Here is a 57671-nt window from a genome sequence, read left to right on the forward strand (position 1 = left end):
CTGTTGCTGTTGCTGTTGCTGTTGCTGTTGCTGTTGCTGTTGCTGTTGCTGTTGCTGTTGCTGTTGCTGTTGCTGTTGCTGTTTTAGCTTTTCTTCTACAACCGATAGGTTTTTCTTCGCGGCTTCAAAGTTAGGCTTTTCCTCTAGCAGTTTTTTATACAAATCAGCCGCATCTTCTAATTGACCATTTTGAGCGAGCGAGTTGGCGAGGTTATAGCGGCCGTTAAGGGAGGCATCATGAGAAAATGCTTCGATAGCGGCTTCGTAGTCACCTTTTTGATAACTGGCGGCTCCTTTCCAGCTTGGGTTTGTAAATAGGTTTTGCGCCTGTTCATACTCACCTTGCTTGTAGAGTTCCGCTCCTTGTTGGTCGGCATTTAAGAACGGATTAGCTTCTGCATGCGGTGTCCACGTTACTGGGACTACAGTCGCAACTAACACCCAAATCAGGCCGCGTCGAAACAGTAAAGCCGCAGGAATAAGTAACAACGGCAGTAACCAAAAGCCACTGTTGAGACGAGAATCAGTTTTAACTTCTTCGCTTTGGGTCGCAGAAAGCTGGCTACCAATGTTATTAGTAAAGGCCGCGATATTTTCAACATCACGGTTGGTGTGCTGAATAGGAACAAATAGACCGCCAGTTTTATTCGCTAGCGTCTGTAGATTTTTCAGGTTTGTTTTCGCTACGACGGTTGTGCCTTGTGCAGTTTTTAGCAGAGAGCCATCGGGCAGCGCGATAGGCGCACCGTTAGGAGTCCCGACGGCAAGAACAGAAATGCGAAACTTTGTACCTTGGACTAAATCTAACGCGCGAGACAGCTCTGACGTATCAAGATCATCCGCTAACACGATGATATCGCCTTGTTGCGTGCCAGCTTGAGAAAACTGGTTGATCGCAAGTTCAATCGCGGCAGGCAGGTTTGCTCCTTGAAAAGGCATCAGCTCTGGTGACAAATTTTCGATAATGCCCGCAAGCGTGCTGGAATCAGTTGTCAGTGGACTTAAGTTATAGGCATCGCCAGCGTAAGCAATAAGTCCAGTGGCTCCCTCTTTCCATTTAGGCAGCAAATCGAGCGCCTTATAACGTGTTTGTGCTAACCGATTGGGTTTGATGTCTGTAGCAAACATAGAGCGAGACATATCAAGCACCAAGATTCGGTTTTGGTTTAACTCAAAGCTTGGTCGAGCATTGGACTGCCAGCTTGGCCCCGCTAATGAAATGCAAGTTATTGCCCAAGCTAAACCCCATAGAGTGAAGTAATGCTTAGACTGCGTGTTTTGTCCGAGCATCCGCGATAGGTGAGGGGCAATCAGTGTGGACTTTTGGGCTCTAAATTTGTGATTAAGCAAGAGTGCTATAGGGATCACGATGAGCCCCAAAAGCCAATAAGGATTGAGGAAAATAAACTCAGCCATGTTTTCTCCTTAATAGGAATAACAATACCGATAATACAAATGCAGCGCTTAATGGATATGGAAACCATTCAGACTGTGGGCGCCAAGTTTGTGTGTCGCTAGATACGGGTTCTAGCTGGTTGATGGTGTCATAAATCTTTTCGAGCTCTTCCGTATCTCGCGCTCGAAAATATTGTCCACCTGTCACCTCTGCCACTTTAGTCAGTGTTTGTTCATCTAAGTCGGCTGCGGTGTTGACTTTGCGAGTCATGAAAAACTCTTTCACCATCATTTCACCAGCGCCCACGCCCACGGTGTAAATAGTGGCGTTGTATTTTTTCGCAATTTCCGCTGCTTCTAGCGGCTCGAGCACCCCTGCAGTATTGCTGCCGTCACTAAGCAAAATCATGACTCGTTGTGGAGCATCACTGTCTACAAAGGTTTTTGTGCCTAAACCAATACCATCACCAATGGCGGTTCGTTGACCAACCAAGCCGATGACGGTTTGATTAATCTGTTGCATGACGCTTTTGCGGTCTGCAGTGAGTGGTGTTTGCAAATAAGCATGGTCGCCAAACAAAACAACTCCGAGACGGTCACCTTTTCTCTTTGCTACGAAATCAGACAGAACTTGTTTGACTGCTGTGAGGCGATCGATATATTCGCCGTTGAGTTCCATGTCTTCCTGCTGCATCGAACCGGACAGATCGACGACTAACATCAAGTCCCGATATTTGGGTTGGAATTCAACGGGATCGCCAAACCAAACTGGACGCGCACAAGCGACGACAAGAAGGCCCCAGATCGCGATTGAAAGTGCTTTTTGCAGCGCTTGCTTAGGCTTGCTGCGATTCTCATTAGTTGGTAAGTACGCCAATTTGATCTCGGCTTGTTGAGATTCTTGTGGCAGAAACTTGTATACCAGCCAGGGGATGGGCAACAAAAACAGTGCCCACCACCAGACAAATTCAATGTTTAGCCATTGGGCAAGATCGGTTATGAGTGTTTGCTCAGTCACGGTTATTTGCCTTTTTCTTTGGTGGCAAAGCGTAGGTTATCCAAAAGACACAATCGTCTACCAAGCTTTGATGCTGCCCTTGGGAAGAATTCTGATACAACGCTTCTTGCCACTGATGTTGTTTGTCTACGAATCGACTTTCTTTGGTATGGCTATCGAGAAATTCATACCAAGCGATTCCAGTTAATGGTGCGATCTCTTCACGCGGAAAGTAACTCAATGCTGCCTGGCGCAATATTTCCAGAGCAGAGGAAGGGGTATGAGGCGCGGTAGGTTGAGTTAAAAGTGTTAATGCTGTCTTTTTTGCGCGTAAGTGTTTTTTACGCCATCTCACATAAAGACAAATGCCGAAAACGAACAGCAAGGTTGCTGCAAGCACCACCCACCATCCCCAAGCGAGCGGAAACCAATCCGGTGCGTTTGGCAAAATCAAAGGTTCAAGGTCTAGGCTTTGGTTGTTTGTTGTCATTATTATTACTGCTTAATAAATACTGCTTGTCAGTTTGTTAGCTTAATTGTGAAATTAAGGGCCGGCCACTTGATAGCGTGTTAAATGGAATTGCTATTGAATGGCATTGCTGCTTAATGGTTTCTTGATGTTGGGTAAAGTGGTTTTCGAGTTCTCTTCGTTGTCCTTTAGAGCCAAAGTTAAACCATTGACTATGCAGCCCATCCGAAGCTTTCACTTGACCTCTAAAGTCTGTTTCGCCTCTTTCTAACGGATCATAAAACTGAACAGCCCTTACGCTATTGTGTTGTTTGAGTCGACGTAGTTGTGCCAGTTCCGTTGGTGTTACGTGGGCAAAATCACTGAGCATAATCAATTCGCTGCCTTTTGGGGTGAGCGTATGAAGTGTCTCCAATACTTGTGCATACGGCAGTGTACGAGTGTCGTTGCTTGCAGTACGAGTTACTTGCGCATTATGTATGTCGACTATGGCGTTAAGAATCCGCAGCCCTTGTCTTTGTAAAGAAGAGGGGCGAAATTCAAGACATTGATGTCCGTCATCAATCACTGCGCCGATGCGATCTTTTTTAGCTAGAGTTAGCCAAATTAGAACACTGGCAAAGTGGGCCAATTGAACGGATTTGAGTACATACTTAGATCCAAAATGTAGACTAGAACTTAGATCAAGATAAAGAATGACCGCTTGCTCTTTATCTTCTGCAAACAACTTCGTATGTGCTTTACCGGTCCTAGCGGTGACTCGCCAATCAATGCTGCGAATATCGTCGCCAGGTTGATATTGGCGCACCTCCATAAAATCCATACCTCGCCCTTTTTGGCGACTGGTATGGTTACCACTCATCTGCGACCAGAGACTCTGTGCTGGTGGTAACCAACGTACAGATTGAGTGCGATATTGGAGCAGCTCTTCAAGGGTTAATGTCACCCCATTCGCATGAGGTGGTAATGAATGTGTAGCGGACATATCACTCACCTGTTTATGCACTGCCAACAAGGTTTAGCAGTTTATCGATGACCTGGTTTGCCGTAATGCCTTCCGCTTGAGCGTGGTAACTCAACAATAAACGGTGGCGCAGTACCGGATAAGCCATGGTTTGAACATCTTCCGGAGAGACAAAATCACGACCAGCAAGCCAAGCGTGCGCACGTGCACAGCGATCAAGAGCGATGGTGGCACGCGGACTCACACCCATTGACAACCACTTGTCCAACTCAGTGTCATATTCGTTGGCTTGACGTGTCGCCATAACTAAACGGACGATGTACTGCTCTATCGTTTCCGCCATATGAATATCCAACACTTCTTTACGTGCGGTGAATATATCGTGTTGGCTTAACATTGGGCGTTCAACCTTTGCTTCGCCTTTTGCTTCTCCGCGGTTAATACGCAAGATAGACAGCTCATGCTCCGCATCTGGGTATTCCACTTCTAAATGCAATAAAAAGCGGTCTAGCTGCGCTTCAGGAAGGGGGTAGGTCCCTTCTTGCTCTATCGGGTTTTGAGTTGCCATAACCAAAAACAACTCTGGCAGCGGGTAGGTATGACGACCTGCTGTGACTTGTTTCTCTGCCATTGCTTCAAGCATTGCCGCTTGTACTTTGGCTGGCGCACGGTTTATCTCATCCGCAAGAATAAGCGAGTTGAAGATAGGACCTGATTGGAAAGTGAATTCTCCGGTTTCGGGACGGAAGATATCGGTGCCGGTTAAATCGGCTGGCAGCAAATCAGGGGTGAACTGAATGCGGTGGAAGTCGCCTTCAACACAGTCTGAGAGTGATTTTACTGCACGGGTTTTTGCTAACCCAGGAGGGCCTTCAACTAAAATATGCCCATCCGCAAGAAGCGCAACAAGCAGTTGCTTTACCAGATCTTGCTGTCCGATGATCTGCGACTCTAAGTATTGCTGAAGAGTTTCGAAGTTAGATTTATGCATGCTTTGGACTCTCGGTATCCATATGATTTTCGTGTTGAGTATTGGTCATTTTCCATGTGAAAAAAGTTCCAACGCTCTATTGCAATTTATCTTTTCAATATTGGGACGCTACAGAGAATTGCAAGTACGTGCTATCTCTGAAAGTGCTTATTTGACAGTGTGTTACATTTATTTTTCATAATATAATGAGAAATGCCTCTAGTTTTGTACATATGAGCCGATAAAGATTCCGTGGTGTGCGTGTCATGAGATATGCACCTGATTCCCCTTGTGGGGCCAATAACAAGTGATTCTTTTAAAAGGTCCGAATATGTTGAAACTTCATTCCTTGAGCATCAAACAGAAGGTTGTACTTGGCATTACGTTTGCTGTTCTAGCATCAACAATCATTGTTGGTGTTATGGCTCAGCGTCATGCGAGAGATGTATTGAGCCATCGTCTTATTGACATCGAGCTACCTGCGATGTTGCAGCAAATCAATACCGAAATTGACCGCGAAGTTGTCGAAATGCAACAAGCGGCAAAACAGCTGGCTACAAACGAATTTATTGTTGAAGCCCTATCTAATACAAACCGTGATCCGTCAGTAGAAGTTCAGTTGGTTCAGCAGCTCAATAACGTTAAATCACAGTATGGTCTTAATGATGCGTCGGTAGCGAATCGTCAAACGGCATATTACTGGAATCAAAACGGATTCTTACGTCAACTTAACCGAACGCAAGATGCTTGGTTCTTTGGATTTACGTCGTCTGGTCAAGAAACGTCCGTGAGTGTGTTCCAAGAGGCAAATGGCGAAGTGAAAATGTTTGCCAATTTCCAAGATCTTAATGGTACATCAATGTCAGGTCTCTCTAAATCTATGGGAGACATGGTTACTTTGCTCAATGGGTTTAAAATTGAAGATACGGGTTACGTGTTCCTCACTAATGAACAAGGCCAGATTCAAATACACCGCCAACAAGGTAAGAACCAAACTTCTATCACTAAACTATTTGGTAGTGACGCAAGTGCGCTGTTGAACAAAAATAGCTTCAACCTAATTAATGTGGAGTTTGAAGGGCAGGATACTTTTGTTTCTAGTTTGTATGTTCCTTCAATGAACTGGTTTGTTATTGGCGTGGTTCCCGTTGATGAAGTATTCGCAGACCTGAATGCGACAGCTAAAAAAATGCTGTTTACGACCATCATTGTTGCCGTTGTATTCATCCTCATGGGCGTATGGTTAGCAAACAGCATTACGAAACCAATCCGACTGATTGCCGATCGTTTTACCGACCTTGGGCAAGGTGAAGGCGATTTGGCGCAGCGTATTGAAATTAAGGGTAATGATGAAATTGCTCAGCTTTCAAAAGGCTTTAATGGATTTATTGAGAAGATTCATGCCACGATGAAAGAGGTTGCTTTAACCAGTGGCTCATTAAGTCAAGCGGCAGAAAGTGTGTCAACGAAAGCAACATCCACACACGACAACAGCCAAGAGCAGCGTGATCAAACCATTCAAGTAGTTGCAGCTATCAACCAAATGGGTGCGACCATCAGTGAAATTGCATCGAACGCTGCTACCGCTGCTGATACGGCAAATCAGGCTTCAGATAACACTCAAACTGGTCGAGAAGTTGTGATGAAAGCAAAAGAGGTGATCAGCCGCCTAGCCGATGATGTTGAAACAACCAATATTGTTGTTACGCAGTTGGCATCGACAACCAAAGATATTGGCTCGATTCTGGGTGTAATTCGTGACATCTCTGAGCAAACGAATTTACTTGCGCTAAACGCTGCAATTGAGGCTGCTCGTGCTGGTGAGCAGGGACGTGGTTTTGCGGTTGTTGCTGATGAGGTAAGAAACCTAGCTTCACGCACGGCTGATTCTACAGAAGAGATTCAGCGCATGATCAATCAGCTTCAAAGTGACGCACAAGACGCGGTAAGTGCTATGGAAGCGGGCAAAGCGGTCACCATAGAAGGGGTTACTTCTACCGATGAAGCAGTCGAGGTATTAATCAGTATTTCTGAACGAATCACCGACATCTCTGATCGTAATACACAGGTTGCAACGGCGACGGAAGAGCAATCCACGGTGGTGCATACCATTAATCAAAATATCGAAGAAATCAACGCGATAAATGAAATGACAACCGCGACAGCAGAAGAGTTGGCGGATGCAAGTCGCGATCTTCAAGCGCTCTCTTCTCGTTTGGACAAGATGGTTGGTAGCTTCAAGTTATAGAGTTGGATAGAATAGGCGAAGTTTAAAAGTTCAATCATTAATTTTAGGTAAGTACTATGAATGACTTCGAAAAAGAACTAGAGCAAATTTCTCAAGAAACCGCTCAGGAGCCAGAAGTAAAACTGCCGTCGCTAGAAGAGCAAAAAGCGATCGTCGCTGAGCTGAAAAAGCTGGAAGCGGAAGGTAAGCTGACGCCAGAAGTGTTAGAACAACACTTTGGTAAGTTTAACCAAAAAAACGCAGTTCCAATCCACTAAGTTAGGTGGTGTTTTGCCTCTAACGTGCGTGATTAAATCACCTGCTCAAACACAAAAAGGGAGTTTATACTCCCTTTTTTAATGTCTGAAAAATGCTAATACCTCTCACATACTTGCCACTTAAAAATTATTGACACTTCAATGAGTTATTAATTAGTACTAGTGATTTTCATACTTGACAATACTACCGCTCTATCTAAATCTATTGCGTATTTCAATAAAAACGACCAAGGGAATGCGATCAGGATGGAGCAGCAAAAAAAAAGAAACGTTATTTTAATCACGGAGGGAAGTCTACAGTCATCTCTGTTGAAAGATGTATTGGAGACCAAACTCGGTATTAGTGTTGCTCTAATCACGCCAGATAATCTGATTCACGGAGTGTTACATGAATCTCTTGCATCAGCCATTATTGTTGATTGCAGCGTGATCACGGATGAAATTTTTCGCCGTTATGCGGAGTTTAAAGCGGCCAAGCAGAAAGACACGCTTGAAATCTTAATTAATTGTGAGCAATCCATATCGACAGAAGATCTCTTTGCTTGGCGTACTTTGGCCGGTATTTTCTATACCTCTGATGATATAAAAACGTTGCAAGTTGGTATTGGTAAGGTGCTTCAAGGAGATATGTGGTTCAGCCGTAAGTTTTCTCAGCAGTACATTACTTACCTTCGTCGACATTGCAAACCTATAAATAAGAATGTTTCCGCTATTCTGACCAAACGAGAGCAACAAATAATTACCTTTCTTTCCATGGGGGCGTCCAATCAACAAATCGCCGAACAATTATTTGTCAGCGAGAATACGGTAAAAACGCATTTACATAATATTTTCAAGAAGATTGATGTGAAAAATAGAGTTCAAGCACTTATTTGGGCAAAGGAAAATATTTCAGACAACTCGTTAACGGTGTAATGCTATTGCAATATTAGGTTGCCTAATTTAGTAAACTCTTAATAATTTCTGTGACCTGAATGTGTTAAAAGTGTTTCTTTTATGAGAAACACTTTTTTTGATTCTCTTTTTAATAACTTTAGAATTTAAAAAAGTAGCAAATAACTTTACTCTGTGAACTAGCACTTACATATCAAACTAAGTGCTGACGATTAACTACTAATTTAAGAATGTTAAGTCACTGAAAGTATGAGAAACATTATGGAACAGTATATGGAAAAGCCTGAAATCCTAATGCTCACTCAACAAAGTTTACAGAGTGAAAACTTTAAGGAAATGCTTTCTAAAAATACAGAAACTAAAATAACGATCATTGATACTAAAAACCCTAGCTATCATGAACTCATTCCGGAACGCTACTTTTTGCTTGTTGATTTTTCAGTTGAGATTCCTTCCGAAACTTTAGTTTATTTAAAAGATAGTAATAAAGTGCTAGGAACCATAATGCTTAATCTAGGTTATGACTTAGACACAGAAGAACTCGCTTCTTGGCCTCATGTAAAAGGTATATTTGGTCCAGGAGATTCAATGGACAAGGTTTGTCAGGGATTAAAAGCAATAATAAAAGGGGATAACTGGCTGTCTCGAAGATTACTTGATCAGCTAGTAAATTATTATCGAGGTAGAGAAGCAAATAACATTATCGAACCTGCTATTGAGGTTGAGCTTACTCGGCGTGAAGTTCAGGTTTTAAAAATGTTGAAAGAAGGTGGTTCAAATATGGAAATCGCTGATTCTTTATTTATCAGCGAGCATACTATTAAATCACATCTATACAATATTTTTAGAAAGTTAGAAGTAAAGAACCGTACGCAAGCTACAAGTTGGGCTAAGAGAAACCTGTAGTACTAGTATTAACTTGCTGTAATAAAAAGAAAATACTCTATAAAGTACTAAATTTTATATTTATTATTAAAATGTCAGTCTGAAATATCATCCCATATTCAAACTTATTCCTATTCAGTTGACTATTAGACTTCTCATGTCGTGACGAATCTAGTCAGACGTGGAACAGAAGGTCTATTCAATTAATAAGCTAAGAGGGAATAAAAATGAGCGCAAGTGACAATGACACGTATTTAGGCGATGCAGGTGTAAATAACCAATTTGCTGATTTCGATGGCGGCGATGATTTGTTTATCGGTTTTGGTGGTAATGACTCGTTTGTTGGCGGTGGCGGTAATGATTATGTGATCGGCGGCGACGGCGATGATCGCCTAACTGGTGGTGCTGGAGATGACATCCTTAGGGCTGGTACAGGAAACGACTACCTCGGCGGTGGTACCGGTAATGACTTGCTGTTGGGTTTGCTGGGCGACAATAAATTAAATGGTGGTGTCGGTGAAGATATTCTTGTTGCTGGTTCTGGTGACAACGTTTTAGTTGGCGGCAGCAATGGCGATAAGTTTGTGTTCACGGATAAGTTTGGTGGCCATGGCGAAGCCAAAGTTGTTGACTTCACCATTGGTGAAGACTCTTTGCACATCATTAGCGACTCTGTCACTGATTTTGGTGATTTAAGCTTTAGCTACGATGCGGTTGGGAATGCAGTGTTTACCGATGGGGCTGATCTAACAGTGAAACTTATTGGCGTGACTGAAACTGACATCAACACCTATGGTGCTGATCTGTTCGTAATCTAAACGACTGAAAATAACTCTGGATGGGAATTAGTTTGCGTGGCTCTGCCATAACTAATCGGACACTCTAGAGCGATTTGAGGTTACCTTAAGCTAGGCGCTAGTATTTCTGGCGCCTACAATTTTCACGTTAAACGGAAGTAGTCGTGCAAAAAACGGTTTTCAAAGAAGTGAAACAAAAACTATGCACGCTTGCGGGCTTGCTGATCGTTTTTAGCCTTTTTATCAACTTATTGGTTCTCTCGATTCCGCTGTACATGCTTCAAGTGTACAACCGGGTGATATCCTCCTACTCAACCGATACTTTATTCTTGCTCACTGTCATCGTAATTGTCGCGCTGTTAACCATGTCCATCATCGACATTGCACGAGCACAAATGAGTAAATCTTTTGGTTATTGGATGGACACAAAACTCTCCGCTTTCATGCTCAAGCGCACGATTCAATATCAATCACATACCGGGAAGAGTTATACCTCGCAAACTCTGAGAGACATTCAGAACATCAAAAGCTTTTTGAGCAGTCAAGCACCTTATCCACTGTTGGATGCGCCCTGGACACCGCTGTTTATTTTATTTGTGTATTTATTGCACCCGATACTAGGTCACATCGCGTTACTTGGATCTATCGTATTGTTTAGCCTAGGTCTACTTAATGAGCTGATGACGCGTAAAACAATGCAAGAGAGCGAAGTCAGAGCGATTTCTCATATCAACAACGCTGAATTAGCCACGCAAAACTCCAATTCAATTCTCGCAATGGGGATGATGAATGCATTTTTAGAGAAGTGGCAGTCGCGCGTGAGTGAAGTGAATGTGCTTGAAGAGCGAGTTGCAGGTAAGTCTATCTACATGGCTAACTTTTCTAAGTTTGTGCGTGGATCACTACAGATATTTTTACTGGGAGGTGGTGCATGGTTAGTAATCCAACATGAGATAACGGCAGGGGCGATGATCGCGAGCTCCATATTAATGAGTCGGGCATTATCGCCGATGGAGCAGGCGATAGGCACGTGGCGAAGTGCGATGTCTGCTAAAGGCGCCTATAAAAGGTTGAAAGAAATCGATGCGATCGTGCGCCAAGATGAATCAGATATGCCACTGCCTAAACCAAAAGGACACTATGAGCTTACCGGACTAGCCTATCGCCATCCTGGAGCAACCGAACCAGTGCTCTCATCGATCAGCTTATCGATTCCTCCGGGTGTTGCTGTTGGGGTGATTGGCCCTTCTGGTACGGGTAAATCGACGTTTGCTCGGCTGTTATTAGGTACGGTTAAGCCATTAGCGGGTAAAGTGACTCTTGATGGAATGGAAGTCTCCGTATGGGCATCTGAAGATCGCGGCGTGCATTTTGGGTATCTCGCTCAAGAGGTGGAGTTATTTCCTGGCACAATTCGAGAGAACATCGCGCGCTTTAAAGAAGAAGACCCGGTTAAAGTTATCAAGGCGGCGCAACTAGCAGGATGTCATGAATTAATACTCAAGAAAAACAAAGGCTATGATTGCATTATTGGTGAAAATGGCCGCGGTTTATCTGGGGGGGAAAGGCAGAGAATCGCTCTTGCAAGAGCCGTTTATGGCGACCCATCTATTGTGATTTTCGATGAAGCGAATGCCAACCTCGATGGTGAGGGAGAGGCTGCGTATCAACGTTTGATTGCCCATTTAAAAGCACAGAGTACAACGATTATCGTCATTGCCCACAATCCGAGTACGTTACGACAAATGGATAGGCTGTTGTATTTGGCTGACGGCCGAGTCAAGTTATACGGCGCTAAAGATGAAGTATTAAAACGTTTGATGGGCGAAGAAAGAACAGATATCCCAAGGGTAAGAAATGAGCAATCAACTGCCAACCGTTAATCAGAGTTCTACCGAGATCGTATATCGTTTTAGCCCCAAAGCGAGACTAAGCTTTCGAAAACCAATTTTACTTGGTGTGGTGACCTTAAGTGTTTTTCTTGGAGGTCTTGGCTACTGGGCTGCAACAGCCAAATTAGAAAGTGCAGCGATTGCTTATGGTGATTTGTCAGTTCTCACTAAGCGACAAGAAATTCAGCATTTAGAAGGCGGTATTATTGAAAAGCTATATGTACAGGAGGGGGATTTAGTCGAAAAAGGTCAGTTATTAATTCAACTTTCTAAGCGTCAAGCTATGGCTAAGTTGGACTCGTTAAGTGGTCGTTTTATCCATACTCTAGCAAAGGAAAACCGTTTAAGTGCGGAGCTTGACGAGCTTCCAACGATTGTATGGTCTGATGATCTTGAAAGCATTCCCCGTGTCGATATCGTACAAGAAGCACAACTGGTTCAAAACAAGATCTTTGAAGCGAGAAAGCGATTCTTTGATAGTAAACTGAGTATCATTGAGCAGAGTATTTCTGGAGCAAATTTAGAGCTTGAAAACCTTCAGCAAACCAAAGTGATTGAGACGGAACGACTCAACTTTATTGCTGAAGAAATAGACAGCAACCAAGCCTTGGTGCAAAAAGGTTTCTCGGGAAAATCTACTTTACTTCAACTCAAGCGCTTAGCAGCGGAGGTGAGAAGTACCTTAAGCCAGTTAGACAGGCAATCGCTCACCGTTAGAAAAAGGTTAGATGAGAACCTAGCGCAAATTGAAGAGTTGAAGCTTGAAAGGCTGAATGAGATTGTCGAGGAACTACGAAATACCAAAACGGAAATTGTCGCAATTCGGGAAGAATATCGCTCCGCTCAAGATATTGTCGCAAGAACAACGATCAACGCACCTATTTCTGGTCGCGTAGTCAACATGCAAGTGTTTACCGAAAAAGGTGTGATTGGGTCGGGTGAAACGTTACTAGAACTGGTCCCGCAAGACGATAAGTTGTTAGTCGAGGCTCGTGTTAATCCTCAGGATATTGATTTAGTGAATCCAGGCCAGCAAGCGCATGTTCGTCTGACCGCTCTGAATGCACGGACGTTGGCACCTTTAGACGGTACAGTGCTGACGATTTCTGCCGATAAGCTCTCGCAAGAAAACCAAGAAGATTTTTATCTCGCTAGAATTGCAATTTCACCGGAAGATGTGACAAAACATCGTTTAACCTCAGGCATGAATGCCGAAGTGCTTATTTTATCTGAGCCACGAACGCCATTGAGCTACCTAATAAAGCCAATTACAGAAAGCATGAATCGCGCCTTCAGAGAGGAGTAATTTCAAAAAGACTTGAGTGAGCACGGACAACAGACAAAATAATTTGTTATCGTTAGCTGTTACTGGGCCGTATTTTTATTCGAGGGAGCCGTGGAATGGAGAAAGTGCAGTTAGTTGTCGATTTTCTTCTCACTCATAAATTGATTTTTACCGCACTGATCTTTGCGATTATGTGGTTAATTCGTCGTGCAATTTTATCGATGATTCGTGGTGATCACGCTTTTCTCTCAGAAGATCAGCGTAGTTGGATGTCCAGAACTAAAAATGGCACCTTTGCTGTTACATTACTGATTTTATTTATTTTATGGCAATCAGAAATTAACGAGTTTGCTCTGAGTGTAACGGCGATTGCCGTTGCCATTGTAGTGGCATCCAAAGAAATCATTTTGTGTTTTACGGGTTCGATTCAAAGAGCAAGTTCACGTTCTTTTCGCGTTGGGGACTGGATTGAGGTCGGGAAGTTATGCGGTGAAGTGATTGAGCACAATATGATGGCGACGGTGATTCAAGAGATCGACCTGCATCATGGGCAATATCATTACACCGGCAAAACAGCGACATTGCCTAATAGTATGTTCTTTACCTATCCAGTAAAGAACCTCAACTTCATGAAGCGGTACGTTTACCACAACTTTTCTGTAGTGGTGAAAGACTTCGTCAATTTGTATCCACTGCTACCGATTTTAACTGATAAAATTGAAGAACATTGCAGTTACTTTGCTGATGTTGCACATCGTTACAATGCGATGATTGAAAAACATGCCGGTGTTGACCTTCCTGGTTCTGAGCCACATATGCATATTTCTAGTAACATTAATGGTGAACAAATTCTGCACGTGATGATTTTCTGCCCAACCGATAAAGCGAACCACTTAGAGCACTTAATTCGTAAGGACTTTATGGAACTTTATGAGCAGCGTTTTCCTGTAGTGCGAGAAGAATAGAGCATCGTACTTCGCCTTTAATTTCAAACCCCGCTATCAAAATCGCGGGGTTTGTGTTTCTTAGCGTATTTTTAGGCAGTCACAATATTCCCAACTTAGCTGAATTTACTCTTCAGCATTAAAAATAGGAAGTAAGTGCTGCCTATAATAGCGACCAACGTGCCAGCTGCGACCTGACTTGGATAAATAGCGATTTGTCCTAGCCAATCTGCCCACAACATTAGGGTTGCGCCAATTAAGGCACCGACACACAGTTGCTCTTTCACTTTTCTTGCTCCTAACATCATCGCCATATGGGGAGCGACCAAGCCAACAAAAGATATTGGACCAACTGTAGCCGTAGAAAAGGCGCATAACAAAGCAACGATGGTGAGCATAAGCGTATTGGCTACGGTAGGGTTAAGCCCTCGTGCATTTGAGAATTGTCGCCCGATGGAAATTAGTGTTAGCCAACGAGAAATCGAGAATACAGCGGCAAGCAGAACTATTATGGCCAAACATAGCATCAGTGCGGTGTCGGCTGTGACTCGATAAATAGAACCAGTTAGCCACAATAAAATTTTGTAACTGTCACCAGAACCTTGAGCTAGCGAAAATTGAACGAGAGCTTCTAATAGTGCCGTTAGTGCGATGCCGGACAACACGAAGTTAGATGGATTAAAATGGCTTCGTTTACCGATAATCAGCAATAACATCAATACGGACATACTTCCGAAAAAAGCGATACCCCAGCTAAATGCGGAGAGAAGCGACCCAGCGATGACTCCTGTCGTAATAATGGCAAACGTGGCTCCGGAAGACACACCGAGAATATCGGGACTTGCCAGAGGGTTATAAACAATGCGTTGCAAAATGATTCCAGCAACGGATAGCGCAATACCGACAGAAAGTGCGGTTAACATTCGCGGCCAACGCAATTGCCATTGGAACTCACCTGGCACAGACCATTGAATTCCGTTTATACCATGGGTAACGAATGAGTAAGCTAGAGTCCCAACCAGACTGAATAGCGCAATGCTGCATACCGCGCGTTTAGAAAGCGCCGTTTTTCCTTGGCTCATTGAAAGGTTAAGTTGATCGGTTGCCGTCAGCTTTTTACGAGTAAACCAAATTAAAGCGGGAGCGCCAATAGCTGCAGCCGCTACGCCGCTAGGAATGGTTTCCTCTAACCATAAGCTCAGCGAGATAGCGGCAGAGTCTGTGATGATTAGTAGCATTGCGCCCAAAAGCATGCTGCTGATCAATTCGTCGCGCGGTGTTCTTGCCCCCATCGCTCTGGCAATATTGGGTGTCAGTAATCCGATGAAGCTGATAATACCAACTGCGGTGATGGAGGCTGATACCAGCCAGATACCCATCACCATTAATGCACCAAACGCGGGTAATACCGCTAAGCCTCGGGCTGCTGCGCCTTCTTGTCCCAGTTTCATTAAGGTCAGAATACGTGGTGCGACGATCAAAATTACGATTGCGATAGCGCAGCGAGGCAATAACCACTCAAACCAATCCCAGCTGTATTGAGAGAGGTCTCCTGCTCCCCACATAAAAATATTCTGTGCGAACTGGGCGTTTAAAATAATAATGGCTGTGGCGATAGAACCGAGCAAGATATTGATCACCATCCCCGAAACGACCAACGGCAAACCTGTCATATTACGCACACCGGCAATTGATACGATCAGGCCAAACGCCACTAAAGCCCCAAACATTGCGGCTAATGCAGAGTAATCGGCGACCCAATCGACGAACCAAATGTTTACCACGACTAATGCAAGCCAAGCACCAGAAGAGGTGCCAAGAGTCAACGGCGAGGTGAGGTTATTCTGCGTTAATTGCTGCATTAAGCTGCCGGTGAGACCAAGCATGGCACCAACAAGCAGGGTCATACTTAACCTAGGAAGTTGCGCTTGCGTAAAGAATACATCACGAAACTCGGTTGCTACCTCTGGTTTTGTTAATAATTGCCATTGTTCGAAAAGTGATAAATTAGTATCAATTTGTAGGCTAAAGACGCTAAGTAACGTAATCAGCGCCAGATAACCAATATAATGTTTCGTTCTCATTGTTCTGGTGCCAACTCTATTAGACTGTCGGTAATCGCTTCAGCGGTGTATTGCAAAGACATGGCACCGCCATACGCCCACACTGCTCTGACTGAATTTACCCGCTGCTTTTTCACAAACGGCATCGCTTGCCAAAGTGGCGACTCTTTCAGTTTTCGTTCTTCTGGGAAAGGTTGTACGTAGAGAACGTAGCTGTTTTGAAGGCCCTGAAGCCGATTGATTCGATCTTGCTTTACTCCCCACGCTCGTGGGTCCTCTTTAATTGGAGCCTGTAATCCCAGTTTTCTAACCACGTAGTCAGTGGTGGAGTTTTCGGTTGCAAGTAATACAGTATTCGGAGTTGAAAATCGCATCACAAGAACGCTGAGTGGAGAAGAGTAATAGTGGCGAATTCGCTGGCGCATCTGCGCAAATGAAGCATCTAATTCTGCCAGTTTCTGTTCAGCAAGTGCCTCTTTATTGAATAGCTTGCTGAGCGTACGAAAGTGACGAATGGCCGTTTCAGCTGCGGCCTCATTTTCAGAAAAATTAGGTAAATAGATTACCGGAGCAATTTGTTTGAGTAACGGAATCAAGTCTTGCTGTGGAGACGCAGCAAGGATGACATCTGGTTTCAAACTGGCTATTTTTTCTAAGTTGGGTTCTGCTCGGGTTCCAATATCTTCAATTGACTCTGGTGCAGTTGGATTGACGACCCATTGGCGGTAGCCTGGTAAATTTGGGGCTGCGATTGGTTCTACGTTTAGCGCCAAAACTTGTTCTAAGATGTCCCAGTTTAAGGCTACAACGCGCTGAGGCGCTTGCTCAAAACTATGCTCGCCATATTCATCGGTAACGGTGATGACTGCATGTGCATTGGTCATAAAAAATGCGAGGAGAAAAGCAGATTGTGTAACCACAGTAAGTAAACGAGCTATTATGCGCATACAACAGCCACCTTTTGGCTCGCTAATGTGTTAGCCGGGCTTGGGTGTTCAATCAGCTTAATTGGTGACTCATATAGTTTAGAAAGGCGTGCCTCGTCTAACAACATGTCGGCGTTGCCTTCAAAGGCAATCTTACCTTTTTTGAGCGCAACAATGTGGGTGGCGTAGCGCAGGGCTAAGTTCAGATCGTGCAGGATCACGATAATGCCTACATTCTCGGTTCGATTCAGTTCTGCCAGCAGCGCCATTAGTTGAAACTGATGGTGAACATCGAGCGCCGAGGTTGGCTCATCGAGAATTAAAATTGGCGATTGTTGAGCCAGTAGCATAGACACCCAAGCACGTTGGCGCTCGCCGCCCGATAAGTCATCCGCCAAAGCTTGAGCAAAAGGTGTAACCCCTGTTCGTTCCATAGCCTGCGTGATGATCTGTTTGTCTTCAGCTTTCCAACGACCAAGTGCCCCACGCCACGGAAAGCGACCTAAGCGCACTAGCTCTTCTACCGTTAAACCAGCCGAAGAGGGCAGCTTTTGTGGCAAATAGGCGATCTGTTTTGCCAACTCTTTGGTTTTGAGTGATGAAAGGGAAGTATCGTTTAGTGTTACCGTGCCTTTATCTGGTGGCATTTGACCAGAAAGCAGGTTCACCAGTGTCGACTTACCTGAACCGTTATGGCCTAAAACGACCGTTAGCTCATTTGTTGGGATGTTAAGTTGTTCGATGCCGAGGATCTGACGTCCACCTCGCACGATCTCAATATTAGACAGTTGAAACATGGATGGCTCTTAGGAGAAAACTCCCCTCAATAGAGGGGAGTAGAAGTACAATTACCAGCGGTAGTTTGCGTTTAGCATAACAGAGCGAGACTGGCCGTAGTAACACCAGTAATCGCAACCTGAAACAAACTCTTTATCTAGGATGTTGTTCACGTTTAGCTGTGCTTGCCACTGTGAAGTGATGTCGTAAGTGACTGACGCATCCCAAAGAGTGACTGAAGGAACCGTTAGGTTCGAGCTCTTAGGGTTATCTTTTGACTCACCTACGTAGCGCACACCAGTACCGATATTGAGGCCTGGAATCAGGCTGTAGGCGCTGTAGTCTACCCATGCAGAAGCTTGGTGCTCAGGAATAAGTGCGGCTTGTTTTTTACCTTGGCCAAAGCTCTCATCTGTTTTCGCTTTAGTGTAGGTGTAGCTTGCCATCAGTTTTAGATCGTCTGTTAGCTGCGCCGTGCTTTCTAGCTCAACACCTTGAGATGTCACTTCACCTGTTTGTGTCGCAATCCATGTTGATGGGTTAGTGACCAACGCGTTCTTTTGCGTGATGTCGAACCATGCAAGGTTGATAAAGCCATCCATAAAGCTTGGCTCATACTTTACACCCACTTCTACTTGCTCGCCTTCCAGCGGTTTGTAAAGTTCATTGGTTGCCGCATCAATAGTGCTGATCACTTCAAACGACTGAGAGTAGTTTGCGTAAGGTGACAGGCCATTGTTTGCAAGGTACATCACACCCGCACTTAGAGAGAGCTGACCATCATCACGAGATTCACTTTGATCAACGGTAGCGCCTTTGCCAGAGTTTTCTGTTTTCACCCAGTCGTAACGAGCACCGATGTTACCAATCCACTGTTCATGCAGTTTCAATTGGTATTGTGAATAGAGACTTGCTTGAGATTTCTCAATCTCACGTTTCACGTTGTTGGCAGGATCAAGAGGGGTGAAGTTGCCGTAAACTGGGTTCCACGGGTTGATAGTGCCAAATGCATAGTTGTCTTGCTCGTCGCCATCGGTTTTGTGGAATTGCAGATCCATACCGATAAGCACCGTGTGCTCTGCGTTGTCTGTCATCCAGTTGCCGACAGCATTGTTATCGAACGTGATGCTCTGGTTTTTTCCGTCACGGAATACGATGCCTTGCGTTAACTCTTCTTTCGCTGGATCGTTGTTTGAGAACGCGTAAGAGCTGCGCAAGTACAACTCATTCGAACCGTAGTTGAGGTTTTGCGAGAGTGACCACGTGTCATTGATGTCGTGCTCTAGTAAGTAACCCAGAGAAAACTGCGTGCGTTCGTATTTATCGTAGTTTGGTTGACCAAGGTTAGTCGAAGGATCGATTTTGCCAAAGTTAGAACCAATCAGAGTACCTGCTGCCGGGAAGAATGGGTTAGTTGGTACACCGTCATCATGAAGGTAAGTTGCCAAAACGGTCAGCATTGTACGGTCAGAAATGTCGAACTCGACACTTGGCGCTAGGTAGAAACGCTCGTTATTTGTGCTGTCCAGTTCACCGTCTTGGCTTGTCATCAAGCCAACCAAACGATAGCGCACAGTGCCTGCGTCGTTTGCTTCGTCAGCAATGTCAAAACCTACGGATTGGTGTTGGTTGTTGCCAACTTCGACTTTTACTTCGCCTTGAGGCGTAAACGTTGGTTTTTTCTGCACCGCATTCACGATACCGCCTGGTGCCGATTCACCAAACAGAATAGCCGATGGACCTTTAACGACTTCTACACTTTCTAGGCCGTAAGGTTCGACCAACCATGTGTAGTAACCATCGCGGAATAGGCGGTTGCCGTTTAGGTAAGTCGCTGCATCAAATCCACGAACTTTGAACCAATCAGTGTCGTTGTCTGCGCCATAAGGCTGAGCGGTTACACCAGACGTGTAGCGTAATGCTTCATCTAGTTTTTTCGGTGCACGAACACGAAGTTCATCTTCAGAAATGATAGATACGCTGCGAGGCGTTTCTGCCGCAGGGGTTTCTACTTTAAGTGCTTGCGCGGTGACCGTTATGGTCTCCATGGCAATCACGTCATCTTGTACGACGTCTTCTTGAGCTTGTGCTGTGAATGCAACCACTGCTGTAGGTGCTAAAGCACAAACCAACGCGTTGCGGATAGCGATGGTCAGTGAGTTATTCTTTTGCATAAATCTATTCCCGATAATTATGATTAACGCTAAGCTTAATTGTAATTATTATCATTTGAGCTTTTGTTTCGGTATTTTACTGACTTTTGTATCAAAAGATAGTAAAACGTTCGCAAATTCATTCGCGGTACCTAAAGTCATTGTTATGTTCAATTGGTTTGAAAAACTGACCCAACCCTTTCCCCAGATGGAAACCGAAAAGCCACCGAAGACGCTATTTGGCTTTTGTCGTTTTTACACTCGTGGCTTTGAAGCCCCTTTACTCGTTATGGCTGTGTTCAGTGCGCTTATTGCCATTACAGAGGTGACGCTGTTGCGTTATATGGGCGAGCTCGTCGATATTCTCTCTAATCAAGATCGCGCAACATTCTGGCAAGACCAGGGTGATCGCATGCTAATGATGCTGTTCTTAGTGGCGGTTGTGATGCCAGCTCTCGGTTTTGTCCACTCAATGGTGATGCACCAAACGTTATTGGGTAACTACCCGATGTCTATCCGTTGGTTGATTCACCGTTACTTGCTAAAACAAGCGGTTGGATTTTTCCAGCGTGACTTTGCAGGCCGAGTTGCGACCAAAGTGATGCAAAGTGCGTTAGCGGTACGAGAAACGGTCATGAAGCTGGTGGATGTACTGGTTTATATCAGCGTTTATTTTCTTTCGATGCTCTGGATGATGGGCGAAGCCGATGGTTTGCTAATGTTGCCTATTGTGATTTGGATAGGAATGTACGCGGTTATCCAGTTCTACTTTATCCCTAAAATGAAACAAGTAGCGACGGAGCAAGCGGATGCTCGTTCTGTAATGACTGGGCGCATTGTCGATTCTTACACCAACATATCTACCGTAAAGCTATTCGCGCACTCGCAACGAGAGTTGGAATACGCAGAAAGCAGCATGAAGCAATTTTTGGTGACGGTTTACCGCCAAATGCGCATGGTGACTTGTTTACTGTTTAGTGTGGATGCCATCAACTATTTGCTGCTGATGTCTATTAGTGCCATTTCGGTTTATCTATGGCTAGATCACGCTGTAACAATTGGTGCTATTGCGATTGCCATCAGTATTGCGTTGCGCGTACAAGGTATGTCGAAGTGGATCATGTGGGAAGTTAGCGCACTGTTTGAAAACATCGGTACAGTAGTAGACGGTATTAATACGATTTCAAACGATGTTGAAGTGAAAGACGTACCAAATGCTAAGCCTTTGCAAATCTCTCAAGGTGAGATCTGCTTTGATCACGTAGGTTTTAACTACAGTGACGAGAAGGCGGTATTTGAGAACTTGAACCTGACTATCAAACCGGGCGAAAAAGTCGGCATTGTCGGTCGTTCTGGGGCAGGTAAATCCACGTTGGTCAACTTGTTGCTGCGTTTTTACGACGTAAATACCGGTAAGATTTGTATTGATGGACAGGACATTTCTCAAGTCGAACAAGAGTCGCTTCGCCAACACATCGGTATGATCACGCAAGACACCTCTTTGCTGCATCGTTCAATTAAAGAGAACATTCTTTACGGTGATCCAGATGCTTCAATGGATGCCGTTATCGCAGCTGCTGAGAAAGCACATGCTCATGATTTCATTCAATCTCTACGAGACGAGCAAGGTAACGTTGGCTATGACGTTGAAGTGGGTGAACGCGGTGTGAAGCTGTCTGGTGGTCAGCGTCAACGTGTGGCGATTGCTCGCGTTCTGCTGAAAAACGCGCCAATTTTGATCATGGATGAAGCAACGTCTGCACTTGATTCAGAAGTAGAATCGGCAATTCAAGAAAACCTTGAAGTTCTGATGGAAGGAAAAACAGTGATTGCGATTGCTCACCGTTTATCAACGATTGCCGCGATGGATCGTTTGATTGTAATGGATGACGGCAAAATCATTGAGCAAGGCTCGCATTACGAGCTGCTGCAATTGGGTGGTGTTTACGCTCAGTTGTGGAAGCATCAAACCGGCGGATTTTTGTCTGAGCAAGGTGATGCTCAACTGCAAGTCATCTAATATGACGCTACACGAAAGAGGAGCAAATGCTCCTCTTTTTTGTGTCTGTCGTTTATACCGAGTAAGTAGGCGTTAATGGGCAACGTTAACTTGTGATTATTCATTAAGTTAGGCTAACTTAATGATGATTATGTTTATAACTCACTGTCGTTATTGAATTTTTTACGCTTTTTTTACGCGAACTCCGAATGGGCTTTTGCTAAAGTTTTCTACATCGAATTTTGGTTGATGTATTTTATGTTTGTTCAATGGCGAGATAACACCTTTCTCTTTTCTACTACCGTGATTGTTGGCGCGGTTGTCGTCTCATGGTTGTTAGACCAACTGTTTGGCTCTACAGCCGCAGTTCTGCTGATTTTACAGTTAGCGGTCGTGGTAGTGGCGTTTCAATGCAACTCGCGATTCGCTTATGCGGCGGCGGTGATCGAAGCGTTGAGCTTCAACTTCTTTTTCACGACGCCTCGTTACTCTTTGCAGATGTTTCGTCCGGAAGACATTTTTAATTTAGTCGTGTTTATGGTGGTGGCATTTATCACCAGCACCTTTGCGGATCTTTATCGTCGCCAGCAGGGCGAGTTAAAACAAACCAAGCTGCAAAACAGCATCCTGCTATCGGTGTCCCATGACTTACGCACGCCGCTGGCAACCATTATTGGAACATTGACCACACTCAACGAGTACATGCCCAAGCTCAATGGCTTAGAGCGTAAAGAATTGCTCGACAGTGCGACTTCAGAAAGCCATCGCTTGCATCAATATATCGAGAACCTCTTACAGGCGACTAAGCTCCAGCACGGCACATTAAAAATTACCAAAAAAGATGAGTTGATTGCAGATATTGTTCGGGATGCGGTTTCTCGTTTGCCAAATTACACCGAGAAAGTGTCCATGAATATGGATGATTCCGTTGATTATTTGTCAGTAAGTCGTTCGCTCATCGAACAAGCGATTTTTAATGTGCTGGATAATGCCATGCGATTTTCACCAGAGAATGAATCTGTTGAGGTTTCTCTTTCTAAGCAGGGTTCGTCGTGCGTGATTGATGTTCGGGACATGGGGATTGGCATCAAAGCTGAAGATGCGGAAAAAATATTCAACCTTTTCTATTCCGGCGCGAACAACAAATCGGCCGATTCAGGCACCGGAATGGGACTCGCGGTTGCCAAAGGCATCATCATCGCACACCAAGGAGAGATTCAATCTATGCCAGTATCAGAAGGGACGCTGATCCGCATTCGACTTCCACTCAATCAAGGAGCAGAGCAGGCGTGAGTTACAAAGTTTTAGTCGTGGACGATGAGCCTCGCATTCATACCTTTATTCGAATTTCGCTGTCTGCTGAAGGGTTTGATTACATTGGCGCGAGTACCATTTCAGAAGCCAAAGCGTGTTTCGAAGCGCATTCGCCGCACGTCATTCTGCTAGATTTAGGCTTGCCCGACGGCGATGGGAAGGAGTTTCTCACTACGCTTCGTCAGACGTATAAAACGCCAGTGCTAGTGCTGACGGCTCGCGATCAAGAAGAGGAAAAAATCCGCCTTTTAGAAGCGGGCGCGAATGATTACTTGAGCAAGCCTTTTGGCGTAAAAGAGCTCATCGCGCGCATCAAAGTGCTGGTTCGAGATTTGGTGGATGAGCAATCCATCGCTGATGAGCTGGTGGCTGGCCGAGTCAAAATCATCAAAAGCACTCACCAATTTTGGTTGGATCAGAGGGAAATTCCACTCACCAAGAAAGAGTTTTCTTTCATTGAACAATTGATTCTCAAGCCGGGAAAACTCATTGAGCAAACTCATTTGCTAGCGGTGATTTGGGGAAAAAGTCATGTCGAAGATACTCACTACTTACGCGTGCTAGTGAGTCAACTACGCAAAAAACTGAACGATAGTGCTGACGAACAGCGGCTATTAAAAACCGAGCCGGGGCTGGGTTATCGTTTAGTGCTTGAGACGTCCAAGCACCACTAAATTCCAAATTTAATCAACGTTAATGCCAAGGTTTAGTGCTGGTTATCAGCACTCGAACAGGATTCGTGTTGCCTATTTTCCGCGACGGAAAATCAGTCTAGCCCTTAACGCATTAGCATTTTCTATACATAAAACACAGTTAGGTATTGATATGGCTCACTTTACAGTAATTGGTTTAGGGCGATTTGGCGTTGCCGCCAGCTTAGAACTTATTCATCTTGGACACACCGTAACGGGGGTGGATAGCGACCCGAAAATCGTCGAAAAATACGTCGAAGAGTTAACGCAAGCGGTCATATGTGACGCAACAGACGAAGGTGCACTCAGAGAGTTAGCGCTAGCGAACAGTGATGTGGTGTTGGTGGCGATTGGCGAAGACATGCAAGCCAGTTTGTTGTGTACGCTGGCGCTGAAAAATCTGGGTGTGAAATCCATTTGGGTCAAAGCGAGCACCAAAGCACACCACACCATCGTGTCTAAGCTTGGTGTACAACGCATTATTCATCCGGAAGAGGAGATGGGCGTAAGAGTCGCGCAGGCACTCAACTATCCGATGGTGAACAACTATTTGGAAATGGGGCATGGTTTGTATGTGGTGGAAATCCACGTTAAATCCAATCTGCACGATACGCCGCTTTCTAAGTTGATCAGCCGAGGCAGTTATAACATTCAGCCAATCTTGGTGAAGCGCGAAGAAGCCGTCTACACCAATATCAATGATGAGTTTGTGCTTAATGAGTTCGACACGCTGTTGCTTTGTGGTAGTCGCGCTGAGCTGAAATACGTCGCTCCAAGGTTGGTGTAACATGGTTTTGTGGCATCCCTCTATTATCCCAATCGAGCGAAAACCCAAAGCGGGCAAAAAATTGTTGGGCGCACCGCCATTAATACTTAGCCTCAGCTTTGCGTGCTTGATCATGCTCGGCACGGTCTTACTCAAACTGCCGATTGCCACCACAGAGCCCATCACTTGGATTCAAAGCCTGTTTACTGCGACATCGGCCATTACGGTGACGGGATTAGTTGTGGTGGACACGGGCACGGCGTTTACGCCTTTTGGGCAAGTGGTTATTGCTTTCCTGATTCAATGTGGTGGCCTAGGTTTAATGACGTTTGCCATCGTGACCTTGCTGGCTCTGGGCGGAAAAATTGGCTTTTTGGAGCGAGCAGTCGCGAGAGAGGCGTTCAACCAGACTGATTCATCGACACTCATTGCCACTGCTAAATCTGTATTGATGTTCGCTCTGCTCGTTGAACTTATTGGTTTCACTATTTTGAGCGTTTATTGGAGTGAAGTGCTGGGCTGGGAAACCAGTTTGTTCCATGGTTTCTTCTACACCATCAGTGCGTTTAACAATGCAGGTTTTGCGTTGAGTGCCGATAGCTTAATGCCTTACGTGGACGACCCGGTCGTTAACTTCACCATTACCAGTTTGTTCATTATTGGTGGTTTAGGCTTCTCGGTTTGGATTGACTTAAAACGCAATCGCCGTTGGCATCGACTCACCGTTTACAGTCGAATGATGATCTTAGGCACGATGATCATTAACGTGGTGGCACTTATCGCGATTTATCTGATTGAATATGACAACCCCAACACGCTTGCCCCGTTGAGCGAAGCAGGGAAATGGTGGGCATCGTGGTTTCAAGCGGTGACGCCAAGAACGGCAGGGTTCAACACTTTAGCTATCGATCAGTTGGAAGATGCCACAACGGCGATCATTCTGGTGTTGATGTTTATCGGCGGTGGATCATTGAGTACGGCAAGTGGCATTAAAGTTGTGACATTTATGGTATTGGTCTTGGCAACTTACAGCTATTTGCGTCGCGATGAAGCAACCTATGCCTTTCAACGCGAGATTCCCAAAGAGACCATCAGCAAGGCATTGGCGCTGACTCTGATCTCGGTGGGGGTGACTTGGTTTGCCATATTCACGCTGTTACTGACAGAGAAAGCGTCTATGTTAGACATTATGTTCGAAGCGGTCTCGGCACTGGGTACGGTTGGGTTATCGCGAGGCTTAACGGGCAGTTTGTCCGAACCAGGTGAGTTAGTGATCATCTTCATGATGTTTATGGGACGATTAGGGCCTCTTACATTAGCGTACTTCTTAGCCAGTCCAAGAAAGAAAAAAGCGCGTTACGCGAGTACTAAACTGGCAATAGGGTAAATGGGCTAACTCGTACAAAGTGAGCAAAAGGCTAGACAAAAGAGGAGTAACTGCTCCTCTTTTTGTGCTCGTTGTAGCCACGAAACTGTATACGGCAGTCTCTCTCACAACAATTTATGATTCATCTCTATTTTTTATCATTTATAAATTGTCGTTTTTGAGGTGTTGTCCAGAATGGCATTATCCACGTGCAACATAAGATTGCCGGGAATAAAAATAATTACAATACTGCCTTACTGGAAGATACATGAAAATCAAACCCCTCCCACCTTTAAATAGCCTCGTTGCGTTTGAAGCGTCGGCGCGGCACTTGAGTTTTACGTTAGCCGCTGACGAGCTAAACGTGACCCAAGGTGCTATCAGTCGCCAAATTAGACAATTAGAAGAATACTTAGGCAAGGCTATGTTCACGCGAGCCAATCGAAGCATTAATTTAACGCCTACAGGTCTTCAATATTATCAAGCTGTCAGCCAATCTTTGCTCGATATTGCTCAAATCACGGGTGAAGTGAAGAAGTGGCAGGGCGAACAAAAGATCACGGTTGCGACGACAAATGCAATGGCAGCCTTGTGGTTGTTGCCTAAGGTTGCTCAATTTCAAAATGAACATGATGACATCGATATAAGAATATTGGCCTCAGATAATGTGTTGGACTTACGCCGATTAGATTGCGATATCGCCTTGTTTTATTGTCGCACTCCACCTGCGGAAATGGACGTGACAACGCTATTTTCAGAAGAGGTATTCCCTGTGTGTAGCCCGCTTTATTTAGAGAAAATCGGCCAGCCTAGTGAGCCAGAAGAAATCTTCAATAAAACGTTACTCTATCTGGAAGAGTCTCAAAGAGATTGGGTGAATTGGGAGCAGTGGTTTGCGAGTGTAGGATTGCCAAATATTTCGCCTCGTAATCGCATGAACATCAATAACTATCCAATGCTGTTACAAGCGGCAATTAATGGTCAGGGCATCGCGTTAGCCTGGGGCTCATTAGTGGACGACTATTTACAAAGCGGCGCTTTGGTTAGGCCAGTCGAACACGTGCTTTCAACACCTTCCAATTTTTCTATGCTTGAACCTAAAAATAGAGGTTTAATCCCAGCCAGCGTCAAACGTTTTAGAGAATGGCTTTTGCATCAGTTGCCAGATGAGGTAGGTGATCGAGGCTTAGCTTAAATCAATAAGCAGAGAAAATAACAGAGTTTGGTAATGTTAAAAAAGCGGGAATATCAGTTCCCGCTTTGTTTTAATTGATTGATGAAACGACGCACTAACTTAGTACTGGTCCCTGATTGAGTGTGGAATCATCTTTTAGTGAGGATGTTGAAGCGATAGGCTGGGAAGCCACAGTTTTGCTTTCAACAAGCGGTTCAACAGGACCATCAAGTTTCTCTTGCTCTGGGTGAACATGCTCTGGAAGCATTGCCCATGGCTTAGGTTCGCGTCGAATACTATGAAACAGCGTTAAGCTCATCACCGCGATAAAAATGGCGATAGGGAAACCGGCAATAATGGAGGCCGTTTGCATTGCTTTTAACCCTCCTGCGTATAGAAGTACTCCCGCAATGGCTGCGATCATGATCCCCCACAATACGCGTATAGAGGTGGGAGGCTCACTGTGCCCAGCGGCATCGAGGGTACATAGAACCAAGGTACCCGAGTCTGCGGAGGTAATGAAATAAGTACCGAGCAATAGACACGCAAGCACGCTAAGGAGTTTACCAAACATACCTGTATCTAGGTTGTCGAATAGCGTAAACAAAGCGCGTGTCGTATCAGCTTTAGTCGCTTCAAGAATCGGGCCGCCAGAAAAATCCGCAGGTGGTGTCTGTTTGGCTTCTTGTGCCGCAGTGACTTGCTCTTGATGAGCAACACGAGCGTCTTGCTCTACCTTCAACGCTGCACCACCAAATACTGAAATCCATAAAAACGTGATTAGCGTAGGTACGATTAATGCGCCACCGATAAGTTCACGTATTGTGCGTCCTTTAGAGATACGAGCCACAAACATGCCAACGAAAGGTGCCCAAGTCATCCACCAAGGCCAGTAATAAGCCGTCCACCAGTTTTGCCAGCCAGAGTCATTCTGTGCATCGCTCCATAAGCTCATACCGACAATGTTTTGTGCATAAAGCCCCGTACTTTCGAGTAGCGTATTTAAGATATAGCGAGTTGGACCAATGTAAAGTACGACTAGCACGAGTGCGAGTGAAAGCAGCATGTTCCATTCTGATAAACGGCGAATACCTTTTCCTACACCAGATAGCACCGACGCAACCGCACAAGTACAAAGGGAAACGATAATAAAGAGTTGAATCCCCAAACTAATGTCTAGACCAAAGGCTTGATTCAAACCAGAGTTTATTTGGATAACTCCCATCCCTAAGGTTTGAGAGATACCGAAAGCAGTCACCGCTACTGTTAGGATATCAACGGTGTGTCCGATAGGCCCATAAATACGATCGCCAATCAAAGGGTACAAGATAGAGCGTAGGGTAAAAGGCAGATCTTTACGGTAGGAAAAGTAAGCTAATGCAAGTGCCACAATGATAAAGACAGACCAAGGATGTAGACCCCAGTGAAAGAATGTCAGTTTCATTGATGTTGTTGCGGCGTCATTGGTCAGGCCTTGAGTAAATGGGTTGTCAGCGTAATGCCACATCGGTTCGGCGACCGACCAGAAAATCAAGCCTATCCCCATGCCTCCGGAAAAAAGCATGGATACCCAAGACAAATAACTAAACTCTGGTTTTTCGTCATCTTTACTCAAACGAATATGCCCATATCGACTAACCATAAGGTAAAGAAGAAAACCGACAACGAGTGAAACAAGTCCGATGTAAAACCACTTCATATTCTGTAGCAAAATGCCGGAAATCGTTTCGAAGTATTGGCCCGCTTGATTGGCGAGAATGGCGCAGAAAAGTACAAAACCGATAACGACGATCTTTGATGCGATTGTCACAGTCGGATTGAGTCCTTTCAATATCCCAGATGTTGCTCTCATAGGCATCCCTCACAGTGCGTTTGTTTTAGCGTTATTGTTTGTTGCGTTATTGTTAATTTTTGAAAGAGAGTAGAGAGAGGGCTTTTGTGTTTCAACTGATTAATACTCATCGTTTAATGAGTATTAATCATGACAAGAAGATCATTGTTAATTAAAAGGTTATTTTTTTGTTCGAGATCAATGCATGAATGACAAAAACTCATCCAAGCCCGGCGAAAAAGTCGTTTGTTTGTTGCCGGGTTGTTAATCAAAATCATCTCCATTAACACAACACGATGTTGTACGCACTGGATGCAACTCGACTCTCGGAGATAAGAATATGAGCAATGTCAACCAAACCATTATTCCTGTTGAACTTGTTGATAATGTACTGAACCCAATCAGTGAAGCAACAGGAATGCCGAATCAGGCCTACACCAGCGAAGAGTATTTTACTTTTGAGCGTGATCAGGTGTTTGGTAACACTTGGGTATGTATTGGTTTTGCATCAGACCTGCTTAAAAATGGTTATGTAATGCCACTTGATTTCATGAATCTTCCACTACTCATGATGAGAAATCGTCAAGGTGAAGTCCAAGTTTTCCACAACGTATGTAGTCATCGTGGTATGAAGCTGGTTCATGAGGCAGGCGAAGTTCAAGGCATGATTCGCTGTCCTTACCATTCATGGACGTACGATCTTGACGGTAATCTAAAAGGCACACCACACATCGGTGGTATCGCAAAACACAAAGATGATCGATTTAAGTGTGAAAAGCACGGCCTTAAGCCACTTCGTTCAGCCGTTTGGATGGACATGGTATTCGTCAACTTATCGGGCGATGCAGACAGCTTTGAAGAGCATATCGCGCCGCTAGAGCAACGTTGGCAGCAATTCTTAGGTGAAGAAGGATTAGGGCTTCTTCGCCGCGTGAACATGGGTGGCAACCTAGAGATAGAAGTGAAAAGTAACTGGAAGCTTGCCGTAGAAAACTACTGTGAAGCTTACCACTTACCTTGGGTGCATCCGAGTTTGAACAGTTATTCTCGCCTAGAGGATCACTACAACATCATGTTTGCAGAGCGTTTTGCTGGCCAAGGTAGTCTCGCATACAACCTCTCTGATACTGCAGGAACACACTTACCTAAATTTCCAAGCTGGCCAGAAGATAAACTGCGTCATGCAGAATATGTTGCACTCTTTCCAAACGTGTTGCTTGGTATTCAAGCCGATCATGCCTTTGCAATGATGATTGAACCAATCACTGCGAATAAAAGTGTTGAGCACCTACGTGTTTTCTATGTGGGTGATGAAGCAACGAAAGATGAGTTCGCTGCGTGCCGTACTGCTACCGTTGAGTCATGGCGAGTCGTATTCGGCGAAGATATTGGAGCGGTCGAGGGCATGCAGGAAGGTCGTTACTCACCTGGCTTTGGTGGTGGTGTGTTCTCACCAGAAATGGATGTTCCGACGCATTTCTTTCAAACCTGGTTGGCAAAGCAAGTGAAAGCGGCACTGGAGCAGTAATATGATGCATTACCTTAATTATATTGATGGTGAGTGGTGCGATTCAGATCAAGCGCTGACCGTCATTAACCCTGGCACAGCCGAAGCGTATGCGACGATTGCAGAAGCCACTATCACCGATGCCGACCGCGCAATGGCAGCGGCACGTCGAGTGGTCAAGCAAGGTCTTCTTTCGGACGTTCGTCCAGCCGTCAGAACCGAGTGGATGTTAAAAGCCTCCGCGGCTATTCGTGAAATGGTTGATGAAGGTGGGTTAGTTGCCTGCCGTGAAAATGGGAAATCTTTGCAAGATGCCAAAGATGAGTTTTTAGAATCGGCACGTTACTTCGAATACTACGCTGGCATGGCCGACAAGCTGGAAGGCACGTCAATTCCATTGGGTAAAGATTATGTCGATTTCACCCAATATGTGCCGTTTGGTGTGTCAGTGCAGATTGTGCCGTGGAATTTCCCAGTTTCTATTTGTGCACGCTCATTAGCACCTGCATTAGCTGCTGGTAACGCAGTGGTGATCAAATCGCCAGAGATTTCCCCACTCGCTATGACGTTGTTGATTAAAGCGATTGAAAAAGCGGGCTTCCCAAAAGGCACGATTAACTTGCTATGTGGCAAAGGCTCAGTCGTTGGCAGTCATTTGGTGCAGCATCAAGACGTTGATCAAATTGTCTTTACAGGTTCTGTGCCGACCGGCCAACGCATACTGAAAGATTCAGCGCAACGCGCCACACCATCTGTGATGGAGCTGGGTGGTAAATCGGCCGCTATCGCACTGAAAGATGTGAGTCTCGAAACGCTTTTACAAAGCGTTCAAGTCGGTATTTTCTTTAACGCTGGTCAAGTTTGTTCGGCAATGTCTCGTTTGCTAATTCAAAAAGAGCGTTATGAAGAAGTAAAAGCGGCGGTAGTGGAAATGGCAAAAAGCCTAACCATTGGCCAAGGCGAAAGCCAGCCGGACATCACACCGTTGGTATCGGCTGATCAACAAGCACGCGTGCTTGAAATGATAGAACAAGCAAAAGCCGACGGCGCGAACATCCTAACGGGTGGGTACGCCCCTGATTTGTCAGGTTACTTTGTGGCACCGACGGTGATTGAAGCCTCACCAGATATGCGTATTGCTCAAGAAGAAGTGTTTGGCCCTGTACTGGTAATTACACCGTTTGAAACCGAGCAAGAGGCCGTTGAAATCGCGAATGGCACCGATTTTGGCCTGGTCGCTGGTGTCTTTGGTGAAAGCCTAAACCAAACATTGCGTGTGGCACAGCAACTGCGTGGTGGACAAGTGTTCATCAATGAATGGTTTGCTGGTGGCATCGAAACACCATTTGGTGGCGTGGGCTTGTCCGGGTTTGGGCGAGAAAAAGGACAAGAAGCGATTTATAGCTACGTCCAGACACGCAATATTGCCATTCGTTTGCAGTAAGACAGCAACGTATAGCTACCGTGTAACTGTATTTTCATCACCTCGTACCGGCTTGGATTTCAGACCACAAGCTAGGGCGAGGTTGATGGAATCACAACAAATCTGACAGCGGTTTGTAAACACGGAAATTCTGAACAAGGTAGTTGGAGTATAAGTGATGAGAAAGTGGCTCTGTATTATTTGCGGCTTAATCTATGATGAAGCACAAGGTTGGCCATCCGATGGCATTGCACCAGGAACAGCATGGGAAGATGTACCGGATGACTGGTTATGTCCTGACTGTTTAGTGGGTAAGGCCGATTTTGAAATGATCGAAATCACCGACGATGCGCCACTAGAAGAGGTTGCAGCTGTGTCTTCGGTGTCGGTAGAAGCGTCTGTTCAGCCAAATACGGCTCAGCCTCTTCCATCTGAAGTTACTCAACCTGTATTCTCAAATGACCCTATCGTTATCATCGGTAGTGGCCACAGTGGTTACCAGTTGGCGGCGGCACTTAGAGCACAATCCGAGACGGTTGCTATCACCGTCTTTACCGCTGATGATGGCGCTCTGTACAGCAAACCAGCTTTGTCTAATGCGTTGGTCATGAACAAAGACGGCGACGCGCTGCAAAGTGAAAGCGCGTTGGAGTGGGAAAGCCGTCTCAATATCCGCGTTTACCCGCATACGCGTGTTGAACAGATCGATCGTGTCAATTCAACGCTACATACCTCCATCGGTAAATACGCCTACAGCCGCTTGGTACTGGCAACAGGTGCATCACCGATTGAAATCCCAATTGAGGGCGATCGCTCTTGGGTTATGAGTGTGAACGACTTAGTTGACTACCGCCGTTTCAGATCGGAGCTGCAAGACAAAAAGCGCATCGCGATCCTAGGTGATGGCTTAATTGGCTGTGAGTTCGCGAATGACCTGATCGAAAGCGGTTATGAAGTGACAGTTATCGGGTTGGGTCAATGGCCAATGGAGCGTTTGATCCCGCAACAGTTGGGTGAATCATTACAACGCGCACTTGCCGATCGAGGCGTGCAATGGGTTCTACAAGACAGTATCACCAGAATCGAGCCAAGGTCCGTATCCAGTGCGGTTTTACATCTAAACAGTGGCAAGCAGATTGAAGCAGATCTAGTGCTGAGCGCGGTTGGACTCAAACCAAATGTTTCTCTGGCTGAGCGCGCGGGGCTCGAAGTGGGCCGCGGCATTAAAGTGAATCAATTCGGCCAGACGAGTGATGAGAATATTTACTCGCTAGGTGACTGTGTTGAAACTGAGCAAGGTTGGCAGCCCTATATTGCACCTATTAATCAAATGATCCCTTCTGTTGCGAAAAGCTTGCTAGGCGATGTCGCCCCTATCTCGTTAACACCAACTCCAGTGATTGTAAAAACGCCGATTCTGCCACTCACGATTTTCCCGGTAGCCGCTGAAGAACAGGGACAATGGTACATCGAGACCCAAGCAGATGATTTGACCGCTGCGTTTTATTCACCAGAAGGCGCAATGCTCGGTTTTGCGTTGCTAGGAAGAAAAGTACAGTCATTACGCGGCCCTTGGCTAGATCAATTGTCATTGAAACTGTCAGCAGCGTAGCGGAGAAAAAAGATGATTCATTTACCCAATGATGACGTGACGTGTGGTTGGTACCATGCGTTGCCAAGTATTCCAGAAAAATCGGCGTTAAAAGGTAAACAAAGTGCTGACTATGCCGTGTTAGGTGCCGGTTTCGCAGGCCTAGCTATGGCAAGACGTTTAGCTGAACTTATGCCTAATGCACGAATTATACTGATTGATGCGCAACGTATCGGCCAAGGGGCTTCAGGAAGAAATTCGGGCTTTGTTATCGATTTGCCTCATAAGTTTTCACTTGAGCATCCCGACCCTGAGTACAAACAAAAGTTATTGTCGCTCAACCGTTCTGCGATTGCTCAGCTAGACACTTTAGTGTCGAAGCACAGTATTTCTTGTCAGTGGTCAGCAAAGGGCAAATATCAAGGAGCCGTAGGGGCGCGCGGTGAAGCATATCTCGATCACTTTGAGCACCTAATGAAAGACCTTGGCGAACCATACTTCCATGTTAATGGCAGTGAGCTGGCGAAAGTCCTGGGAACCAACTACTACAGCCGCGCAATTTACACTCCAGGTGGTTATTTAATGCAACCTGCTGCTTTGGTGCGTGGGCTAGGGGAAAGCCTTCCAGAGAACGTCGAGGTGTTAGAGAACTCGCCAATCCGCAAGCTCAGTAAAGAAAACGGTTGCTGGGTATTACATGGAGATAGTGGCTCTGTTGAAACCCCTGAACTGCTGCTTGGGACCAGCATTTTTACTCGGGAGTTTGGTTATCTTAAAAACAGACTACTTCCAGTGATGACGTTTGCAAGCTGGACGCGTCCATTAACCGACGCAGAAATGCAACGATACGGAGGTGAGCTGAATTGGGGGTTAACTCCAGCTGATCATGCGGGAACGACGTTACGTATGACCGCCGATCGACGTATTTTGATCCGCAATACTTACAAACACGTGCCGAAATATGGCTCAAGCATGAACGATAAAGTCAGAGAGCAAATCCGAGACGATCATCGTCAAGTCTTTCTGGCGCGTTATCCCGAGCTGGCCGACGTACCATTTACTCACACATGGGGTGGGGTGTATGCAATCTCTCGTAACTTTACTAACTTTTTCGGTCAATTAGATGAAGGTGTTTATGCCAGCGCTTGTGACAATGGTGTTGGTGCTGCGTGGGGAACCATTTCTGGAACACTGTTAGCTGACTATGTCGTTGGTGCGACATCTAAATCATTGGATGACATACAGCAAGTGACAGGAATGCCTTGTTTGAATCCGCCAGAGCCTTTTTTAGGTTTGGGAGTAAAAACGCGTATCCAATTAGCAAAATGGCAAAGCCGGAGTGAATTATGAAGCCAGTCAAACTTGTTGATAGTAAAAGTCTAGATTTCAATGTTCGTGGTGATACGCCGGGAATGGCGTATGTTGCCAGGGCGTTAAGCCCAGAAATTTCACCAAACATAGGCGTAGGCTTTGCTAAATGGGAAGGCGCTAAAGTGGCTTGGACAGTGCTTTATGATGAGGTTATTTTCGTGATTGAAGGCTGTTTCGAGCTGACCGCAAATGGTGAAACACATTTTGTGTACCCAGGTCAGATGCTGTGGATACCGGAAGGGACTGAATTGGCTTATGGTGGGCATGCTCTGTTCGGCTATGTGGTTCATCCAGGAAACTGGAAAGAGTTACATGGTATTGAATGACTTTTATCATTTAGTAGTGTTTCGGAAAGGCAAAACAAAAATCCGATTTTTACCCATGAGTTTTCGTAAAAGAACTTAATCTCAATGGAGCAAGGGTTTCTTACTTGCTATATTTCTTGGTCACGTCTCCAGACGTGTTAGAGCTTTCTCAATTGCTATTTTATCTATTAAAAAGGGAAGCCTTGGCTTCCCTATAATGAGTCTTCTTTTGGCTTGGCTAAATCTTTTATTTTAGCTCAAATTTACCCTGCATGATTGCCCAGTGACCCGGGAACGAACAGAAGAATGAATAGTCACCGCCGGCTTTCATTTTCTCAGTACTGAACGTAATGCTGGTGCTTTCACCGCCACCAATTACTTTTGTGTGAGCGTAGACGCGATCATCATTTGGTTTTACGTAGTTATTTTCTGCTCCAGCTGCCATGCCATCAGTACCGACTGCTTGTAGGTTGGCAGTGTCAGAGATGACCACGTTGTGACCCATCGATTGCGCTGGCATCTTACCTGTGTGATTCAGCGTCAGTTTTACCTCTTTACAAGTGGCTGGTACGCTCAATGTTTTAGTAGAAAACTGCATCATATCGTTAGCATCTAATGACACTTCACACTCGGCACTGGCTTGGGCACCAAAGCTCATTCCTACTAATGCGAAGGTTGTTGCTAATAAACGTAAAGACATATAACACTCTCCATTTTGTATTTTAGGCTGACTTGGATTGATCTTATCCAATAGTTCTCATTATCAGCCAATTTTCACTCCAAAAACGTGCTTCAATCGGTATATTGACGTTTTGTTGCAAGCTTGTACTGGTCAGTTCCGCTATTTGATCACTCAAATGCCTTATTTCATGCGATTGCGTGAGTTAAATCAAAAGTCGTGATTAGCCAGAGTTAAGGTGAAATTAATCTCGCTAAACGGGTGGCAGAATCGTTTGGTTTTAAGGTATTGGAGAGGTTTCAAGAAAGAAGCTCAGCTAAATTGCTGAGCTTCTAGAGAACAGACGACAAGTAGACCTAGCGAGTTTGCTTTAACGTGTGCAACACATCATGCAGTGAAGGTGCGACAGTATGGCCTAATTGCATTATTTCGTCACAAGGCTCAACCAAATCAGGAATTTGATAAGTGATCATGTTCGCTGCTACCGCAGCACGTACGCCATTATTTGAATCTTCAAAGGCGAGACATTTGGTTGGATCTACGCTTAGACGACTTGCTGCAAGCAGGTAGATCTCTGGATCAGGTTTGCCATGTGACACTTCACAGCCTGTCGTTAAGTTGTCGAAATACTTGCTTAGGCCCGCTAACTCCAACTTCTTCTGTGCCACTTCTTTTGCTGTAGAAGTGGCGACTGCAATTGGCAACCCTTGGCCTTTCAACCACTCAAGCAGCTCAATCACCCCTTCTTTTACCGGTATCGCTTGGTGCTTAACCACAGCGTCGTAACGGTCGCGCCACTCTTGGTGTAAGCGGTCAAGATCATCCCCATAAGCTTTACGAAAAATCACTTCAATGCCCGCTGCATTGCGACCAATGATTGAAAGGTAAACATCTTTATAGAAGGCTAGGTTCTGGGCTTCACATGCTTCTTGGAAAATATGCATACAGACGCGCTCAGTATCAAGGAGCAAACCATCCATATCAAAAATAGCAGCTTGGTAGTTCATTACATTAAGACTTTTTGGTTGGGATGGCGCATTTTGACACAAGCAGATCGGTTTTTCTTCTAAAAATTAGAACTTGATTTTGATCCTATGAGTTCACATTGCCTCTGAACACACTATACACAGAGTCTATAAACTAGGTGTGAAATATAATGTTTTTAAAATTAGAAAAATTTCAGTTAAATAGATAAAACTCTATCTTAATATAAGCTAGAGTTTTATTAATATTCTATTGTTATTTTAACTATTGAATAATTTATTAATAGTTGAAATTAATAATAAAATAATACCAAGTCACGATTGTTTACGACTGCATGAGTGTACCAGCTCTTGAGTTCAGATATTTGTTGCTCTGATAAGCCTCCGAAGTCAACGTTATCTTGGTGAATATCTTGATTTTTTATCATAAAAACAACAGGGAAATCGTCAGGGAATGGGAATTTTATAGGATAATCGGTATTAGTGAATGGAATATCGCAGAAATCGTTTACATCGCAAGGATACCAAGAGTTATTGGATAAGTAATAACCAGTTATCTTACATATAGCTTCAAGCAAGTAAGCATAGGCGTAACCTAAGTGACTGTATTTTATCTCTTCAGACAACATTTGCATAAGAAGCTCTTCAGCTCGGATGCTTTCGCCACTACTTTCCAGCATTTCATTAATCACTTTAAAGGAGTCTTGACACCTTTCCATGATGGCTTTTTCTAGCTCTGGATTACGCTCATTCTTTAGTACGTTAAAAACCTTTTCAGTATCTAATGAATATACTGTCGCCCCATATCCCATATTTTTATTCTCCTCACTTTTATACAGTTAAATTAATTTAATTGTTTTTATCGAAGGGATTATATTTTGATGTTTTTTGAAGGTAAAGTGTATATATAGAGGTTGTATTTATTATGATGAACTTTGAAAGTTTAAATTCTTAAAATAAATACTATATATTTAATTTTATTAGATCTAGCTCATAAAAATACCTTAACTATTATTGTGTTTATTGTTAAGGGTTATTAAATCTGTGAGGTGGTTCAAGACAATAAAATTTAGAAGAAAATACCGTCAAACTTAGGTGGCTATTCTATCTGAGCACTCAGCCCACTACTTATGGTGGGCTGAGTGCGTGGTTGGGCATCAGGCACATTATTTGGCGATGAATATGCCATATTAGGTGATATTCGTTAGTGTCTATTTTATCCCTAGGCGTTTTGCTAAGCGGTGCAAATTGCCGTTATCTAATTCAAGCTGACGTGCCGTTGCTGCCCAGTTGCCTTGGTTCTCTTCCAGAACTCGAACAATCATCGCTTTTTGGAAGGCGTCAGTGGCAGGCTTCAATCCGCCTTCTGGTAGCTCAAGCCGAGATTTTTGTTCCGTTTTTTCAACGTTCTTGATGTTCTGATTCGGCGTTCGAATATCAAAATCTTGCTCAACTAACTCAATGTCCATGGCGTGAGTACGCGCTTTTGCCAAAACACCGGCACGTTTAATGACATGTTCAAGCTCTCGCACGTTGCCTGGCCATGAATAGTCTTTGAGTGCTTGCACTAAAGTGGGGGACAAACGAATGCTGTTCAATCCCAATTTGCTTCTTAAACGTTCGGCAAAAAAGCCTGCGAGTAACACCACATCGTCTTCACGTTCACGAAGAGGTGGAACATGAAGCGGGAAGACGCTTAGGCGGTGATATAAGTCGGCTCGGAAGCGACCAGCAGTCACTTCTTCATGCAATATACGGTTGGTGGCGGCGACAATGCGTGTATTGACTCGAATATGGCGGTCATCACCCACACGTTGAATGTCGCCGTATTGTAGAGCTCGAAGTAACTTAGCTTGCAGTTCTAACGACAGTTCGCCGACTTCATCTAAAAACAGTGTGCCGCCATCGGCTTGTTCAAACTTACCTTTACGATTGCTGATCGCGCCCGTAAATGCGCCTTTGATATGTCCGAACAACTCGCTTTCCGCGACTGATTCGGGCAGCGCTGCACAGTTGAGGTAAACCAAAGTATTGTTCGAGCGGCTAGAGCGATGGTGAATAGCGCTGGCAACCAACTCTTTACCTACGCCCGTTTCTCCCATCACTAGCACAGACAATTCAGTATCGGCGACGGCATCAATCTGCTCTTGAAGATTCTTCATCCCCTTAGAGTTGCCAATGATTTCATTACTTAAGGTGCGTTTCTCGGCGTAAGAGTCGCGTGGCAGGCTCGCTTGTGTCTCGAGCTGTTCTAGTAGGAGTGCAGTGTGCAAGCCACCTGCTGCCAATGCGCTGACAAAACGTAACTCTTGGTTGCGTAGCCCATCAAATTGGTTGGGGTCGAAGGCGTCAATCGTAATGGCACCAATCAGTTGATCGTCGATCAGCAGAGGTAAACCAATGCAGGAATGGACATGCAGTTTGTCATCGTGGTTTGGAATCAAGCCGTCGTATGGATCAGGTAAGTCGCTGTCGGAGGGAAAGCGCACGATGTCGCCTGCTCGGGCAATGGCTTCTAACCTTGGGTGCTGCTCAATGGAGAAACGGCGTCCAAGCACTTCCTTCGCCAATCCATTGATCGCTAAAGGTTTAAAGTGCTGGTCTTCATACAAAAGAAGGGCAGAAGAGTCACACTTCAATACGTCTCGAATCGTGGTTAATAACGTATCAAAGCGAGCCTGTTGAGTGAGCGCCGAGTTAAGGTCTTGCGTGATGTGTAGCCATTGCGCGATTAAAGAAGTCATAGCCAATACCGATTGTGTCAATATGACTATTGTAGTGTCTAAATGACTATTTTCAACTGTGTCTAAATGACAGTCATTAAAGTTGGGTTTTAATTAAGATATTGAAATATATAGCAATTAAAAGTTGGCGCGCCCAGTGCAATACAAGAAGAAATTATTTTTGTTTATCCCGTCATTCAAGGTAGTAATTATGACAATTCACGTAAAAAACAACATCCACTGGGTAGGTCAACGCGATTGGGAAGTTCAAGACTTCCACGGTACAGAATACAAAATGACAAAAGGTACCAGCTACAACAGTTATCTAATTCGTGAAGAGAAAACCGTATTGATTGATACGGTCGATCATCGATTCAGTCAACAATTCATCCAAAATTTAGAGATGGAAATCGACCTTAAGTCTATCGACTTTATCGTGGTAAACCATGCAGAGGAAGATCACTCAGGCGCATTGTCGGCATTGATGGAGAAGATTCCGAACACGCCAATTTACTGTACAGAAGCGGCAATTGATTCGATTGTGGGTCATCACCACCATCCTGAATGGAACTTCAAAACCGTAAAAACGGGCGACAGCATCGATATTGGTAACGGTAAGCAATTGGTCTTCGTGGAAGCGCCGATGCTGCATTGGCCAGACAGCATGATGACTTACTTAACTGGCGATGCAGTGTTATTCAGCAATGACGCATTTGGTCAGCACTATTGCGATGAACGTCTGTTCAATGATGAAGTGGATCAAAATGAGTTGATGGAACAGTGTTTGCGTTACTACTCAAATATCTTAACGCCATTCAGCAGCTTGGTAACCGCAAAAATCAAAGAAGTGCTGAGCTTCAATTTGCCTGTCGACATGATCGCCACGTCACACGGTATTGTATGGCGCGATAATCCGGTTCAAATCATCGAGCAATACTTGGCATGGGCAGACAATTATCAAGAAGATCGCATTACGATTTTCTACGATTCTATGTCAAACAACACTCGAATGATGGCTGATGCCATTGCGCAAGGCATTCACGATGTCGACCCTGGGGTGGCGGTCAAAGTCTTTAATGTCTCTAAGCATGATAAGAATGAAATTCTCGCCAATGTATTCCGCTCAAAAGGCATCTTGGTTGGCTCGTCTACCATGAATAACGTCATGATGCCGAAGATCGCAGGCATGCTAGAAGAAATTACCGGTCTGCGCTTCAAAGCGAAGAAAGCCGCTGCGTTTGGTAGCTACGGTTGGAACGGTGGTGCGGTAGATCGTATCCATGCTCGATTGACTGACGCAGGCTTTGAAACCGCAGTGAGTTTGAAAACCAAATGGCGACCAGATGGTAAAGCGATGCGTGAATGTCGCGAACATGGTCAGAACATCGCGAAGTTGTGGGCGAAGCATGACCTGACAAGTCCTGTTATTTCTCCGGCGATTGCTGCGTCTGCACCACAAGTTCAATCACAACCCGCTGCACAAGTAGCAACACAAGCGGTAGTAGATGCTGCTCCTAGCAACCCTAGCGCCGAGGCGCATCCTGCAGATTGCCAATGCATGGTTTGCACCGTTTGTAATTGGGTATACGACCCAGCTAAAGGCGAGCCTAATCAAGGCGTTGAACCGGGTACTGCATGGTCTGAAGTACCAGATTACTTCTTGTGCCCAGAATGCCATTTGGGTAAAGACGTCTTTGTCGAATACAACGGGTAAGGGGGCGAATATGCAAGCACCTATTGTGATTATTGGTAGCGGCTTTGCGGCTTACCAATTGGTGAAAACAGTGCGTCGAATGGACGCACATATTCCGCTACAAGTGTTTACTGCTGATGATGGCGCGGAATACAACAAGCCTGATTTGAGTCATGTATTCAGCAACAAGCAAACCGCCCAAGACTTGGTAGTTAAAAGTGGTGAGGCGTTCGCACAGGAACACAACATCGAACTGTTCGCCCATACCATGATTGAGCAGGTCGACGTGCAAGCTCAGCAAGTGGTAGCCAATGGCCAAACCTATCCTTACTCCAAGCTGGTGTTTGCGACAGGCGCGAAAGCCTTTGTGCCGCCAATATCTGGTGATGCAGCACCTGAGGTGATAACGCTAAACTCGCTACAAGAATATCAATTAGCGGAAGAGCAAATTAGCCGTGCGAAACGAATTCTAGTAATGGGTGGTGGTTTGATCGGCGTCGAGATCGCCATGGATCTCGCAACCAGTGGTAAAGCCGTTACGGTGGTTGAGCCAAATCCCCGTTTGCTCGCTAACTTGATTCCTGAATTTGTTGCATTGCCGCTGGAGAATCAACTTAAGCAGCAAGGTATTCAACTTGCCTTAGAGACTGGAGTTGTCGCGATCAATCACTCGGATGATTCGCTGGTGGCAAGCTTGAGCAATGGTGAAGCGATCGAAGCTGATGCAGTGATTTCAGCGGCGGGTTTACGTGCAAACACTTGGTTAGCGAAGGCTTGTGGGTTGAGTGTCAATAAAGGTATCGAGGTGGATGCTCGATTACAAACATCAGCAGCCAATGTGTTCGCATTAGGCGATTGTGCTGAGATCCAAGGTCGAATGATGCCGTACCTCCAACCGATCGTGCTAAGTGCCAATGCTTTGGGCAAACAACTACTGGGGCAAGAAGCAGAGTTGAAACTACCGCCTATGATGGTAAAGGTCAAAACGCCGAGCTACCCAATTCAATTGGCAGGCGATTTTAGTTCGGTGACGAACTGGAGCGTGCAGATTTCTCAAACTGGCATTGCCGCGAAAGCAGAAGATGAAAATAGCCGACTCATGGGCTTCGTCGTGACGGGAGAACAAGTTACGCAAGCATTTCCACTACTCCGAGAGTTGTCTCAAGCCGCTCAGGCTTAACCGATTTTAACGAAAAGAATTGTAATTAGAGAGGGTATCATTATGTCGCATCTAAGAATTCCTAAAGACTGGACTGTTCAACGTTCAACGCCTTTCTTCACTAAAGACAATGTGCCACCAGCGCTACTGACTCATCATAATACCGCTGAGGGAGTGTTTGGACAGCTGTGCGTAATGGAAGGGCAAGTGACTTACTACGGCTTTGCTGATGAAAATGCCACAGAAGCAGAAGTAGTGGTGGTGATTAATGCAGGCCAGTTTGCTACCAGCCCACCGCAGTACTGGCACCGTATTGAGATGAGCGATGATGCTCAGTTCAACATCAATTTCTGGTCGAATAAGGACAAGAGTGGGCAAGCGATGTTCCATGCTAAGCAGTAGTAAACCTTTTTAAGTGCTTTGACTGTTATGCTAATCGTCAAGTAAAGGGGTGTAGAAGGCGCAATAAACGAACTGAAATACTGGATCATCGAGACCGTGGAAAGAGAAATCACGAGTAATGATTTCAATTCTTTAGTAGCATGTTACGAAACATTTCAGTCAGGTGAACTAAGGGAAGCGTGCAATGGAAAAACAACGAGTAGCATTTATTGGTCTGGGTGTGATGGGGTACCCAATGGCTGGTTACCTAAGTAAAGCGGGCTTTGAAACCAAAGTATACAACCGCACAAAAGCGAAAGCCGATAAGTGGGCTGAAGAATACCAAGGTGTGGCTTGTGAAACACCACGTGAAGCCGCAGAAGGCTGTGACATTGTTTTTACCTGTGTGGGTAATGATGATGACGTTCGTAGCGTTGTTTACGGTGAAGAAGGCATTCTGGTTGGTTTGAAAGCGGATGCAGTGTTAGTGGATCACACGACGACTTCTGCAGACCTAGCGGTTGAGCTGGCTGAAGCGTGTGCTAAGTATGGTAATCACTTCATTGATGCGCCAGTTTCTGGTGGTCAAGCGGGCGCAGAAAATGGTGTTCTAACCATCATGTGTGGTGGTGAACAAAGCATTTTTGACCGTGTGTCTCCGGCGATGGATGTGTACGCGAAGCAGATGACGCTACTGGGTGAAAACGGTCAGGGTCAACGCTGTAAGATGGTAAACCAAATCTGTATTGGAGGCGTTTTACAAGGCCTGAGTGAAGCTTTGCTGCTGGCACAAAAATCAGGCTTGGACATCGCTCAAGTTGTAGAAACGCTTAAGCATGGCGCTGCAGGTTCTTGGCAGATGGAAAACCGCGCAAATACGATGGCTGAAGACAAGTTCGATTTTGGCTTCGCTATTGATTGGATGCGCAAAGACTTAGGTTTCTGTCTGCAAGAAGCTGAGCGAGTGGGTCTAGAACTTCCACTGACTAAGAAAGTGGATGAGCAATACGCAGACCTTCAACGTGATGGTTTAGGTCGCATGGATACATCAGTACTGATCAAAGCGGTCGCTAAAAATCAGTAGTTGATGAATCAGTAATAGATAAACAGTTCTTTGGTATCAAAGAGCTTAAAGAAATCTAAGTTAATCATAATGAACCTCCTTGAGCATGGTTTATGACTTGTGATTAAGGATTAGTGATTTGAAATCAGGAGGTACTGTAGAGTACCTCCTTTTTTCGTCTTTAAATCACGCAGTGTAATGATTGCAGCGTTCGCTTACTTGTTTAAGCCTAGTGCAATTTCAAGACCTTTGCCGTAAGCTTCGTCCGCTTGGTAAGCGTGGTTTACGTGACGTTCTTTAATGAAGTCTGGCACACCATCCATCGCTCGTGCGGTGTTATCAAACAGAGTTTGACGTTGCTCTTCGCTCATCAGACGGAATAGGTCACCCGCTTGGCTGAAGTAGTCTTCGTCTACACGATGATCGTAGTGATCAGCGTTGCCATTGATGCGTAGAGGTGGCTCAGAGTAATCTGGTTGCTCTGCCCATTCTTGTTTGTAGTTTGGCTCGTAACCTAGTGTTGAACCAAAGTTGCCATCAACGCGCATTGCGCCATCGCGGTGGTAGCTGTGAACAGGGCAACGAGGTGCGTTCACTGGGATTTGATGGTGGTTCACACCTAGACGGTAACGCTGAGCATCGCCGTAAGCGAACAGACGACCTTGTAGCATCTTATCTGGAGAGAAGCCGATACCAGGTACTACTGCAGCTGGGTTGAACGCTGATTGCTCAACTTCTGCGTAGAAGTTTTCTGGGTTACGGTTCAGTTCAAACTCACCAACTGGGATCAGTGGGTAGTCTTTTTGAGACCATACACGTGTTAGGTCGAATGGGTTGAAGTTGACTTCATCCGCTTCTAGCTCAGGCATGATCTGTACGTACATCTTCCATTTAGGGAAGTCTTGACGCTCAATCGCTTCGTAAAGGTCACGGTGATGGCTTTCGCGGTCTTTACCTACGATCGCTTCTGCTTCTTGGTCAGTTAGGTTTTTGATGCCTTGCTGAGTTTTGAAGTGGAATTTCACCCAGTAACGCTCGTTTTCTGCGTTGATGAAGCTGAATGTGTGGCTACCAAAACCATGCATATGACGGTAAGACGCTGGGATACCACGGTCACTCATTACGATAGTCACTTGGTGGAATGCTTCTGGTAGTGATGTCCAGAAATCCCAGTTGTTGGTAGAGCTACGCATGTTAGTGCGAGGGTCGCGTTTTACTGCGTGGTTTAGGTCTGGGAATTTTAGTGGGTCACGTAGGAAGAATACTGGTGTGTTGTTACCAACCAAGTCCCAGTTACCTTCTTCAGTGTAGAATTTTAGTGCGAAACCACGGATGTCGCGTTCTGCGTCTGCTGCACCGCGCTCACCAGCTACAGTAGTGAAGCGAGCGAATAGTTCTGTTTTTTTGCCTATGTCAGAGAAGATCTTAGCGCGAGTGTATTTTGTGATGTCGTGCGTTACTGTGAACGTACCGTAAGCACCAGAACCTTTTGCGTGCATACGACGCTCAGGGATCACTTCGCGGTCAAAGTGTGCCAATTTTTCAAGGAACCAAACGTCTTGTAATAGTTGAGGGCCACGAGGACCTGCAGTCATAACGTTTTGGTTATGTGCGACAGGGCAACCTGCTGCTGTAGTCAATTTCTTGTTTGTCATTTTTCTTCCCCCTCCAGGGTTCAATACCTTAGAAACTGTATAGGAGGTTATTACGGAAAAGCTGGGGGAGAAAACTGATATTGCTTATCAATTCAATAGATGGTGACTATGGTCGAAACTATATTAGAATCAGAAATTTACTACATTAGCTTGATTGACATAACAATCGGCGTTCTCGAAAGCGATTTACTGGGGGGAGCGCTATCCAGTTAGCGTGTCTGCGATGCTAGTAATATCGCCCCTTAAATGAAGTTTTACGTGTCATCAAAGGGGCGAAAGGGGGGAAGTAATTAAGAGTACTTCACTTCAAGTTGTTCAGCTTTTGCAAATGCTGGGTGTGTCGCGAGCTGTTTTCCATAACGTTCAATATTAGGGAAGTGATTAACTAAACCAAACTTTTGAACCAATTCGACAATGAAAGACATCATGATGTCAGCGCCAGTCAGACGCTCTTCTACTAGGTAAGTTTTGCCTTCTAAGGATTGCTCGAAGTAGCCTAGTACATTCATTGCTTCCTTGTCGGCATAGCCTAATAAAAACTGAGTTTCATTTGGCTCTTTGCTTACGAAGATTTTTAGCAGCATAGGTAAAATTGCAGAGCTTTCTGCAAAGTGCATCCATTGCAAATATTCTGTGTGTGCTTTTGTACCGCGCTCAGGAGCAAAGGCTCCGTCACTGTATTTCTCAATCAAATATTCGGTCATTGCACCTGACTCAATGATAATCTCGCCGTTATCTTCAAGAACAGGTGACTTTCCTAATGAGTGAACACTTTTTAGTTCTGGCGGTGCCATGAAGGTCACGGAATCACGGACATAGGGTACAATTTCGTAATTTACATCTAGCTCTTCAAGTAACCAAATGATGCGCTTTGAACGAGACTGATTGAGGTGGTGAAGTTTAATCATTTACATATCCCTTTTTATAATGGGTCGTTAATCTGTACTACAAGTTTGCCGAAATTCTTACCTTCCAACAGACCGATGAATGCTTCTGGCGCATTATCCAGTCCTTGTACTAGATGTTCGCGGTATTGGATCTTTCCTTCTGCCAACCATTGATTAATATCTTGCGCAAATTCACCGTAACGATGTCCGTAATCATCAAAAATGATGAAGCCCTGCACCTTGATTCGTTTGGTCAGGAGCTTACCCATTAGTAATGGAAGATGGTCGGTACCTTCAGGCAGCTCTGTCGCGTTGTACTGAGAAATCAAACCACAAAGTGGGATACGCGCATTTGTATTCAGAAGTGGCATTACAGCCTCGAATACTTTGCCACCTACGTTTTCGAAGTAAACATCAATACCTTTGTCACAGGCATTTTTCAGTTGTTCTGCAAAGTCTTCAGCTTTGTGATCAATACACTCATCGAAGCCAAGCACCTCTTTAGCGTAACGGCATTTTTCTTCTCCGCCTGCTATACCAACAACTCGGCAACCTTTGATTTTACCAATTTGACCAACTGTTGCGCCTACAGGCCCCGTAGCAGCTGCTACCACGATGGTCTCCCCTGGTTTTGGCTGACCAATGTCGAGTAAACCCATGTACGCGGTAAATCCTGGCATACCTGCAACGCCTAACGCGTAAGAAGGGTTTTGCGGTTCTTTACCAAGTTTAATGACCATCTCACCAGTTGAGATTGCGTAGTCTTGCCAGCCAACAGTGTAGGCAAGAACCCATTCACCTGCTTCGTAATCTGGGTGGTTTGATGTTTCTACCTGACAAACTGTACCACCGACCATTACGTCATCAATTGCAACAGGGTCAGCGTATGATTCGGCATCACTCATGCGACCACGCATGTATGGATCTAGAGATAAATAAACCGTTCTCAATAGCATTTCACCCTCTTTCGGAGTCGGTTTCGTTACCTCTTCTAAACGAAAGTTTTCTTGTGTCGGTGCACCATGGGGACGTGACGCGAGTACGATTCTGCGATTTGTTGCGTTAGTCATATCTATCTCACTTGTTGATTAGACCGGTCGTCTAGTATTTGTTTCAAAATATCCCGCTTATTTAAAGCGGGAAGGTTTACTGTGTTAACACTGACGCTTTTTCTGACAGTGAAACGTGTGTAGGGTGTTCATTCTGCTTCCACGCCGCCCATTATGGGCAAGTGCGCGTATTCTGCAGTAAGTGTTGAGTATAGGTCAGACTTTGCGTCAATGCTGCCTGATCTTGATAAAGTTTGTTCAGCAAGCTAGCGCCATTCCAAAGGTAGTATATCTGCCTTGCTAATAACGCACTGTCACCATTGGGGATTGAGCCATCTTGAATGCCGATGTCAATGCAATCCGCTATCGCTTGAATGGTTTTGTCTGCTCCTTGGCGTAATGCCAAGCGCATTGACTCAGAGAGATCGGAGACTTCTGCACTTAACTTAACCAATAAACATTTGTTCGCATTACACACGTCGTCTTCTACTTTGACCATTTCTTCGAAATAGCTCATTAGGCGTTGGTAGCCAATCAGTTCAGTATTGGTAAAGCGTGCGTTTAAACGCTCAAAATACTTAGTAAAGTAGTCTTGAATCATCGCTTCACCAAATTGTTCTTTGGATTTGAAGTAATGATAAAACGAGCCTTTTGGCACTGCGGCCTTTTTTAATAGCTCTGAAAGACCAACACTCGTGAACCCTCGGTTTACGATCAACTCGTATCCGACGTCGAGAATATGTTGGCGTGTGTCATTCGTCTTTGCGTTCATGAAGTGTACTATAGAATGAATTAGACCAGTCGTCTAGCCTTTGTTGTGGGTTATTTAATCAGCTCATACTCAATAACAAATAGCGTGTCGGTATTTGGGTAGATTTCTCGAATTAACTGCTTGAGTTTTGGTAGTTCGATGGCTTCTTGTTCTGCATGAAACTCATTAATATCTTCAAAGTGAAGTGGTTCTACAGAACGTATCTTGATATCGCAGACTTTACGATCCGTTTCTAAGGTAAAAACTTCGACTTCTGTATTGGGAACGTAATGGCTTTCTGATTCATCTCGAATCGTTATCGTCTTTTTGCCTGACGTGATCAACGGGGTTAAGAATTCAAAAAAAGTAATCTTGGTTGGATGAGATGGCATGATGTACTCGTTAGTCTGGTTGTTTGGCGTAATTATATACCCAAATCCCCCAGAGATTCCTGTATTACTAGAACGATCGAGTGCGGATGAAGCGAATTAACTTGGCACTAAAGTAACCTGAGATAACGCCTATCCAGTTGGTGCTGAGATCATCAAAACTAAATGATCGATTTGGAATGAAAAGTTGGCTTATTTCTTCCATTGAAACGATAGCCAACAGCAGTAGCAAAAGACGAATCCCAAAAACGTCGGTTTTATTCGAGCTCACCAGAGAAGGGAACGTGAAGACCGATAAAAAGCCGATCAATAAACTGAAAGTAAAGTGAAGCGTACTCGATCCGCCTAAGTAGGTTTCCATTTGCAGGTAAGCAGTATGGTGTAGGTCAGAGCTTTTCCACAAAGAGAGTGAAGCGGTTAGCATCAGGACTAAAACAAAACTCGTGCGTGCCAGTATTAAAGCCATAATTAACCTATTGGAAAGAAGCCTAAGTAACGTTTTACAAAGTACAGTGCAGCTAAATTCTGGATAGCCATGCCAATTGCCATTGCCCACGCTGCACCAATCACCCCAAACATTTGGCAAAGCGTAACAAGTAGGCAGATAGACACCGTACCTGAGGAAATTGTAATGTATTTCATGGTTCTCTCATGACCGCTCATTAATAATAAAAAACCTACTGAACCAGTCGCAACATTGACTAACTGCCCCAGAGAAAGGACGACTAATAGTGGTGCCGCGGCGAGAAACTCTCCACCAAAAAGTTGCATTACAAACTCGGGGAAGAGGGTGCAAATAATTACGGGTACAATCGCTAAACCAACATTGGCTCGGCACGCCAAGCGGCTCAGATTCTGCAGTTTGCGCATTTGGCGCTCTTTGTAGAGAGACGCAAACATCGGGGCGACCACAAAGTTAATGGTAATCAGCACAAAGCCAATCAGTAGTGATGTGCGTTGGGCTGCGGCTAACAAACCGAGTTCCGCTGTTGAGATAAAAAAGCCCGCAATAACAAGGCTTCCCCACTGAAGAACATTCGTGAAGATACTGCCAACCCAGACTTGCTTGGCAGAAGCGACCATTTTTTTGTTTGGTACGAAAGCCGATGTTTGATATTGATCTGAGCCCAGCCAATTGGCACTAGATATGACCGCGACACCTATGCTCGCTAAAAGCAGTGCGGTCATTAGATTGTTGATATTTTGCTGACCGATATAGTCTAGGGCAAAGACAAAAATGACCATCAACATGCTTACCCCAAGCTGCAATGCAAACAGAGATGATACGACTTTTCTACATGCTTGAAGCACCCGACTGTTGGTTTGCGCAAGCACCAAGAAAGGTATGCAAAGCAAGCATAAAGTAATCGCATACATTGGTGATTGAGTCTGGTTTAGCTGTTCTGGAAACAGATTAAACCCTGCCAACAAAACGCCTATGGCGAGCAAGCAAAATGCCATACTTCGATAAAGTGCGGTTTTATAGTTTTGGCTTTGTTCAAGCTTCTCTTTGTTATTAAAAGCGATCGCATTGTAACGAACTAACGAGACATCAAAACCTAGCTGAGAAACGATAGCGAGTAGCGAGACTAGGTTGAATAAAAAGAAAAATTGACCGGCCGTCGAAGCGTCACTGGTCTTCGATACAATCAGAGTCAGTAAAAAAGCAAATAGCGCACTCAACACACGCGTGATTGCGGTTTTTAATCCAGTAGATAACAAGCTTTTTTTACCGCTGGGCATCAACAGTAATTTTTGTTGAACAGTGTGAAACATAGGGGCATTTAACCGTAAAGTTTATTGAGTGCGAGGCGCTGTTTTTCTTCACTGAAGGCATCGTTTAATTCTGCTGTATATTGGCGAAAATCGATCTCTTCATAATGATTGACACAATGCGCGATCTGCTTGGCCATTTCTTCAGGAGTGAGCGCTAAAAACGGGTAGTTGAGATCTTTGGTTGCGCCGATGGTCCGAATAACCATAGGAAGATGTAACTTGGATGCTTCTAGAATGGTTAACGGCATCCCTTCCCATGCTGCAGTATGTAGATAAAGGTCTGAACCCTTGAGCTTTTCAACTACCTCATCGCGAGGCAGCATGCCCGTTACATCCACATTTTCAGTGCGTAATTTCTGTTCGAGTACGTGGTCACCGCCACCTATCCATGTGATCTCTATCGGGCGGTTAAGCGCATACCGATTAAGGAACTGCAATGTGCTGATAAGAAACTGAGGATCTTTTTGGGGCGCGACACGACCAAGTACAACGAGCTTCAGGGCTTCTTGCTTGTTTCGCTCTATACGATCTTCACTTTGATAAGACACGTAGTTGTTGAGCAGTTCGGCACGTTTCGCACCAATGCTAATGGCTAGGTCACACTCTCGTTGGCTACAGCCTGCAACCACATCAATTTTGCTCAGTTTTACTTTCTCTAGTGCTTTATAGATCTGGCGTGCAAGCTCTGAGATATCTTCACGTTCGAAGGCATAACAGTGCGGTGTGTAAACCAAGCGTGCCTTGCCAAGCTTTAGAAATCGGCCGAGAAATCCCGCTTTACTCGAGTGCAAATGCACGACGTCGGGAGCAAGTGATGCAATCATGTGGTTTGCATCGCGAATAAATTGAAGCAAGCCGCCTTCTACCCACTTTGTCTGTACGAAAATGTGGTGGTTGTTCTCATTGGTCAAGTCGTTTTCTCGGGCTCTGGCTAGCAAGAAATGTTGATAAGGCTCGTCTCTGGATGAGTGAACATAACTATAGAGGGCGGTTTGAACGCCACCTCCAAACGCTTCTGTAACATGGAGTACTTTCTTCATGATGATTTTGTCCCTGGTGTTTGCATCCATTTGTGTTTAAAAGCATCACGCTCTTGCTCTGAATAAACGTGGCGATACAAGGGAAGATCGTACATATAGAACAGTTTTGAGAAGTCGTAGTGATTCTTAAAGTGTTGGTGGATATTGGAGTACCACTTGTTTTTCGCTTCGTTGCTGTTTTTCAGTACGAAGTCTTGCAACTCAAGAAACTCACCGATTTCTTTATCAAGAGAACTGAGCTGTTCGCATTTGATTAGCATGACGTTGGCCTGATCGTTCTGGAATGTGAAGAAAGGTTGAGTGTTGTCCAGCTCTTGGCGCATCACATCGATATTGAAATTACGCTTTAACTCGTTGTCGAACCAGTCCGCAAAATAGTTGAGATTGATATAGTTATCAAAGCAATGCTCGAGGTGCTGATACGTGACTTCCATATCTCGGTGAATTGCATCATTCTTTTTGCCTTCGATAAATTGCAAATGGAGGTCTTGAAAGAAACGAGAAAAGACAGTTGCGATTGGATCGCGGACCAGCGTAACGATTTTAATCTGCTCGCGTTTTTGTAAGATACGTTTTCGCTGCTTGAGCACTAAGCGATAGAGTGCGCGGTTTCGGAAGTCGAAGAATTTACTCACGTCTTTTTTATTGTGATACATGTGAAATTCTTCGTGATCATCAAAGGTGTGGATGTGATAGCTCGGGATATTTTTCTCCCCTAGCGTGTGCTCAATTGATGAGGAGCCAACTTTGCCCATTTGGTAAACTAAAACAAAATTATCAGCTTGGAGTTCTCGGTTCTTTTCAAATTGTCGAGAGATTGAATACTTCATCTATCCTATCCTTGATTATTCATATTCGTGGTGATGGTTTACCGGAAAAGTATGAGCAATGGCCCTTGAGTCGTTGCTCATGCTGATCATGACGGGTAATAAGAGTATTAAAATTATGGTGGTGTTTACCGCAACGAAAAACACCATGATGAGGGCGTATATCGCAAGTAATAAGCTTTTTCTGTTTTCATTAAGACTACGGAAGCAAAAGCGAATAAAAAGAAAATAACCACCAAACAGCAGACCAATACCAAGCAATCCGTATTCAATTGCGGTATCTAACACAAAGTTGTGGGTGTAGATCGCCAGCTCATCATAGTTAAAGTAACTGATCATAAAGTTGGGTAACATTTTCGCGCCGACACCTAACACTGGGTGTTGAAGTAAAATATCTAGCCCATTGGCAAGTAAAAGTTTTCTATGAAGATTCGATACCCAGCGGGCTTCACTTTGGTTGGCAAATAAGACGTCTTCTTGGGTTATTTCCAATGTGTCTGCTAGAGTTTCAAACCCAACGTAGAGTGTGGTTGTGACGGCAGTAAACACAATGAAGCTCAAGGCTAATAAAATCGCCCACGTGTACGTTTCGCTGAGCGATTTTCTCATTAAGTTTTTTACGAGCAGTTGGTCAAAGAAGAAAAGCAGACAAAAACCAAGTAGCGCTTTTCTTTCTTGTGATAACACCAGTAATACTAAAGCTACGAGCATCAAAAGGTGGAAAGCGCGAATTTTATCTCGATAAAGGTACAGTAGTGAGCACAGTACACCGAACCCGTATTTACTTACCCCGAGTAACTTAAACCCGCTTTGATAGCCCTGAGCAAAGTGCCATAAGGCAACGAGCGTACAGATGAAAAACAACAGATACGTGAAATAAACCATTACCCGTTCGTCATCAAACACGCCATAGGCGTACATTAGGCTCAGTAGGCACAAAATCGCTAACCATTGCACAGTTTCTATAACTAGCGGCATTAAAGGGACGCGATTTAGCAGACCATTTATGAACACATACCCAGTGAACAATAGGAGGAACCCCATACAGGGATGCATGAGTTTTTCAGCTTTTCCTTCCAATACCACTAATGCAGTAAAACCAATGGACAAAAGGCTTGCGATGTCAGAAGGGGCTAGCGCTATTCCTCCAGCACGAAACTTCATAGGAATAAAGAACAATGCTAATAGGCATGCTGCAAGCAATGAGGCGCGATGGCTCGATGGCACGGAACTATTTGTTGGCGCAAAGCTGCTGGTAGATTCCATAGTAACCTTCACGAAATTTATCGATGGTGTAGAGAGAGGCCCTATTGACTGAGTATTGACTTGCAGCGTCGTACCGCTCAACACTTTCACATAGCTGGAGCACTTTTTGGCTCAGTTCAGTGGCGTTACCAACTTGAAATAAATATTCGGCACGTCCGGTGACGTCATCCAAACCAGGTACGTCCGACGATAGTACGGGTAAGCCTGCTGCCATCGCCTCAACCGCCGCCAAACCAAAGCCTTCGACGTGCGACGATTGCACGTAAATATCCATGTCGTTCAAAAAGGCTGGAACGTCTGAAACTACGCCATGAAAGTGAACACGTTGCGCGACGTTGATTTTTGTTGCCAATTCTTGCAGTGACGATTTTTTTTCTCCATCTCCCGCAAGGTGGAGTTCGTATCGTCTTGGTAAATGGATAAGTGCTTGGATAAGCGTTTCATGATCTTTATGTTGGTGAAGTCGGCCCACCATTCCAATCTTGATAACTGGTTTGTCGATTAGGTGGCTGGCGAATCTTGGCGTCATAGAAAACCTTTTTAAATCAACGCCATTGTGCACCACGTGATATTTATGTTGGTAGCGAGGCATGAACTTCACCAGTTCATCTTGTACTTTTTCACTAATACTGACCGTCAAGTCGTGGCCCCAATATAAGACGTATTCCATGAACTTAAACAGCGGATAGTCACGTCGACGGTTATAAGAACAGTGCTCAGTCTGGATTCGTTTTTTACCTACCGCCAATAGCGCTAGGTAAATGGAAGGGTAGAGGTGCCCGTGAACGACATCCGGCCAACGCAGCAAAGAGAATCTCTCACTCAATGACAATGTGCGCCAGTTAAAACACTCTATCCCTTGGGCGGATAGCATTGGTAAGTAATCATTTTCATCACACAAGACCAAAATTTTGATTTCGTATTCAGGCTTATGTTCTAAAACAAGGTCGACTAAGAACTTCTGAGCACCGCCGTTCTGAGAAAGATCATTAATAATATGTAGAATCTTGGTTTTCATAATTAATTGGTCAGATATTGCTGTTTAAGGTCGGTGATTTCTGCATTTGAGAAAAAGTGCTTCGTCAATTTAGAATTCAGCATTTCTTCAACGTACTCGGGTGTAGGTTGAAATTGCGTTTTGAATTCTTTCATTAGTGGCGAGTACCATTTGTTGTCTGATTGATTTTCATAAACAACATCCACGGGGTAACCTAAAAAGTCTTCAACTGCGGAGTTAGCCTTCGTTAGCTTGTCACTTCGAATGACCAACAGTGAGAAGTTATTGTTATGGTATGTTTGATAGCCTACTTCGTGATTAAAAGACTCGTTAAACACATCAATCCCTGTTAGTTGTTTGATCTCGTTGTCAAACCACTGCAGCGCATATTGATGATTCATGTGCTTATCAAATGCTTCTTGGAGTAATTGCGGTCGTTCGGTACGTATTGCGCTGTCATCCTTTAGATATTTGTCCGCCATCCAAAAAGGAAGTGCTTGAAAGAACATTGAGACATTTCGTCCGATCGGTTCTCGCACCAGCGAGATAATTCGAACTTTTTTTTTGCGCTTTAACATATGGCTCATCGTTATACGCTTTAGTCGTCGCTTTAACGCATTGATCTGAGGTTTATGCAATTGCGCTCTAACGGGGGATATTTGTTTTTGCGCATCGACGGTCATAAGGTCGTGCAAGTGAATCGAGTTAGGAATGGAATGCTCTAATGCACTCGAACCTACTTTGCCCATTTGATAGATCAATACCGGCTGTTCTTGGCTTTTCAAGGTTTGGTACCAAGATAGGTTTACGTTAGTAGGCGTATTTCTGGACATAAAGCGTCTCTCCTTCCTTGGCCTTGGCTTGTGTGATTAAGACGCCAAGAGATGGAACTGAGTGTTGTATTTGTTTAGATAACGCAAGGTTAACCAGTGATGATTTTGTTGATTCTGAGCGAATTACGGTAATCAGACCATTGGCATATTGACCAAGAATAAGTGCGTCACTCACTGACAGTAGGGGCGGCGTATCGATAATGATCCGGTCATACTTATTTTGAAAATGTTCGAGCAACTTTTTAAAGCGATCAGAAGCCAGTAATTCTTGTGGGTTTGGCGGAATTAGGCCGGCCGATAATACATCTAAGTTGGCTTCTTTTATATGTGTAACACAATCTTTGATTGGCGTATCCATCGTCAGGATATGCGTTAAGCCAGGGCTTGATTCAGCAATACCGAATCGCTTTGCGATGGAAGGTCGACGTAAATCGCAGTCGATGATCAACACCTTTTCCATTTTTGAAAACGACACCGCCATATTGATACTGGTCGATGTTTTTCCTTCTTCTGGAATAGCAGAGGTAAAGGGCAATATCTTTTGCTTCGTGTTGGTTAATCTGAGCAGAAGCGAGGTTCTGACGGAGCGGCAAGCTTCACTAAATAGCTTTTCTTCATCATCTAAATACGCGGTATAACTGACGCCGTTTTTACGCAAATTGCGTTTTTTGACCATAGGAATCACACCTAAACACGTAACACCAAGTTTTTCCTGCACATCGGCTGTGCTTCGGATAACTTCTCGCATCGTTTCTAAGATGATGACCAGAGCGCAAGCAATGGCAAAGCCAAAAAAGGTGGCAATTAGTACCAGTTTGATTCGTTGTGGTGCCACCGGGAATAGAGGGATGATGGCTTTATCAGTAAAGCGAGCAGTGACATTCTTGTAGTCGCTGGTGGCGTTGGTCTCTTTCTCACGATTTAAGAACGCTTCATAGAGTGCCTTATTGGATTCAACCTCGCGTTTTAACTGTTCGTAACGCGCTTTTTGTGACCCTAACGATTGGAAGTCTGACTTTTTGTTATCGAGTTCTGCTCGAAGCATGTCCTCTTGCGCTTTTGCAGCAAGAAGGTCTTGTTGCTTACTGAAGGAAATGTCCCGGATGAGTTGCTGGGTTCTTGATTGAATTTCAGCAAGCTGTGCTTTCGCCTGAATCATTCGATCATGCTTAGGTCCGTAGCGCTGTGCCAGTTCAGAGAGATTTTTGGCTGCCTGTGCTTCCGACAATTTTAGATCGCGGATTTGCGCTTGATTAGCGAATTCATCAATTGACAACAAGCTGTCTAAACTTTGCGAAGATTTACGTCGTAACAATTGGATTAACGTCTGCGCTTCAATACGCTTATTAACAGCGATATTCAGCTTGCGAGTGAGTTCTTCTAGCTCATTTGCGTAAATTTCATCAATACCGTTTATATCGATCAACCCTTCTTTTAACAAGAATTCTTGCAGCGCTTGCTCCGAGTTACGTAATCGCTCCTCCAATTTTTGAGAGTTATTTGTCAACCAAGTAGCCGCATTTTGTGTAACGACCAATTTGGCTTCAAAATTTGCGTCAATATAGGCTTGGCCGACCGCGTTGGCGATTGTCGTCGCAAGCTTAGGATCGGTAGAACGAAAGCGAATTCTGACTAATTGGGTTTTACGTACTGGCTCAATATCGAGTTTACTTCTGAAAGCTTGAAGTGCCTGATAATAGGACTCTGAAAACTGGGCGGTTTCTTTTGGGCTTGGTGCCACATTCAGTAGGTCTTGAACAAAAGGAATCGACTTTATTTGGTCGATTTTTTTATTTAACCCCCCTGAGCTTGTGAATTCAGGTAATTGGGTTAGGTTCAGCTCTCTAATGACCTTATCTGCAATATGATTCGATTTTAAAATGGCGATTTGCGTTTGAAAGTACTCTTTTTTTGTCGTGTCGACGCCATATACTTCCTCGATTGAAAGGGCGCTTTTTTGCTCCTCTTGGATGAGTAGCGTAGCTGTAGCTTGGTATATCGATGCTTTGGAGTAGATATACCAAGTACAAGTTAATGAGAACAGAAGCGTGAATGCTGCGATGCTTAGCCAATTCTTTTTAATCGCTTTGAAGTGATGGCCAAAACGAATCAGTTCTACTTTGTTCATCTGGAGATTATTTGGATGAGTCCCGTTCATTTGATTCCCTGTCACTTAAAAGAAGCTCTGGTCAATAAATACAATGTCACCAGGTTCAACGTTGCGGTGCATACTGACTCCTTCCATCGTTTGACCCGTTTTATGCT

At 44.7% G+C, this 57671-nt stretch carries 51 protein-coding genes and 1 pseudogene (1 of these 52 running past the window's edge); 24 read left to right on the top strand and 28 right to left on the bottom strand.

Annotated features, from left to right (window positions below; genetic code table 11):
• The 5 genes from R7Q11_RS04505 to R7Q11_RS04525 form a co-directional block, all read right to left on the bottom strand.
• Positions 1-1416 (bottom strand): VWA domain-containing protein (locus tag R7Q11_RS04505; protein WP_225466224.1); only part of this gene is annotated, 1416 nt, incomplete at its 3' end.
• Positions 1409-2413, bottom strand: coding sequence for a vWA domain-containing protein (locus R7Q11_RS04510; protein ID WP_054574932.1), 1005 nt, complete (start codon positions 2411-2413; stop codon positions 1409-1411). The genes R7Q11_RS04505 and R7Q11_RS04510, both read right to left, overlap by 8 nt.
• The gene (locus R7Q11_RS04515; protein ID WP_017821862.1) at positions 2406-2882 is read right to left on the bottom strand and encodes a DUF4381 domain-containing protein; all 477 of its coding nucleotides are present in this window, start codon (positions 2880-2882) and stop codon (positions 2406-2408) included. The genes R7Q11_RS04510 and R7Q11_RS04515 overlap by 8 nt, the downstream gene beginning before the upstream one ends.
• Positions 2883-2919: 37 nt before the next feature.
• A complete protein-coding gene (locus R7Q11_RS04520; protein WP_033906737.1) occupies positions 2920-3846 on the bottom strand; it encodes a DUF58 domain-containing protein in 927 nt (308 codons plus the stop codon).
• 13 nt (positions 3847-3859) lie between these two features.
• Positions 3860-4816, bottom strand: a complete 957-nt coding sequence (locus tag R7Q11_RS04525; protein ID WP_054578631.1) for an AAA family ATPase — start codon at positions 4814-4816, stop codon at positions 3860-3862.
• 310 nt (positions 4817-5126) lie between these two features.
• Here R7Q11_RS04525 and R7Q11_RS04530 point away from each other — a divergent pair, with 310 nt between their 5' ends.
• The 8 genes from R7Q11_RS04530 to R7Q11_RS04565 all read left to right on the top strand — a co-directional run bounded on the left by R7Q11_RS04530 (position 5127) and on the right by R7Q11_RS04565 (position 14018).
• Positions 5127-7043 (top strand): methyl-accepting chemotaxis protein, encoded by a 1917-nt coding sequence (locus R7Q11_RS04530; RefSeq protein ID WP_225466225.1) that lies wholly within the window; start codon positions 5127-5129, stop codon positions 7041-7043.
• 56 nt (positions 7044-7099) lie between these two features.
• The gene (locus R7Q11_RS04535) at positions 7100-7300 is read left to right on the top strand and encodes a restriction endonuclease subunit S (protein WP_005375165.1); all 201 of its coding nucleotides are present in this window, start codon (positions 7100-7102) and stop codon (positions 7298-7300) included.
• 246 nt (positions 7301-7546) lie between these two features.
• On the top strand, positions 7547-8215 hold the full coding sequence (locus tag R7Q11_RS04540; protein WP_021707603.1) for a LuxR C-terminal-related transcriptional regulator: 669 nt from the start codon (positions 7547-7549) through the stop codon (positions 8213-8215).
• Positions 8216-8443: 228 nt separating this feature from the next.
• Entirely contained in the window at positions 8444-9100 is a 657-nt protein-coding gene (locus tag R7Q11_RS04545) for a LuxR C-terminal-related transcriptional regulator (RefSeq protein ID WP_005383910.1), read from the top strand.
• A 206-nt stretch (positions 9101-9306) separates the two neighbouring features.
• On the top strand, positions 9307-9897 hold the full coding sequence (locus tag R7Q11_RS04550) for a calcium-binding protein (protein ID WP_005375168.1): 591 nt from the start codon (positions 9307-9309) through the stop codon (positions 9895-9897).
• 143 nt (positions 9898-10040) lie between these two features.
• Positions 10041-11759: a type I secretion system permease/ATPase gene (locus R7Q11_RS04555; protein ID WP_005375169.1), complete on the top strand. Its 1719-nt coding sequence runs from the start codon at positions 10041-10043 to the stop codon at positions 11757-11759.
• Positions 11734-13074 (top strand): HlyD family type I secretion periplasmic adaptor subunit, encoded by a 1341-nt coding sequence (locus R7Q11_RS04560; RefSeq protein ID WP_005383906.1) that lies wholly within the window; start codon positions 11734-11736, stop codon positions 13072-13074. The genes R7Q11_RS04555 and R7Q11_RS04560 overlap by 26 nt, the downstream gene beginning before the upstream one ends.
• 95 nt (positions 13075-13169) lie before the next feature.
• Positions 13170-14018 carry a mechanosensitive ion channel family protein gene (locus R7Q11_RS04565; RefSeq protein WP_005375171.1) on the top strand — a complete coding sequence of 283 codons (849 nt, stop codon included), beginning with the start codon at positions 13170-13172 and terminating at the stop codon, positions 14016-14018.
• A 95-nt stretch (positions 14019-14113) separates the two neighbouring features.
• Here R7Q11_RS04565 and fhuB read toward each other — a convergent pair whose 3' ends face one another.
• The 4 genes from fhuB to R7Q11_RS04585 are packed head-to-tail and all read right to left on the bottom strand — an operon-like array spanning position 14114 to position 19937.
• Positions 14114-16081: a Fe(3+)-hydroxamate ABC transporter permease FhuB gene (fhuB, locus tag R7Q11_RS04570; protein WP_137283049.1), complete on the bottom strand. Its 1968-nt coding sequence runs from the start codon at positions 16079-16081 to the stop codon at positions 14114-14116.
• Positions 16078-17007 (bottom strand): iron-siderophore ABC transporter substrate-binding protein, encoded by a 930-nt coding sequence (locus tag R7Q11_RS04575; RefSeq protein ID WP_017635312.1) that lies wholly within the window; start codon positions 17005-17007, stop codon positions 16078-16080. Before R7Q11_RS04575 ends, fhuB begins: the two co-directional genes overlap by 4 nt.
• Complete coding sequence (locus tag R7Q11_RS04580) at positions 16998-17783, bottom strand: ABC transporter ATP-binding protein (RefSeq protein WP_017635311.1); 786 nt, start codon at positions 17781-17783, stop codon at positions 16998-17000. Before R7Q11_RS04580 ends, R7Q11_RS04575 begins: the two co-directional genes overlap by 10 nt.
• 51 nt (positions 17784-17834) lie before the next feature.
• Positions 17835-19937, bottom strand: coding sequence for a TonB-dependent siderophore receptor (locus R7Q11_RS04585; RefSeq protein ID WP_213914765.1), 2103 nt, complete (start codon positions 19935-19937; stop codon positions 17835-17837).
• 145 nt (positions 19938-20082) lie between these two features.
• Between R7Q11_RS04585 and R7Q11_RS04590 the strand changes: the two genes are divergently transcribed.
• The 6 genes from R7Q11_RS04590 to R7Q11_RS04615 all read left to right on the top strand — a co-directional run bounded on the left by R7Q11_RS04590 (position 20083) and on the right by R7Q11_RS04615 (position 27248).
• Positions 20083-21936, top strand: a complete 1854-nt coding sequence (locus R7Q11_RS04590) for an ABC transporter ATP-binding protein (protein WP_033906862.1) — start codon at positions 20083-20085, stop codon at positions 21934-21936.
• Positions 21937-22173: 237 nt separating this feature from the next.
• Positions 22174-23208 (top strand): DUF4118 domain-containing protein, encoded by a 1035-nt coding sequence (locus tag R7Q11_RS04595; protein ID WP_225466226.1) that lies wholly within the window; start codon positions 22174-22176, stop codon positions 23206-23208.
• A complete protein-coding gene (locus R7Q11_RS04600; RefSeq protein ID WP_225466227.1) occupies positions 23205-23903 on the top strand; it encodes a response regulator transcription factor in 699 nt (232 codons plus the stop codon). The genes R7Q11_RS04595 and R7Q11_RS04600 overlap by 4 nt, the downstream gene beginning before the upstream one ends.
• Before the next feature lie 151 nt (positions 23904-24054).
• Positions 24055-24708: a potassium channel family protein gene (locus R7Q11_RS04605; protein WP_005375180.1), complete on the top strand. Its 654-nt coding sequence runs from the start codon at positions 24055-24057 to the stop codon at positions 24706-24708.
• Between the two features lies 1 nt (position 24709).
• The gene (locus R7Q11_RS04610; RefSeq protein WP_225466228.1) at positions 24710-26074 is read left to right on the top strand and encodes a TrkH family potassium uptake protein; all 1365 of its coding nucleotides are present in this window, start codon (positions 24710-24712) and stop codon (positions 26072-26074) included.
• 247 nt (positions 26075-26321) lie between these two features.
• Entirely contained in the window at positions 26322-27248 is a 927-nt protein-coding gene (locus tag R7Q11_RS04615) for a LysR substrate-binding domain-containing protein (protein ID WP_005392445.1), read from the top strand.
• Between the two features lie 94 nt (positions 27249-27342).
• On the opposite strand, the gene R7Q11_RS04620 is transcribed toward R7Q11_RS04615, so the two are convergent.
• Positions 27343-29079 (bottom strand): BCCT family transporter, encoded by a 1737-nt coding sequence (locus R7Q11_RS04620; protein WP_225466229.1) that lies wholly within the window; start codon positions 29077-29079, stop codon positions 27343-27345.
• Between the two features lie 319 nt (positions 29080-29398).
• Here R7Q11_RS04620 and R7Q11_RS04625 point away from each other — a divergent pair, with 319 nt between their 5' ends.
• From R7Q11_RS04625 to R7Q11_RS04650, 6 genes and pseudogenes are all read left to right on the top strand, one after another.
• Positions 29399-30586, top strand: a complete 1188-nt coding sequence (locus tag R7Q11_RS04625; protein WP_225466230.1) for an aromatic ring-hydroxylating oxygenase subunit alpha — start codon at positions 29399-29401, stop codon at positions 30584-30586.
• Position 30587: 1 nt separating this feature from the next.
• Entirely contained in the window at positions 30588-32009 is a 1422-nt protein-coding gene (locus tag R7Q11_RS04630; protein WP_138939662.1) for an aldehyde dehydrogenase family protein, read from the top strand.
• A 157-nt stretch (positions 32010-32166) separates the two neighbouring features.
• Positions 32167-32328 (top strand): annotated as a pseudogene (locus R7Q11_RS04635) (rubredoxin); the annotation flags it as partial.
• The gene (locus R7Q11_RS04640) at positions 32317-33600 is read left to right on the top strand and encodes an NAD(P)/FAD-dependent oxidoreductase (protein ID WP_225466243.1); all 1284 of its coding nucleotides are present in this window, start codon (positions 32317-32319) and stop codon (positions 33598-33600) included. The pseudogene R7Q11_RS04635 and the gene R7Q11_RS04640, both read left to right, overlap by 12 nt.
• Before the next feature lie 12 nt (positions 33601-33612).
• The gene (locus R7Q11_RS04645; RefSeq protein ID WP_154203984.1) at positions 33613-34929 is read left to right on the top strand and encodes an NAD(P)/FAD-dependent oxidoreductase; all 1317 of its coding nucleotides are present in this window, start codon (positions 33613-33615) and stop codon (positions 34927-34929) included.
• Positions 34926-35276, top strand: coding sequence for an ethanolamine utilization protein EutQ (locus tag R7Q11_RS04650; protein WP_213867857.1), 351 nt, complete (start codon positions 34926-34928; stop codon positions 35274-35276). The genes R7Q11_RS04645 and R7Q11_RS04650 overlap by 4 nt, the downstream gene beginning before the upstream one ends.
• A 226-nt stretch (positions 35277-35502) precedes the next feature.
• On the opposite strand, the gene azu is transcribed toward R7Q11_RS04650, so the two are convergent.
• From azu to norR, 4 genes are all read right to left on the bottom strand, one after another.
• Complete coding sequence (gene azu, locus R7Q11_RS04655; protein WP_005375211.1) at positions 35503-35955, bottom strand: azurin; 453 nt, start codon at positions 35953-35955, stop codon at positions 35503-35505.
• Positions 35956-36290: 335 nt separating this feature from the next.
• Positions 36291-36941, bottom strand: coding sequence for an HAD family hydrolase (locus R7Q11_RS04660; protein WP_203345600.1), 651 nt, complete (start codon positions 36939-36941; stop codon positions 36291-36293).
• Positions 36942-37210: 269 nt separating this feature from the next.
• Positions 37211-37729 (bottom strand): transcriptional regulator, encoded by a 519-nt coding sequence (locus R7Q11_RS04665; RefSeq protein WP_213875917.1) that lies wholly within the window; start codon positions 37727-37729, stop codon positions 37211-37213.
• A 399-nt stretch (positions 37730-38128) separates the two neighbouring features.
• A complete protein-coding gene (gene norR / locus R7Q11_RS04670; RefSeq protein WP_213875918.1) occupies positions 38129-39661 on the bottom strand; it encodes a nitric oxide reductase transcriptional regulator NorR in 1533 nt (510 codons plus the stop codon).
• A gap of 190 nt (positions 39662-39851) precedes the next feature.
• Between norR and norV the strand changes: the two genes are divergently transcribed.
• The 4 genes from norV (at position 39852) to R7Q11_RS04690 (ending at position 43957) form a co-directional block, all read left to right on the top strand.
• On the top strand, positions 39852-41354 hold the full coding sequence (norV, locus tag R7Q11_RS04675) for an anaerobic nitric oxide reductase flavorubredoxin (RefSeq protein WP_061008288.1): 1503 nt from the start codon (positions 39852-39854) through the stop codon (positions 41352-41354).
• Positions 41355-41364: 10 nt separating this feature from the next.
• Positions 41365-42513, top strand: coding sequence for an NADH:flavorubredoxin reductase NorW (gene norW / locus R7Q11_RS04680; RefSeq protein WP_225466231.1), 1149 nt, complete (start codon positions 41365-41367; stop codon positions 42511-42513).
• A 42-nt stretch (positions 42514-42555) separates the two neighbouring features.
• Complete coding sequence (locus tag R7Q11_RS04685; RefSeq protein WP_005375231.1) at positions 42556-42894, top strand: DUF1971 domain-containing protein; 339 nt, start codon at positions 42556-42558, stop codon at positions 42892-42894.
• Between the two features lie 184 nt (positions 42895-43078).
• Positions 43079-43957 (top strand): NAD(P)-dependent oxidoreductase, encoded by an 879-nt coding sequence (locus R7Q11_RS04690; protein WP_005375233.1) that lies wholly within the window; start codon positions 43079-43081, stop codon positions 43955-43957.
• Positions 43958-44151: 194 nt separating this feature from the next.
• Here the strand turns inward: R7Q11_RS04690 and R7Q11_RS04695 are convergent, their stop codons facing one another.
• The 14 genes from R7Q11_RS04695 to R7Q11_RS04760 form a co-directional block, all read right to left on the bottom strand.
• Complete coding sequence (locus R7Q11_RS04695; protein ID WP_225466232.1) at positions 44152-45591, bottom strand: catalase; 1440 nt, start codon at positions 45589-45591, stop codon at positions 44152-44154.
• A 290-nt stretch (positions 45592-45881) separates the two neighbouring features.
• Complete coding sequence (locus R7Q11_RS04700) at positions 45882-46499, bottom strand: glutathione S-transferase family protein (RefSeq protein ID WP_225466233.1); 618 nt, start codon at positions 46497-46499, stop codon at positions 45882-45884.
• Positions 46500-46513: 14 nt separating this feature from the next.
• Positions 46514-47548: an NADP-dependent oxidoreductase gene (locus tag R7Q11_RS04705; RefSeq protein WP_005375239.1), complete on the bottom strand. Its 1035-nt coding sequence runs from the start codon at positions 47546-47548 to the stop codon at positions 46514-46516.
• 151 nt (positions 47549-47699) lie between these two features.
• The gene (locus tag R7Q11_RS04710; protein ID WP_225466234.1) at positions 47700-48299 is read right to left on the bottom strand and encodes a TetR/AcrR family transcriptional regulator; all 600 of its coding nucleotides are present in this window, start codon (positions 48297-48299) and stop codon (positions 47700-47702) included.
• A 50-nt stretch (positions 48300-48349) separates the two neighbouring features.
• A complete protein-coding gene (gene yqfB, locus R7Q11_RS04715) occupies positions 48350-48670 on the bottom strand; it encodes a N(4)-acetylcytidine aminohydrolase (protein ID WP_005385855.1) in 321 nt (106 codons plus the stop codon).
• Positions 48671-48737: 67 nt separating this feature from the next.
• Entirely contained in the window at positions 48738-49133 is a 396-nt protein-coding gene (locus R7Q11_RS04720) for a VanZ family protein (protein ID WP_053350073.1), read from the bottom strand.
• A 2-nt stretch (positions 49134-49135) separates the two neighbouring features.
• Positions 49136-50443, bottom strand: coding sequence for an oligosaccharide flippase family protein (locus tag R7Q11_RS04725; RefSeq protein WP_213972118.1), 1308 nt, complete (start codon positions 50441-50443; stop codon positions 49136-49138).
• An 8-nt stretch (positions 50444-50451) separates the two neighbouring features.
• A complete protein-coding gene (locus R7Q11_RS04730; protein ID WP_053303830.1) occupies positions 50452-51483 on the bottom strand; it encodes a glycosyltransferase family 4 protein in 1032 nt (343 codons plus the stop codon).
• Positions 51480-52313 carry a putative capsular polysaccharide synthesis family protein gene (locus R7Q11_RS04735; RefSeq protein WP_005375258.1) on the bottom strand — a complete coding sequence of 278 codons (834 nt, stop codon included), beginning with the start codon at positions 52311-52313 and terminating at the stop codon, positions 51480-51482. Before R7Q11_RS04735 ends, R7Q11_RS04730 begins: the two co-directional genes overlap by 4 nt.
• Before the next feature lie 15 nt (positions 52314-52328).
• Positions 52329-53576 (bottom strand): O-antigen ligase family protein, encoded by a 1248-nt coding sequence (locus R7Q11_RS04740; protein WP_213972119.1) that lies wholly within the window; start codon positions 53574-53576, stop codon positions 52329-52331.
• Positions 53542-54594 (bottom strand): glycosyltransferase, encoded by a 1053-nt coding sequence (locus R7Q11_RS04745; protein WP_213972120.1) that lies wholly within the window; start codon positions 54592-54594, stop codon positions 53542-53544. Before R7Q11_RS04745 ends, R7Q11_RS04740 begins: the two co-directional genes overlap by 35 nt.
• Positions 54595-54596: 2 nt before the next feature.
• On the bottom strand, positions 54597-55406 hold the full coding sequence (locus tag R7Q11_RS04750) for a putative capsular polysaccharide synthesis family protein (protein ID WP_005375261.1): 810 nt from the start codon (positions 55404-55406) through the stop codon (positions 54597-54599).
• Positions 55384-57564 (bottom strand): GumC family protein, encoded by a 2181-nt coding sequence (locus tag R7Q11_RS04755; protein ID WP_225466235.1) that lies wholly within the window; start codon positions 57562-57564, stop codon positions 55384-55386. The genes R7Q11_RS04750 and R7Q11_RS04755 overlap by 23 nt, the downstream gene beginning before the upstream one ends.
• Positions 57565-57579: 15 nt before the next feature.
• Positions 57580-57671, bottom strand: partial view of a polysaccharide biosynthesis/export family protein gene (locus R7Q11_RS04760; protein ID WP_005375265.1) — the 3' end only. 442 nt of this gene lie beyond the right edge of the window; the window shows 92 of its 534 coding nt (coding positions 443-534); the start codon falls outside the window, past its right edge; it ends in the stop codon at positions 57580-57582.

This window comes from Vibrio sp. 970, from assembly GCF_033339075.1.

Bases quoted from the DNA above. Each gene is read 5' to 3' on its own strand.
- R7Q11_RS04515 (WP_017821862.1), bottom strand. From the start codon at position 2,882: ATGACAACAAACAACCAAAGCCTAGACCTTGAACCTTTGATTTTGCCA.
- R7Q11_RS04520 (WP_033906737.1), bottom strand. From the start codon at position 3,846: ATGTCCGCTACACATTCATTACCACCTCATGCGAATGGGGTGACATTA.
- R7Q11_RS04525 (WP_054578631.1), bottom strand. From the start codon at position 4,816: ATGCATAAATCTAACTTCGAAACTCTTCAGCAATACTTAGAGTCGCAG.
- R7Q11_RS04530 (WP_225466225.1), top strand. From the start codon at position 5,127: ATGTTGAAACTTCATTCCTTGAGCATCAAACAGAAGGTTGTACTTGGC.
- R7Q11_RS04535 (WP_005375165.1), top strand. From the start codon at position 7,100: ATGAATGACTTCGAAAAAGAACTAGAGCAAATTTCTCAAGAAACCGCT.
- R7Q11_RS04540 (WP_021707603.1), top strand. From the start codon at position 7,547: ATGGAGCAGCAAAAAAAAAGAAACGTTATTTTAATCACGGAGGGAAGT.
- R7Q11_RS04545 (WP_005383910.1), top strand. From the start codon at position 8,444: ATGAGAAACATTATGGAACAGTATATGGAAAAGCCTGAAATCCTAATG.
- R7Q11_RS04550 (WP_005375168.1), top strand. From the start codon at position 9,307: ATGAGCGCAAGTGACAATGACACGTATTTAGGCGATGCAGGTGTAAAT.
- R7Q11_RS04560 (WP_005383906.1), top strand. From the start codon at position 11,734: ATGAGCAATCAACTGCCAACCGTTAATCAGAGTTCTACCGAGATCGTA.
- R7Q11_RS04565 (WP_005375171.1), top strand. From the start codon at position 13,170: ATGGAGAAAGTGCAGTTAGTTGTCGATTTTCTTCTCACTCATAAATTG.
- fhuB (WP_137283049.1), bottom strand. From the start codon at position 16,081: ATGAGAACGAAACATTATATTGGTTATCTGGCGCTGATTACGTTACTT.
- R7Q11_RS04575 (WP_017635312.1), bottom strand. From the start codon at position 17,007: ATGCGCATAATAGCTCGTTTACTTACTGTGGTTACACAATCTGCTTTT.
- R7Q11_RS04580 (WP_017635311.1), bottom strand. From the start codon at position 17,783: ATGTTTCAACTGTCTAATATTGAGATCGTGCGAGGTGGACGTCAGATC.
- R7Q11_RS04585 (WP_213914765.1), bottom strand. From the start codon at position 19,937: ATGCAAAAGAATAACTCACTGACCATCGCTATCCGCAACGCGTTGGTT.
- R7Q11_RS04590 (WP_033906862.1), top strand. From the start codon at position 20,083: ATGTTCAATTGGTTTGAAAAACTGACCCAACCCTTTCCCCAGATGGAA.
- R7Q11_RS04595 (WP_225466226.1), top strand. From the start codon at position 22,174: ATGTTTGTTCAATGGCGAGATAACACCTTTCTCTTTTCTACTACCGTG.
- R7Q11_RS04605 (WP_005375180.1), top strand. From the start codon at position 24,055: ATGGCTCACTTTACAGTAATTGGTTTAGGGCGATTTGGCGTTGCCGCC.
- R7Q11_RS04610 (WP_225466228.1), top strand. From the start codon at position 24,710: ATGGTTTTGTGGCATCCCTCTATTATCCCAATCGAGCGAAAACCCAAA.
- R7Q11_RS04615 (WP_005392445.1), top strand. From the start codon at position 26,322: ATGAAAATCAAACCCCTCCCACCTTTAAATAGCCTCGTTGCGTTTGAA.
- R7Q11_RS04620 (WP_225466229.1), bottom strand. From the start codon at position 29,079: ATGAGAGCAACATCTGGGATATTGAAAGGACTCAATCCGACTGTGACA.
- R7Q11_RS04625 (WP_225466230.1), top strand. From the start codon at position 29,399: ATGAGCAATGTCAACCAAACCATTATTCCTGTTGAACTTGTTGATAAT.
- R7Q11_RS04630 (WP_138939662.1), top strand. From the start codon at position 30,588: ATGATGCATTACCTTAATTATATTGATGGTGAGTGGTGCGATTCAGAT.
- R7Q11_RS04640 (WP_225466243.1), top strand. From the start codon at position 32,317: ATGATCGAAATCACCGACGATGCGCCACTAGAAGAGGTTGCAGCTGTG.
- R7Q11_RS04645 (WP_154203984.1), top strand. From the start codon at position 33,613: ATGATTCATTTACCCAATGATGACGTGACGTGTGGTTGGTACCATGCG.
- R7Q11_RS04650 (WP_213867857.1), top strand. From the start codon at position 34,926: ATGAAGCCAGTCAAACTTGTTGATAGTAAAAGTCTAGATTTCAATGTT.
- azu (WP_005375211.1), bottom strand. From the start codon at position 35,955: ATGTCTTTACGTTTATTAGCAACAACCTTCGCATTAGTAGGAATGAGC.
- R7Q11_RS04660 (WP_203345600.1), bottom strand. From the start codon at position 36,941: ATGAACTACCAAGCTGCTATTTTTGATATGGATGGTTTGCTCCTTGAT.
- R7Q11_RS04665 (WP_213875917.1), bottom strand. From the start codon at position 37,729: ATGGGATATGGGGCGACAGTATATTCATTAGATACTGAAAAGGTTTTT.
- norR (WP_213875918.1), bottom strand. From the start codon at position 39,661: ATGACTTCTTTAATCGCGCAATGGCTACACATCACGCAAGACCTTAAC.
- norV (WP_061008288.1), top strand. From the start codon at position 39,852: ATGACAATTCACGTAAAAAACAACATCCACTGGGTAGGTCAACGCGAT.
- norW (WP_225466231.1), top strand. From the start codon at position 41,365: ATGCAAGCACCTATTGTGATTATTGGTAGCGGCTTTGCGGCTTACCAA.
- R7Q11_RS04685 (WP_005375231.1), top strand. From the start codon at position 42,556: ATGTCGCATCTAAGAATTCCTAAAGACTGGACTGTTCAACGTTCAACG.
- R7Q11_RS04690 (WP_005375233.1), top strand. From the start codon at position 43,079: ATGGAAAAACAACGAGTAGCATTTATTGGTCTGGGTGTGATGGGGTAC.
- R7Q11_RS04695 (WP_225466232.1), bottom strand. From the start codon at position 45,591: ATGACAAACAAGAAATTGACTACAGCAGCAGGTTGCCCTGTCGCACAT.
- R7Q11_RS04700 (WP_225466233.1), bottom strand. From the start codon at position 46,499: ATGATTAAACTTCACCACCTCAATCAGTCTCGTTCAAAGCGCATCATT.
- R7Q11_RS04705 (WP_005375239.1), bottom strand. From the start codon at position 47,548: ATGACTAACGCAACAAATCGCAGAATCGTACTCGCGTCACGTCCCCAT.
- R7Q11_RS04710 (WP_225466234.1), bottom strand. From the start codon at position 48,299: ATGAACGCAAAGACGAATGACACACGCCAACATATTCTCGACGTCGGA.
- yqfB (WP_005385855.1), bottom strand. From the start codon at position 48,670: ATGCCATCTCATCCAACCAAGATTACTTTTTTTGAATTCTTAACCCCG.
- R7Q11_RS04720 (WP_053350073.1), bottom strand. From the start codon at position 49,133: ATGGCTTTAATACTGGCACGCACGAGTTTTGTTTTAGTCCTGATGCTA.
- R7Q11_RS04725 (WP_213972118.1), bottom strand. From the start codon at position 50,443: ATGTTTCACACTGTTCAACAAAAATTACTGTTGATGCCCAGCGGTAAA.
- R7Q11_RS04730 (WP_053303830.1), bottom strand. From the start codon at position 51,483: ATGAAGAAAGTACTCCATGTTACAGAAGCGTTTGGAGGTGGCGTTCAA.
- R7Q11_RS04735 (WP_005375258.1), bottom strand. From the start codon at position 52,313: ATGAAGTATTCAATCTCTCGACAATTTGAAAAGAACCGAGAACTCCAA.
- R7Q11_RS04740 (WP_213972119.1), bottom strand. From the start codon at position 53,576: ATGGAATCTACCAGCAGCTTTGCGCCAACAAATAGTTCCGTGCCATCG.
- R7Q11_RS04745 (WP_213972120.1), bottom strand. From the start codon at position 54,594: ATGAAAACCAAGATTCTACATATTATTAATGATCTTTCTCAGAACGGC.
- R7Q11_RS04750 (WP_005375261.1), bottom strand. From the start codon at position 55,406: ATGTCCAGAAATACGCCTACTAACGTAAACCTATCTTGGTACCAAACC.
- R7Q11_RS04755 (WP_225466235.1), bottom strand. From the start codon at position 57,564: ATGAACGGGACTCATCCAAATAATCTCCAGATGAACAAAGTAGAACTG.